Origin of the sequence: Neisseria lisongii, assembly GCF_028463985.1 — a bacterium.
Classification (GTDB): domain Bacteria; phylum Pseudomonadota; class Gammaproteobacteria; order Burkholderiales; family Neisseriaceae; genus Neisseria; species Neisseria lisongii.
Window position 1 is genome coordinate 1,033,131 of record NZ_CP116766.1, and the last position, 57,671, is coordinate 1,090,801.

Annotated in this window: 50 protein-coding genes (2 of these 50 cut by a window edge); 23 read left to right on the forward strand and 27 right to left on the reverse strand. The window is 52.4% G+C overall.

From position 1 onward, the window contains the following. Both PJU73_RS04620 and PJU73_RS04625 read right to left on the reverse strand, forming a co-directional pair. Nucleotides 1-1,449, reverse strand: partial view of an L-lactate MFS transporter gene (locus tag PJU73_RS04620; protein ID WP_237090535.1) — the 5' portion only. Its footprint begins 93 nt before the window's first position; only the first 1,449 of its 1,542 coding nucleotides appear in the window; its start codon is at nucleotides 1,447-1,449; its stop codon lies beyond the left edge, outside the window. Nucleotides 1,450-1,967: 518 nt separating this feature from the next. Next, entirely contained in the window at nucleotides 1,968-4,277 is a 2,310-nt protein-coding gene (locus PJU73_RS04625; protein WP_237090536.1) for a TonB-dependent siderophore receptor, read from the reverse strand. 548 nt (nucleotides 4,278-4,825) lie between these two features. On the opposite strand from PJU73_RS04625, the gene PJU73_RS04630 reads away from it, so the two are divergent. The 5 genes from PJU73_RS04630 to PJU73_RS04650 all read left to right on the forward strand — a co-directional run bounded on the left by PJU73_RS04630 (nucleotide 4,826) and on the right by PJU73_RS04650 (nucleotide 11,219). Beyond that, entirely contained in the window at nucleotides 4,826-6,595 is a 1,770-nt protein-coding gene (locus PJU73_RS04630) for an ABC transporter ATP-binding protein/permease (protein ID WP_237090537.1), read from the forward strand. A 133-nt stretch (nucleotides 6,596-6,728) separates the two neighbouring features. Further along, complete coding sequence (locus tag PJU73_RS04635) at nucleotides 6,729-8,036, forward strand: DUF2130 domain-containing protein (protein ID WP_237090538.1); 1,308 nt, start codon at nucleotides 6,729-6,731, stop codon at nucleotides 8,034-8,036. Between the two features lie 10 nt (nucleotides 8,037-8,046). After that, entirely contained in the window at nucleotides 8,047-9,279 is a 1,233-nt protein-coding gene (locus PJU73_RS04640; RefSeq protein WP_237090655.1) for a multifunctional CCA addition/repair protein, read from the forward strand. A 70-nt stretch (nucleotides 9,280-9,349) separates the two neighbouring features. Then, on the forward strand, nucleotides 9,350-10,147 hold the full coding sequence (fdhD, locus tag PJU73_RS04645; RefSeq protein WP_237090539.1) for a formate dehydrogenase accessory sulfurtransferase FdhD: 798 nt from the start codon (nucleotides 9,350-9,352) through the stop codon (nucleotides 10,145-10,147). 172 nt (nucleotides 10,148-10,319) lie between these two features. Next, nucleotides 10,320-11,219 carry a formate dehydrogenase accessory protein FdhE gene (locus PJU73_RS04650; protein WP_237090540.1) on the forward strand — a complete coding sequence of 300 codons (900 nt, stop codon included), beginning with the start codon at nucleotides 10,320-10,322 and terminating at the stop codon, nucleotides 11,217-11,219. A 185-nt stretch (nucleotides 11,220-11,404) separates the two neighbouring features. Here PJU73_RS04650 and PJU73_RS04655 read toward each other — a convergent pair whose 3' ends face one another. The 7 genes from PJU73_RS04655 to rpsF all read right to left on the reverse strand — a co-directional run bounded on the left by PJU73_RS04655 (nucleotide 11,405) and on the right by rpsF (nucleotide 16,722). Continuing rightward, nucleotides 11,405-11,740 (reverse strand): YbaB/EbfC family nucleoid-associated protein, encoded by a 336-nt coding sequence (locus PJU73_RS04655; protein ID WP_237090541.1) that lies wholly within the window; start codon nucleotides 11,738-11,740, stop codon nucleotides 11,405-11,407. A 100-nt stretch (nucleotides 11,741-11,840) separates the two neighbouring features. Then, nucleotides 11,841-13,748 (reverse strand): DNA polymerase III subunit gamma/tau, encoded by a 1,908-nt coding sequence (gene dnaX, locus PJU73_RS04660; RefSeq protein ID WP_237090542.1) that lies wholly within the window; start codon nucleotides 13,746-13,748, stop codon nucleotides 11,841-11,843. Nucleotides 13,749-14,092: 344 nt separating this feature from the next. Beyond that, nucleotides 14,093-15,172 (reverse strand): lytic murein transglycosylase B, encoded by a 1,080-nt coding sequence (gene mltB, locus PJU73_RS04665; RefSeq protein WP_237090543.1) that lies wholly within the window; start codon nucleotides 15,170-15,172, stop codon nucleotides 14,093-14,095. A 175-nt stretch (nucleotides 15,173-15,347) separates the two neighbouring features. Further along, nucleotides 15,348-15,800: a 50S ribosomal protein L9 gene (gene rplI, locus PJU73_RS04670; RefSeq protein ID WP_237090544.1), complete on the reverse strand. Its 453-nt coding sequence runs from the start codon at nucleotides 15,798-15,800 to the stop codon at nucleotides 15,348-15,350. Nucleotides 15,801-15,814: 14 nt separating this feature from the next. Next, a complete protein-coding gene (gene rpsR, locus PJU73_RS04675) occupies nucleotides 15,815-16,045 on the reverse strand; it encodes a 30S ribosomal protein S18 (protein WP_054599043.1) in 231 nt (76 codons plus the stop codon). 6 nt (nucleotides 16,046-16,051) lie between these two features. Further along, a complete protein-coding gene (gene priB / locus PJU73_RS04680) occupies nucleotides 16,052-16,354 on the reverse strand; it encodes a primosomal replication protein N (protein ID WP_206222734.1) in 303 nt (100 codons plus the stop codon). After that, nucleotides 16,351-16,722 (reverse strand): 30S ribosomal protein S6, encoded by a 372-nt coding sequence (rpsF, locus tag PJU73_RS04685; protein WP_004519252.1) that lies wholly within the window; start codon nucleotides 16,720-16,722, stop codon nucleotides 16,351-16,353. Before rpsF ends, priB begins: the two co-directional genes overlap by 4 nt. A 335-nt stretch (nucleotides 16,723-17,057) precedes the next feature. Between rpsF and PJU73_RS04690 the strand changes: the two genes are divergently transcribed. The 3 genes from PJU73_RS04690 (at nucleotide 17,058) to PJU73_RS04700 (ending at nucleotide 19,568) form a co-directional block, all read left to right on the forward strand. Further along, nucleotides 17,058-18,464, forward strand: coding sequence for a mechanosensitive ion channel family protein (locus tag PJU73_RS04690; protein WP_237090545.1), 1,407 nt, complete (start codon nucleotides 17,058-17,060; stop codon nucleotides 18,462-18,464). Beyond that, the gene (gene nudB, locus PJU73_RS04695) at nucleotides 18,464-18,925 is read left to right on the forward strand and encodes a dihydroneopterin triphosphate diphosphatase (protein ID WP_237090546.1); all 462 of its coding nucleotides are present in this window, start codon (nucleotides 18,464-18,466) and stop codon (nucleotides 18,923-18,925) included. Before PJU73_RS04690 ends, nudB begins: the two co-directional genes overlap by 1 nt. A 109-nt stretch (nucleotides 18,926-19,034) precedes the next feature. After that, on the forward strand, nucleotides 19,035-19,568 hold the full coding sequence (locus PJU73_RS04700) for an inorganic diphosphatase (RefSeq protein WP_165087612.1): 534 nt from the start codon (nucleotides 19,035-19,037) through the stop codon (nucleotides 19,566-19,568). A gap of 358 nt (nucleotides 19,569-19,926) precedes the next feature. Here PJU73_RS04700 and pip read toward each other — a convergent pair whose 3' ends face one another. Beyond that, nucleotides 19,927-20,862, reverse strand: a complete 936-nt coding sequence (gene pip / locus PJU73_RS04705; RefSeq protein WP_237090547.1) for a prolyl aminopeptidase — start codon at nucleotides 20,860-20,862, stop codon at nucleotides 19,927-19,929. Between the two features lie 155 nt (nucleotides 20,863-21,017). Between pip and yciA the strand changes: the two genes are divergently transcribed. Beyond that, nucleotides 21,018-21,440 (forward strand): acyl-CoA thioester hydrolase YciA, encoded by a 423-nt coding sequence (gene yciA, locus PJU73_RS04710; protein WP_237090548.1) that lies wholly within the window; start codon nucleotides 21,018-21,020, stop codon nucleotides 21,438-21,440. A gap of 64 nt (nucleotides 21,441-21,504) precedes the next feature. Here the strand turns inward: yciA and PJU73_RS04715 are convergent, their stop codons facing one another. The 3 genes from PJU73_RS04715 to nfsA form a co-directional block, all read right to left on the reverse strand. Continuing rightward, on the reverse strand, nucleotides 21,505-21,885 hold the full coding sequence (locus PJU73_RS04715) for a YkvA family protein (RefSeq protein WP_237090549.1): 381 nt from the start codon (nucleotides 21,883-21,885) through the stop codon (nucleotides 21,505-21,507). A 187-nt stretch (nucleotides 21,886-22,072) separates the two neighbouring features. Beyond that, nucleotides 22,073-23,596: a fumarate hydratase gene (locus tag PJU73_RS04720; protein ID WP_237090550.1), complete on the reverse strand. Its 1,524-nt coding sequence runs from the start codon at nucleotides 23,594-23,596 to the stop codon at nucleotides 22,073-22,075. Between the two features lie 24 nt (nucleotides 23,597-23,620). Then, nucleotides 23,621-24,361: an oxygen-insensitive NADPH nitroreductase gene (gene nfsA / locus PJU73_RS04725; RefSeq protein WP_237090656.1), complete on the reverse strand. Its 741-nt coding sequence runs from the start codon at nucleotides 24,359-24,361 to the stop codon at nucleotides 23,621-23,623. 808 nt (nucleotides 24,362-25,169) lie between these two features. On the opposite strand from nfsA, the gene PJU73_RS04730 reads away from it, so the two are divergent. From PJU73_RS04730 to PJU73_RS04755, 6 genes are all read left to right on the forward strand, one after another. Further along, the gene (locus tag PJU73_RS04730) at nucleotides 25,170-25,811 is read left to right on the forward strand and encodes a 2Fe-2S iron-sulfur cluster-binding protein (RefSeq protein ID WP_237090551.1); all 642 of its coding nucleotides are present in this window, start codon (nucleotides 25,170-25,172) and stop codon (nucleotides 25,809-25,811) included. Next, complete coding sequence (locus PJU73_RS04735; protein ID WP_237090552.1) at nucleotides 25,808-27,436, forward strand: FAD-binding protein; 1,629 nt, start codon at nucleotides 25,808-25,810, stop codon at nucleotides 27,434-27,436. The genes PJU73_RS04730 and PJU73_RS04735 overlap by 4 nt, the downstream gene beginning before the upstream one ends. Further along, complete coding sequence (locus PJU73_RS04740) at nucleotides 27,433-28,704, forward strand: complex I 51 kDa subunit family protein (RefSeq protein WP_237090553.1); 1,272 nt, start codon at nucleotides 27,433-27,435, stop codon at nucleotides 28,702-28,704. Before PJU73_RS04735 ends, PJU73_RS04740 begins: the two co-directional genes overlap by 4 nt. Nucleotides 28,705-28,851: 147 nt before the next feature. Further along, entirely contained in the window at nucleotides 28,852-30,333 is a 1,482-nt protein-coding gene (locus PJU73_RS04745; RefSeq protein WP_237090554.1) for a DASS family sodium-coupled anion symporter, read from the forward strand. Between the two features lie 124 nt (nucleotides 30,334-30,457). Further along, on the forward strand, nucleotides 30,458-31,861 hold the full coding sequence (trkA, locus tag PJU73_RS04750; protein ID WP_237090555.1) for a Trk system potassium transporter TrkA: 1,404 nt from the start codon (nucleotides 30,458-30,460) through the stop codon (nucleotides 31,859-31,861). Nucleotides 31,862-31,995: 134 nt separating this feature from the next. Continuing rightward, on the forward strand, nucleotides 31,996-32,703 hold the full coding sequence (locus tag PJU73_RS04755) for an SIMPL domain-containing protein (protein WP_237090556.1): 708 nt from the start codon (nucleotides 31,996-31,998) through the stop codon (nucleotides 32,701-32,703). Nucleotides 32,704-32,926: 223 nt separating this feature from the next. Here the strand turns inward: PJU73_RS04755 and PJU73_RS04760 are convergent, their stop codons facing one another. Both PJU73_RS04760 and PJU73_RS04765 read right to left on the reverse strand, forming a co-directional pair. Then, entirely contained in the window at nucleotides 32,927-33,667 is a 741-nt protein-coding gene (locus PJU73_RS04760) for a M48 family metallopeptidase (RefSeq protein ID WP_237090657.1), read from the reverse strand. Between the two features lie 261 nt (nucleotides 33,668-33,928). Continuing rightward, nucleotides 33,929-34,831 carry a D-alanyl-D-alanine carboxypeptidase family protein gene (locus PJU73_RS04765; protein WP_371871478.1) on the reverse strand — a complete coding sequence of 301 codons (903 nt, stop codon included), beginning with the start codon at nucleotides 34,829-34,831 and terminating at the stop codon, nucleotides 33,929-33,931. Nucleotides 34,832-35,266: 435 nt separating this feature from the next. Between PJU73_RS04765 and clpX the strand changes: the two genes are divergently transcribed. Next, nucleotides 35,267-36,502, forward strand: a complete 1,236-nt coding sequence (gene clpX / locus PJU73_RS04770; RefSeq protein WP_237090558.1) for an ATP-dependent Clp protease ATP-binding subunit ClpX — start codon at nucleotides 35,267-35,269, stop codon at nucleotides 36,500-36,502. Nucleotides 36,503-36,678: 176 nt separating this feature from the next. Here clpX and PJU73_RS04775 read toward each other — a convergent pair whose 3' ends face one another. The 3 genes from PJU73_RS04775 to PJU73_RS04785 all read right to left on the reverse strand — a co-directional run bounded on the left by PJU73_RS04775 (nucleotide 36,679) and on the right by PJU73_RS04785 (nucleotide 39,398). Beyond that, the gene (locus PJU73_RS04775; RefSeq protein WP_237090658.1) at nucleotides 36,679-37,224 is read right to left on the reverse strand and encodes a single-stranded DNA-binding protein; all 546 of its coding nucleotides are present in this window, start codon (nucleotides 37,222-37,224) and stop codon (nucleotides 36,679-36,681) included. Between the two features lie 2 nt (nucleotides 37,225-37,226). Beyond that, a complete protein-coding gene (locus PJU73_RS04780) occupies nucleotides 37,227-38,609 on the reverse strand; it encodes an MFS transporter (protein ID WP_237090559.1) in 1,383 nt (460 codons plus the stop codon). Nucleotides 38,610-38,777: 168 nt separating this feature from the next. Continuing rightward, entirely contained in the window at nucleotides 38,778-39,398 is a 621-nt protein-coding gene (locus tag PJU73_RS04785; RefSeq protein ID WP_237090560.1) for a lytic transglycosylase domain-containing protein, read from the reverse strand. Nucleotides 39,399-39,529: 131 nt separating this feature from the next. Here PJU73_RS04785 and ppx point away from each other — a divergent pair, with 131 nt between their 5' ends. Continuing rightward, nucleotides 39,530-41,035: an exopolyphosphatase gene (gene ppx / locus PJU73_RS04790; RefSeq protein WP_237090561.1), complete on the forward strand. Its 1,506-nt coding sequence runs from the start codon at nucleotides 39,530-39,532 to the stop codon at nucleotides 41,033-41,035. 308 nt (nucleotides 41,036-41,343) lie between these two features. On the opposite strand, the gene PJU73_RS04795 is transcribed toward ppx, so the two are convergent. Together PJU73_RS04795 and hda are read right to left on the reverse strand one after the other, a co-directional pair. After that, nucleotides 41,344-42,012: a histidinol-phosphatase gene (locus PJU73_RS04795; RefSeq protein WP_237090562.1), complete on the reverse strand. Its 669-nt coding sequence runs from the start codon at nucleotides 42,010-42,012 to the stop codon at nucleotides 41,344-41,346. Continuing rightward, nucleotides 42,009-42,677 carry a DnaA regulatory inactivator Hda gene (gene hda, locus PJU73_RS04800; RefSeq protein ID WP_237090563.1) on the reverse strand — a complete coding sequence of 223 codons (669 nt, stop codon included), beginning with the start codon at nucleotides 42,675-42,677 and terminating at the stop codon, nucleotides 42,009-42,011. Before hda ends, PJU73_RS04795 begins: the two co-directional genes overlap by 4 nt. Nucleotides 42,678-42,891: 214 nt before the next feature. Between hda and PJU73_RS04805 the strand changes: the two genes are divergently transcribed. Next, a complete protein-coding gene (locus tag PJU73_RS04805) occupies nucleotides 42,892-43,170 on the forward strand; it encodes a hypothetical protein (RefSeq protein WP_237090564.1) in 279 nt (92 codons plus the stop codon). Beyond that, the gene (locus tag PJU73_RS04810; RefSeq protein WP_237090565.1) at nucleotides 43,151-43,795 is read left to right on the forward strand and encodes a DedA family protein; all 645 of its coding nucleotides are present in this window, start codon (nucleotides 43,151-43,153) and stop codon (nucleotides 43,793-43,795) included. The genes PJU73_RS04805 and PJU73_RS04810 overlap by 20 nt, the downstream gene beginning before the upstream one ends. 21 nt (nucleotides 43,796-43,816) lie before the next feature. On the opposite strand, the gene aroD is transcribed toward PJU73_RS04810, so the two are convergent. The 6 genes from aroD to gabT all read right to left on the reverse strand — a co-directional run bounded on the left by aroD (nucleotide 43,817) and on the right by gabT (nucleotide 51,069). Then, nucleotides 43,817-44,572: a type I 3-dehydroquinate dehydratase gene (gene aroD / locus PJU73_RS04815; protein WP_237090566.1), complete on the reverse strand. Its 756-nt coding sequence runs from the start codon at nucleotides 44,570-44,572 to the stop codon at nucleotides 43,817-43,819. A gap of 199 nt (nucleotides 44,573-44,771) precedes the next feature. Next, nucleotides 44,772-45,182 carry an ester cyclase gene (locus tag PJU73_RS04820; protein WP_237090567.1) on the reverse strand — a complete coding sequence of 137 codons (411 nt, stop codon included), beginning with the start codon at nucleotides 45,180-45,182 and terminating at the stop codon, nucleotides 44,772-44,774. Nucleotides 45,183-45,198: 16 nt separating this feature from the next. Further along, nucleotides 45,199-46,626: a gamma-aminobutyraldehyde dehydrogenase gene (locus PJU73_RS04825; protein ID WP_237090568.1), complete on the reverse strand. Its 1,428-nt coding sequence runs from the start codon at nucleotides 46,624-46,626 to the stop codon at nucleotides 45,199-45,201. Nucleotides 46,627-46,867: 241 nt separating this feature from the next. Continuing rightward, nucleotides 46,868-48,070, reverse strand: coding sequence for an aromatic amino acid transport family protein (locus PJU73_RS04830; RefSeq protein ID WP_237090569.1), 1,203 nt, complete (start codon nucleotides 48,068-48,070; stop codon nucleotides 46,868-46,870). A gap of 212 nt (nucleotides 48,071-48,282) precedes the next feature. Next, nucleotides 48,283-49,716 carry an NAD-dependent succinate-semialdehyde dehydrogenase gene (locus PJU73_RS04835; protein ID WP_237090570.1) on the reverse strand — a complete coding sequence of 478 codons (1,434 nt, stop codon included), beginning with the start codon at nucleotides 49,714-49,716 and terminating at the stop codon, nucleotides 48,283-48,285. Nucleotides 49,717-49,815: 99 nt separating this feature from the next. Beyond that, nucleotides 49,816-51,069: a 4-aminobutyrate--2-oxoglutarate transaminase gene (gene gabT, locus PJU73_RS04840; protein WP_237090571.1), complete on the reverse strand. Its 1,254-nt coding sequence runs from the start codon at nucleotides 51,067-51,069 to the stop codon at nucleotides 49,816-49,818. A 153-nt stretch (nucleotides 51,070-51,222) separates the two neighbouring features. Here gabT and PJU73_RS04845 point away from each other — a divergent pair, with 153 nt between their 5' ends. From PJU73_RS04845 to PJU73_RS04860, 4 genes are all read left to right on the forward strand, one after another. Further along, nucleotides 51,223-51,996: an IclR family transcriptional regulator gene (locus PJU73_RS04845; protein WP_237090572.1), complete on the forward strand. Its 774-nt coding sequence runs from the start codon at nucleotides 51,223-51,225 to the stop codon at nucleotides 51,994-51,996. 240 nt (nucleotides 51,997-52,236) lie between these two features. After that, complete coding sequence (mfd, locus tag PJU73_RS04850) at nucleotides 52,237-55,647, forward strand: transcription-repair coupling factor (protein ID WP_237090659.1); 3,411 nt, start codon at nucleotides 52,237-52,239, stop codon at nucleotides 55,645-55,647. A gap of 314 nt (nucleotides 55,648-55,961) precedes the next feature. After that, nucleotides 55,962-56,438, forward strand: coding sequence for an NGO0322 family iron-responsive protein (locus tag PJU73_RS04855; RefSeq protein ID WP_237090573.1), 477 nt, complete (start codon nucleotides 55,962-55,964; stop codon nucleotides 56,436-56,438). A gap of 183 nt (nucleotides 56,439-56,621) precedes the next feature. Beyond that, on the forward strand, nucleotides 56,622-57,317 hold the full coding sequence (locus PJU73_RS04860; RefSeq protein ID WP_237090574.1) for a pseudouridine synthase: 696 nt from the start codon (nucleotides 56,622-56,624) through the stop codon (nucleotides 57,315-57,317). Between the two features lie 132 nt (nucleotides 57,318-57,449). Here PJU73_RS04860 and PJU73_RS04865 read toward each other — a convergent pair whose 3' ends face one another. Continuing rightward, nucleotides 57,450-57,671: the 3' portion of a dihydrolipoyl dehydrogenase gene (locus PJU73_RS04865; protein ID WP_237090575.1), read on the reverse strand. It continues 1,176 nt past the right edge of the window; only the last 222 of its 1,398 coding nucleotides appear in the window; its start codon lies off the right edge, out of view; it ends in the stop codon at nucleotides 57,450-57,452.

The window sequence follows — 57,671 nt, forward strand, 5'->3', positions numbered from 1 at the left end:
GCCGCCGTGCGACACGCTTTCGCCGAGCAGGTAGGCATCGGAAATGGCGGTTTCATCGTCGGGGTTGCCGCTGTGGGCGGCGGTTTTGATGTCCCGTTCATGGTGTTTTTCATGCACGGCACGCACCAGCAGGTTGCACAACAAACCCGCTAGCAGCAGCCCGGCCATAATATACATGGTTACGCTGTATGCCTGCGCTGCGGGTACGCCGCTGTCGATTTGGCTTTGGCGGATATAATTGACCAGTACCGGCCCGATAACGGCGGCGGTTGACCATGCCAGCAGAATGCGGCCGTGAATGGCGCCGACCTGATAAGTGCCGAACAGGTCTTTCAGATAGGCGGGGATTGCTGCAAAACCGCCGCCATACATCGAAATAATCACGCAAAATCCGATGACAAACAGGGTTTTGTTGCCGCCTGCACCAATGCTCGGTACGGCAAAATACAGCAGCGAACCCAATACAAAAAAGGCGGTGTAGGTATTTTTGCGGCCGATTTTGTCGGACACGCTCGACCACAAAAAGCGTCCGCCCATATTAAACAGACTCAACAGGCTGACAAATCCTGCCGCCGCACCGGCACTCACCGCCGCCGCTTCACCCACCGAAGCGGAAGAAAACAGTTCCTGAATCATCACCGAAGCCTGCCCCAACACGCCGATACCGGCGGTAACGTTGAGACACAACACCCAAAACAGCAGCCAAAACTGCGGCGTTTTCATTGCCTGCGACACATTCACATGATTGCTGCTGACCAGCTTGCCCGTCTGCTTCGGCGCAACATAACCTTCAGGCTTCCACCCTTCGGCCGGTACTCTGATGGTGAATGCGCCAAACATCATCAACACAAAATACAGCACGCCCAACACCATAAACGTTTCCGCCACGCCCACCGAAGCAGCGCCGGAAAAAGTGTTCATCAGCATCACCGATAGGGGCGAGGCTAGCATCGCGCCGCCGCCGAATCCCATAATCGCCAAGCCGGTGGCCATGCCCGGTTTGTCGGGAAACCATTTCATCAATGTCGATACCGGCCCGATATAGCCCAAGCCCAAACCGATGCCGCCGATCACGCCGTTGCCCAAATACAGCAGCGGCAAATTATGCAGGCTGACACCGAGTGCCGACACAAAAAAGCCCAAACTGAAGCAGCAGGCGGCAACAAACATCGCCTTGCGCGGGCCGACACGTTCCATCCAAGTGCCGAACAGGGCGGCGGATGCGCCCAATACCGCCAACGCAATGCTGAAAATCCAGCCCACGGTCGCCAACTGCCAATCATCAGGTGCCGATTCGCTGATGCCGATCACTTTGGTCAAGGGCGCATTGAATACCGAATAAGCATAAATCTGCCCGATAGACAAATGCACCGCCAGCGCCGCCGGCGGCACCAGCCAACGGTTGAACCCCGCCGGTGCAACCGTTGCTTCACGATTCAAAAATTTCATAAAAACCTCAGTTTAAGTGGAAAATACAGTGGATTAAATTTAAATCAGAACAAGGAAAAATAATGCTTTACCGGTTTAAATTTGTTATTAGGAAACAGACGATATTTGCACATTTCAGATAATAATCAATCTAAATTCAGCCGGTTATTTCTAAAAAACCGGTTCAAGCAGCAGAAAAAACCAAAGTACTACGCTAAAATTGTTGACAATATTGTAACACAGAGCCACTGCCGCCCGACCTTGAACCTACATGAGATTTTTCGTATCCGAACAGGAAAAACTTTCATCTTGGAGGCAAAGTTTCTTTTCAGACGGCATCAAATCGATGATGGCAATATAGCGTAAATTCTCTTTAGCCCTGTTGATAATAAAAGTTTTCACAAACACGCCCAAAAGGTAATAGTGAAATCACTTATCTCACCCAACCTTTTTCTTATTTTATTCACATCTACCTAAAACCATGCCGTCTGAAAACCCGATTTTCAGACGGCATGGTTTTAAATCAACTACTCAAAACATCAGAAATCCAATTCGGCTTTCAGCCAAACCGTGCGGGGCATGCCCAATACGGCGAAGCTGCGGTCGTATTGGCCGCGCTGTACTTGCCAGTAGTTTTTATTGAACAGGTTTTCTACCGATCCGCTGACGGTCAGGGCGTTTTTGCCCAGTTTGGTTTTGTAGCGTGCGCCGACATCAACCAGTGTGTAAGACGGGAAGGCATACTGTTTCTGCGTATCTTGGTAGGATTTGCCGAAATGTTGGATATTACCGTTTACAGTCAGACCTTTAACAAACGGGGTATCCCATTCCACACCGGCCTTCGCTACCACACGGGGATTGGCAACCTGCACGCCATTCACCAGCATGTCTCGGGAATTCGGGTAGTTTTTCACTTTGGATTGCAGATACATCACGCCGAGACTCGGGCGCAAGGTGTTGCCCAACAAATTGGCATAGGTATTAAACTCAATACCCCGGTTGCGTTCCATACCCTGCTCGTCGCCGGCCGCGCCGCCTGTTTGCTGATATTTGGCAAAGTCAGTGTTATTTCCATAAACCAGATTGCCGCTGTTGTTGGTCTGTCCCCGCCAGTAACCCGGACGTTTGATTTGGAACGCATTAAGCGTGGTTACGAAATCGCCCCAGTTTTTACGCACACCGATTTCAAACTGTTTGCTGACACGGGGTTTTGCCATGGTAGTTTCACCGGATTCATCGGTTTTAATGCTGGCCGGTTCTAAATCTTCCATATAATTGCTGTACACCACCAAATCGGGGGTCGGCACCCATGCCGCCATTGCCATCGGGCTGAAGCGTTTAGCATCGCCGCTTTGCGATTTCTGTTTATCGGTGTATTCAACCGCTTGGAAACGTCCGCCCAAAGTCAGGCGGTATTTATTGTCGGCGAAACCCAAAGTGTCAGACAATGCCAAGCTGTTTACTTTGACTTCGGCATTCAAAGTCGGCGCAGCGTTCCAATCCCGACTGTAATCAGAACCCATATTGACCAGTTGCTCGGCAATATCCCGACGGGTATCGACAGTCAGTCCGGAACTGCTTGCCGCCGCACCTTGGAAAGTTGCCCGTTTGCGGTTTACACGGTCAAAGGCTGCGCTCCAGTTATGGCTTACCGGCCCTGTTTCAAACTCGCCCCGAGCCGCCAGATTCATGCTTAAAGTGCGGAAATATTGGTCGGTCAAACGGGTCGTGCCGGTGCTGTAATCATAATTGCGTGGGGTAACGGTTCGACCGTTTGCTGCGGTATTCTGCGTAGCAGTACAAGTGCTACTTGCATTTAAACATGCGGTCGGCGCAATCAGCGTGCCGGTATAGTTGGATTTGTTGTAGCCGATACCGCCGCTGACTTGGAAATCGTAGTCGGTATCGTATTCAAAGGTCAGCATATTGGTCTGGCCTTTGGTGTTTTGCCAGTTCCATTCAGGCAAGAGATTGGTTTGATTGTCCGGTGCGTCAAACAAACGTCCGTTCAGGTTTTGAATATCCTGAATACGGGCGCGGCCGCCGTTGGCTTTGCGTTTGGCATAAATCGAATCAAACTGCACCCGCAGTTTTTCGCCCCGATAATCGGTATTCAGGGCAAATTCTTTATTGTCTTCGCTGTAACCGTCCCGAGGCGTATCGCCGTGGCGCAGTTTGCCGTTTACCCGCACGCCGAACTGTTTGTCTTCGCCGAAACGTTCGCCCAAATCAAATGTGCCTTGCGCACGGTTGTTGCTGAACCAGCCCAAACCGATTTTGCGGTTGCCACTGTCGGCCGCTTTTTTGGTTTCGATATTGAGCGAACCCGATACCGCACCTTCAGGGTCCATACCGTTTACGGCAGTACTTGCACCTTTAATCAGTTGTGCCGAACCGACTTGGACGCTGGAAGTACCTTGTGTGCCGTACATTCCCGACAAACCGTTCACGCTGAATTGGCGGGCATCCAACTGAAAACCACGGAAATACAGGCCGGTCAGGGTATTGCTTTCGCCGCCGAATTGCCAAGTGGAAGCATCTTTTTTCGCCACTACGTCCACCAACGTGCGGGCTTCGGTGTTGTTGATGACTTTTTCATCATAATTCACCACCGTAACCGGCGCAGTAAAGGCGTTGGCTTTGCCCAATACGCCCAGATTGACACGGTCGCGCAGGTCGCCGTCGCTGGCGATGGAATAGGATTTGGCCGCATGGCGGATTTTGGCATTGCCTTTCACTTCAACCTGTTGCAACTCAACCGGATTGTTTGCCGAAACATCTGTCTGTTCGGAAGCATAGCCGTATGCACCCGCCAGCAGCAGCGGGATAAGCGCTAATTTTTTGTTCATGATTTTTGGTCTCTGTAAATATAACTGAAATTATTATCGTGAAATCGAATAAGAAAAATGCAGGGCAAACCGGCGCAATGCCTTTCTTATTCTGATTCACTATTTTTGCCATACAGGGCGGCTGCGCCACGCTGTATGATCATCATGCCGTCTGAAAATCCTGTTTTCAGACGGCATGATGTGCTTTTTCTTGAAACCAGCGAAATGATTTCAAGAATAATTATACTTTGATATGATACGGCCTGTTTGAAAATATGAATAATAATGATTCTCTCGCCGAAGAATTGTTATAAAAATACAACACTGTATTTTACAAATGATTTCATGAAATAAAAAACAAATCTTTCCATGAATTTAAATCACAAAACGCCAATTCCATTATTTTACAATATCTTTATAGATAGTTAATTTTATAACATTTAATCTGTATAACCGATTTTCCGTCTTTCAAAATCCGATGCGGTTGCATTTTATTTTGATTTCATTTTCAGACGGCCTGTTTGGTTTTGTGTAATATTCCCTCTTTTTGATAAACGCTGAAACACCTTATGCAAAAATGGCAAATCGAGCTTTACGGCACACCTTTATGGCTGCTGCAAACTTTGGCAGGCGTGTGCCTTACCGCCGCCGTAATCCTGTTTTTGGTTTCCAAAACCCGCTTCGGCAAAGAGTTTGCCTATTTGAGCGGCTTGTGTCTGACACCCAAAGGCCGTCTGAAAATCGGATTCGCCATCATCGGCATGACGGTATTGCTGCTGACCGAAGTACGCCTGAACGTGTTGAGTACGTTTATGTCCAACGGTTTATACAGCTCGATGCAGGACTTGAATCTCCAAGCCTTTTGGCAGTTTGCCGCCATGAATGCCGGCGTAGTGCTGCTGCGCACGTTTAACGGCGTAATCAACGATTTTCTCGATCAGAGTTTTGCCATCAAATGGTCGCAACGGCTCAACAGCGTATTGGTCGAACGCTGGCTGGCGCAAAAAAACTATTACCGCCTGCACATGCTGCGCCACGAGCCGGACAATATCGATCAGCGTATCCAGCAAGATGCCCAAGACTTTATCAAATCCACGATTGAATTTATCCGAGGTATGCTCAACTCAGTCGTATCATCGCTGGAATTTGCCTTTGTCTTATGGGGGCTGGCAGGCATTTTGACCATGTTCGGCGTGAACATTCCGCACGGCATGGTCTGGTTTGTCTTTATTTTCGTGATTTTGGCAACTTTTATCGCCATGTGGATCGGCAATCCCTTAATCCGCTTCAATTATGAAAACGAAAAACTCAACGGCGATTACCGCTATTCCCTCATCCGCCTGCGAGACCATGCCGAAAGCATCGCATTTTACGGCGGCGAACAGCATGAACAGCAGCAACTGAACGCCCGTTTCAGCGACATCGTCCGCAACCGCTGGCGGATTGCCCGCCAAAGCGTCGGCTTGAGCGGCTTTAACGACATGTTCAGCAACGCTATCCAACTGTTACCGATTATCCTGCAAGCCCCCCGCCTGTTTGCCGGACAGATTAAAATCGGCGACGTGCAGCAAACCGTTCAAGCCTTTGCCCGACTGCAAAAAGCCCTGTCGTTTTTCCGCATGTTTTACGAATCATTCACCGCCTACCGCGCCCGCTTAGAACGGCTGCACGGTTTTTTACGCCGCACCGAAACGCCGCACGAACCCCGAAAACTCAACATCCGCCCCATTTCAGACGGCCTGCGCCTGCACAATGTTACCCTCTACCGCAACAACGGCGAAATCCTCATCAGCAATATCAGCACCGAACTCAAAACCGGCAGTTCACTGCTAATCAAAGGCCCATCCGGCTGCGGCAAAACCTCCCTGCTGCGGGCCATGGCAGGACTGTGGCCGTTCGGCTGCACCGGTACGCTCTACATCCCGCCGCACAGCGAAATCTTATTCGTTCCCCAACGCCCGTATATGCCGCAAGGCAGCCTGCGCCACGCTATCTGCTACCCGAATATCTGTGAACAACACCCCGCCTTGACCGATACGCTGCGGCAATGCCGTTTGGAACATTTAATCGACAAACTCGACCGGCACGACGACTGGCAGCAAAAACTCTCTCCCGGCGAATTACAACGAATCGCCTTTTGCCGCAGCTTACTGACCCCGGCCAAAGTCTTCCTGTTTGACGAAACCACCTCCGCCCTAGACGAACCGACCGAAGCCTTGCTCTATCAGCTAATGCGGGCAAAACACCCCGACAGCATGATTATCAGCATCGGCCACCGCAGCAGCCTGAATCCGTTTCACACACAACATCTAGACATCGGACAGACCACCTGCAGCTGATACAGCCAAATCTCAACATCAAAGGCCGTCTGAAAACGAGTGCAGCAGATTTCTTCTCCGCCAAACCGATTTTCAGACGGCCTTTTCCTTTTCTGTTAAAATTTCCCCATTATTCATGCCCGAGTGCCGAATCATGCACGAAATCAAATGCCCTCATTGCCACACCGCCTTTACCGTTAATGAAGCGAGCTATGCCGACATTGTCCAGCAGGTGCGCAATCAGGAATTTCAGACCGAAATCCACCACCGCCTCCAAGAGGCGCAGGCGCATTTTGCCAGTGAAAAGGCGTTGGCGCTTTCTGAAACCCGTCAAGAACTGCAGCACAGTCTGGCCGACAAAGAACGCCGCATCGCCGAGCTGCAGCACCAAATTGGCCAATCCGCCCAAGAGCGGCAACTGGCGTTGGCGCAGGCCGAAGGCCGTCTGAAAATGCAGCTTGCCGAGCGTGAGGCGGAAATTGCGCAATGGAAAGCCCGTGCAGGTGCTTTGGAAAGCGGCAAGGCGGCGGAACAGGAATTGGCGGTAACCAAAGCGGTTGCCGAGAAAGAACGCCAACTGGAAGCGCTGAAGTCCGAGTTGCTGCTGCAAACCAAGGAAAGCGAGCTGGCACAGAAAACCCTGCATGAAAAATACGCTCAGGAATTGAAGCAGAAAGAAGAAACGATTGCGTTTTATAAAGACTTCAAAGCCCGCCAGTCCACCAAAATGATCGGCGAAAGCCTTGAGCAGCATTGCGAAACCGAGTTCAACCGTATCCGCACCACCGCTTTTCCGCAGGCCAAGTTCGGCAAGGACAACGATGCCGCTTCTGGCAGCAAGGGCGACTATATTTATCGGGAATGCGACGAACACGGCAACGAAATCATTTCGATTATGTTTGAAATGAAAAACGAGGGCGACGAAACCGCCAGCAAAAAGAAAAACGAGCATTTTTTCAAAGAACTGGACAAAGACCGGCGGGAAAAATCCTGCGAATATGCGGTGTTGGTGTCGCTGCTTGAGAGCGAGAGCGAACTGTATAACGGCGGCATTGTGGACGTTTCGTTTGCCTATCCGAAAATGTACGTTATCCGCCCGCAGTTTTTTATCCCGATGATTTCGCTGCTGCGCAACGCCGCCCTCAATTCGCTGCAATACAAGCAGGAAGTGGCGCAAATGCGGGCGCAGAATATCGACATCACGCATTTTGAAGAAGATTTGAACGCCTTTAAAGAGGGCTTTGCCCGCAATTACGAGCTGGCCAGCCGCAAGTTTCAAACGGCGATTGACGAAATCGACAAAACCATCACCCACCTGCAAAAAACCAAAGAAGCCCTGCTGTCTTCGGAAAACAATCTGCGGCTGGCCAACAATAAAGCCGCCGATTTGACGGTAAAAAAACTGGTTCGCAAAAATCCGACCATGAAAGCCGCTTTTGCCGCTTTGCAGCAGGACGAATAGCGTGAACAACATGAATATTTATCTGGTCGGCGGCGCAGTCCGCGACAGCCTGTTAAACCTACCCGTTTGCGATCGGGACTGGGTGGTGGTCGGCAGCAACGCCGCCACCATGGTCGCACACGGTTTCCGGCCGGTGGGCAAAGATTTTCCCGTTTTCCTGCATCCCGAAAGCGGTGAGGAATACGCCTTGGCCCGCACCGAACGCAAAACCGCCAAAGGCTACACCGGTTTCAGTTTCCACGCCGGAGAAGAAGTTACTTTGGAACAGGATTTAATGCGGCGGGACTTGACCATCAATGCGATGGCGCAAGACGAACACGGCAACATCATCGACCCTTTCGGCGGACAGCAGGATTTGGCAAACGGCATTTTGCGCCACGTTTCCCCCGCTTTCGCCGAAGACCCCGTGCGTATCCTTAGGCTGGCACGCTTTGCCGCCCGCTACGGTTTTACCGTTGCCGGCGAAACCATGGATTTGATGAAACAGATGGTAGCAGCAGGCGAAGCCGATGCGCTGGTGGCAGAACGGGTTTGGCAAGAACTGGCAAAAGGCCTGATGGAACGTCGCCCCCGCTATATGATTGAAATCTTGAGGGAATGCGGCGCACTGCGTGTTTTGCTGCCCGAAATCGATGCCCTGTTCGGCGTGCCGCAGCGGGCCGACTACCACCCCGAAATCGACTGCGGCATCCACACGCTGATGACGCTGCAATGTGCCGCCGATATGGGTTTGAGCCTGCCCGAACGCTACGCCGCCCTACTGCACGACTTGGGCAAGGCGCGCACGCCGTCTGAAATCCTGCCCAAACATCACGGCCACGACCTCAACGGCATTGAGCCGGTGCGTGCTGTAAACAGCCGTCTGAAAACGCCCAAGGCCTGCGCCGAGCTTGCCGAACTGGTCTGCCGCTGGCATATCCGGCTGCATTCACTCGAACAGCTGAAATCATCAACCGTTTTGAAAATATTGCAGCAAACCGATGCCCTGCGCCGCCCCGAGCGTTTTCAGACGGCCTTAAATGTCTGCGTTGCCGATGCCCGAGGCCGTCTGAATTTCGAACATGCCGCCTATCCGCAGCGGGAACAATGGCTGGCCCTGCTTGCCGCCGCCAACCGAATCGACGCAGCGGCGATTGCGGCACAATGCCAAGCGGAGGGCAAACCGCAGCAGATTGCCCAAAAAATCGACCAAGCCCGACTGCAGCAAATCGCCGCCTGCCGCCGAACCTTGTTTGGCGTATAATCAGGCTTTATTTTGTACAATCCGTTTGGCTTAATTTAGTCAATCTACATTTTCAGACGGCATCAACACTATGGACAATCCTCTTCACAGCCGCATGGTTTTCCGTGTCAGCGCCCAAAATATGCAGCAGGATCAGGACATTCTGGCGGAAGAAACGCCGGTGGCCTTGGTTTACAACGGCATCAGCCATGTAGTGTTGATGGCCACGCCGCAGGACTTGCCGCAGCTGGCACGGGGATTTAGCCTGAGCGAGGGCATTGTGGCCCGCAGCAGCGAAATTTACGATATTGAAGTACACAGCGTTTGCGACGGCATCGAAGTGCGCTTGGAAATCGCCGCCGCCCGTTTTGCCGCTTTGAAAGAGCGCCGCCGCCATTTGAGCGGACGCACCGGCTGCGGATTGTGCGGCATCGACAGTTTGGCCGCCGTCCGCCCCGCAGCTCAAACCGTTACCCGCTGCGGCACATTGAACCCCATCGATATTCAGACGACCTTGTTAGAATTCGACCGCCACCAGCCATTGCGGGAACAGGCGGGTTCGGTTCACGCCGCCGCTTGGGTTTCCGGAGGCAAAATCCTCGCCGCATTTGAAGATGTCGGCCGCCACAATGCCTTAGACAAGCTGATCGGCTGCGGAAGCGGCAAGGCTTGGAACTGGCAACAGGGTTTTGCCCTGATTTCCAGCCGTGCCAGCTACGAAATGGTCGCCAAAGCCGCCGCCGCCGGCATCGGCTGCATCGTCGCCGTTTCCGCCCCCACCGCCTTGGCGGTCCGCTTGGCGGAAAACGCCGGCATAACCTTAATCGGCTTTGCCAGAGCAAACAAATTCACTGTGTACACCCACCCGCAGTTTATCGAGGCCGTCTGAAAATGGCTTTCAGCAAAGCTGAAAACACATTTTCGATATATTTCACTATATAGTGAAATAAGTCCAAAGCAATACCAGGCGGCAAGCCGGAGACAGTACAAATAGTACGGCAAGGCGAAGCCAACGCTGTAGTACTTTGAGAGTATTTCACTATAAAATCAAAAAGATATTTATGAACACCACAACCACCCCCAAAGGCCTGTTTCACACCCCGTTTCGGCTTGCCCCCGAACAAAACGTATTCGCCAACCGTGCCGTCCGCTTCAAAGAATTGGCCGAGCAGGAACGCAGCGATTGGAAAGATTATCTGCTGGTGCTTGCCGCCGTGTGCGATGCGCAACACGCCGTCAGTCAAAACTTCTCACTGCCGCTGCCTGAAAACACCGTTAACGGTATCTTGCCCAAAGCACAGGCGGAACATTTGCCCGAAGTCTTTGCCGAAATCGTGTATGCCCTTTTAAACAAAGCGCAACCGCATATCCAAACCGCCGCCGTATTGCAGGAAATCTCCACACTGCAAAACCTGAAGCCGTCTGAAATCCGCCGGCTGGCGGGCGAAGTATTCGACGGCACCTGCCGCCCCGCTGCCGAAATCTGGATACAGGCGGCGCTGCAAATCGTGTGGACGGCATGGGCGGCGCAGGTGGGCGAAGACGATGTAGCCGTTACCGAAGAACGCACCCACTGCCCCTGCTGCGGCACACCCGCCGTCGGAAGCGTGGTCTTGATTCAGAGCGACTTGAGCGGGTTACGCTATATGTATTGCCCGCTGTGCAACAGCCGCTGGAACGCCCTGCGTGCCAAATGCCCGACCTGCGGCGACGGCGGCAACGTCCGTCTGCAACATATCGAAGGCGGCGACACGCCCGACCTGCCCGATGCCTACACCGCCGCTCACGCCGAGAGCTGCAAATCCTGCCACACCTACCGCAAACTCTACCGCCGGGATAAACAGCAATACGCCGACCCCATCGCCGACGACCTCGCCACCCTCGGCTTGGACATCGCCGTCGGCGAAGCCGGTTTCGAGCGCAGCGGTGCCAATCCGTTTTTGATTTTGACGGAAGATTGAAGCAAAACTGAAAAATAAGCCGTCTGAAAACTGATTTTCAGACGGCTTATTTTACGGCGGAATACGCCAATCGGGTTTTATAGTGGGTTCACTTCAAAAGACTACGGCGCTGGCTCGCCTTGCTGTACTACCTGTACTGTTTGCGGCTCGCCGCCTTGTCTTCTTTTGAATGAACCCACTATAATTTAACGGAAAAAATCCGCTACGCCCGCCGGTAAACCTTGGGTAAATGCGCCCATGGTTTTGCTGCTGGTGTCTTCGGCTTTGGCGGCGGCATCGTTAAAAGCGGCCAATACCAAGTCTTCCAGCATTTCTTTATCGTCGGCGGCTTCTTTAATCAAATCTTCGCTGATGTTCAGGCTGCGTACGACGTGCGAACAGGTCATAGTTACTTTGACCAAGCCGTTGCCTGCTTCGCCTTGAACTTCGGTTTCGGCCAATTTGGCCTGTGCCTTTTTCATGTTTTCCTGCATTTGTTGGGCCTGTTTCATCAGGCCGCCTAATCCGGCTTTTCCGAACATGGTTTACTCCTGTTTTGATGGGATAAAAGTGTTGAGTAGTTAGGTTAATGGGACAACCGCCAAATATTGTGTTTGGCGGATATTGCTCTTTTCAGACGGCCTATTCCTGAGCGGCATGCAGAATCAGGGAATCGGGCTGCCAGTCTGCTTCAAAAATCTGCAAAATCTGTCGGGCGGCGGGGTCGGCTTCCAGTAAAGCCTGCGCCTGCGCCCGGCCTTCCTGCTGCAGACGGCGACTACGCATATGCGGGGTTTCCCAGTTCTCTCCGTCCTGCCACGGTTCGGTTTGCAGCTTCAGCGGCAAGCGGTAGGCTTCGGACAAGACGTTGCGGATTTTGTCCAGATGGTCTTTGGAAACGGTGGCTCGGGCATCGGTAGCCAATGCCAAAACCATCAGTTGTGCCGCTTCGTCATAGCGTATCCATGCGGCGTGCTGCGCCGGCATTTGCGCCGCTCCGAAACGGCGGGCAAAGCGTTTGACAATCGCCGCCCAGTTTTCCGGTTTGAAATCGGGATAGGCAACAAAATCAGGTTCGTCTTCTTCGTCGCCGTGTATTTCTGCAGCTTCTTCAGGCGTTTCGACAGGGGCAACGGGCGGTGTTTCTTCGGGCTGAACGTGATGATGCCCGTTTTGGTGAAACCTACGGTTTTCAGACGGCATGGGATATTCCGGCGGCGGGATTTCTTCCCACGGCGGCACATCGTCTTCTTCTGCCGCATTCGGCGGCGCTTCGTTTGCTGTTGCAACGTTTACAGGCGGCGGAACAATCGGTGCGGCAATATCCGGCACATGCTGGGGTGTTTCGGCAAGCGGCTCGGCCTGCGGCGTTTCAGCAGGCGTATTGGCCGCAATATCAGGCTTTTTTGCCGGAACGGCCTCCTGAAGCTGCTCGATATGTCCGTCTGCCTGATGATTTTGAGCGGCAAACGGTGCAAATGCCAGCATACGCAGCAGGGTCATCACAAAACCGGCATATTCGTCAGGGGCTAATCCCAAATCCTGCTTGCCGTGAATCACGCATTGGTAGTAAAGCTGGATTTGCTCGCCGCTCATGGCTTGCGCCAGCGAGTGCAGAATATCGTGTTCGGGGTCGTCTTTCGCCAAGGCGGTCGGTATCAGCTGTATCATCGCCAACCGCTGCAGCAGCATCGCCAATTCGTTTAATGCGCTGTCGAATCCAATGGAACGTGCCGCCATTTCCTGCGCTTTTGCCAGCAGCATTTCGCCGTTTTGCGCCACCACGCCCTGCAATAATTCATACAGATAACGCTTATCGACTGCGCCAATCATCTGGCGGACATCTTGTTCGGCCACCGAACCGGCACCCATGGCAATCGCCTGATCCAACAGGCTCAAAGCGTCCCGCATCGAACCTGCCGCTGCCCGACCCAAAATCTGCAATGCCGCCGGTTCGTAGGCAATCTGTTCGCAGTCCAACACATGCGCCAGATGTGCCGCTACCTGCTGTGTGGTCATATTGCGCAACACAAATTGCAGACAGCGGCTCAACACGGTAATCGGCACTTTGTGCGGATCGGTGGTGGCCAGAATAAATTTGACATGCTCCGGCGGCTCTTCCAGCGTTTTCAGCATGGCGTTGAAAGCGCTTTTCGACAGCATATGCACTTCGTCGATAATATAGATTTTGTATTTGCCGGAAGTCGGCGCATATTGGGCGTTTTCCAGCACTTCGCGGATATTGTCGATACCGGTATTGGAAGCGGCATCGATTTCCAGCAAATCCACATAACGCCCGGCATCAATCTGGGTGCAGCTCTCGCACACGCCGCAAGGTTCGCCGTGTTCGGCGTGGAGGCAATTCAGACTTTTTGCCAGAATGCGGGCAATCGTGGTTTTGCCGACACCCCGTGTACCGGTCAGTAGATAGGCATGGTGCAGCCGTCCTTCGTCCAAAGCATTGCGCAACGCTTTGACAACGTGTTCCTGACCGACCAAATCGGCAAAATTTTTCGGACGCCACTTACGGGCAAGCACTTGATAAGCCATAATTTTTCCTACAAATCGGTAACGATGCGGCGACAGGCCGTCTGAAAATGGGCGAAGCGGATTTCAGCGCAGCTAAAACCGTAGGTTTCTCTAAAATGGGCGAAGCGACTCAGCGCAGCTAAAACCGCAGGTTTCGCCAACACGGGTAAATAGATTTTCAGACGGCCTTGGGCGGAAATATAAAGAATTCAGGATAGCAGATTAATTTAACTTTCGTTCCATATTTCCCCACCCGGCACGAATGGGGCATTTTACCACCGTTTTCCCCTTACCGATATTTCGCCCGCTGTTTTCCACATAAAAAAGCCGCCACAATATAGCGGCGGCTTTTGACAACACAGGGCTTACAAACCGCTACCGGCCACGGCATTGGCGATATTGCGTACGGCGGTTACATACATACGGCTGTTGTTGTATTTCCAAACGCTGTAAAAATTGTTCAGACCCAAATAATATTCATACACATTCGGTGCTGTTTCCAAACGGTATAACACGGCTTTTTCGCTGTCGGCCACGGCTTCCTGCGGCACAACGCCCAAGGCTTTGAAGTCGGCCACGGTGCGGGTTAAGGCGGTTTTTTCGTCAATAATGGCCTGTAAATGCGGCGTTGGATTGAGTTTGACCGGCACAATCATTTTGCCGCCGCTCTGCCAGCCGTGCTGTTTCATATAGTTTGCCACCGAAGCGGCCACGTCGCCGATATTGTTCCAAATATCGCGGTGGCCGTCGCCGTCATAATCGACTGCCCATTTGCGGAAGCTGGACGGCATAAACTGCGGCATACCCATCGCGCCGGCATAGCTGCCTTTGAAACTGAACACATCTCGCTGCTCTTCTTTCGCCATTTGCAGCAACTCGCCCAATTCGTCTTGGAAAAAATCGGCACGGCGGGGATAATCGAAGCCCAAAGTCGCCAAAGCGTCGCTGACACGGAAGCTGCCGGTATTTTTGCCGTAATTGGTTTCGATGCCGATAATGGCGACAATCAGCCCTGCCGGTACGCCGTAGCGCTGCGCCACGTCGTCAATCACCGCACGGTTGGCGGCATAAAACTGGCGGCCGCCGTTGAATTTTGCCGCACCCGAATTGCCTTTTTCAAATTCGTACCACGGGCGGGAAGTCGCCGGGCGGTACATGATGTTGATGATATTGCCTTTATACACCGCATTATCGAAAAAATGGTTCAACTCTTCGGCACTGAAGCGTTTTTGGGCGGTTTGGTAACGGATAAAGTTCTGCACATTGGTATTGGCCGGAAAGCCGCTGCTGGCAACCGATTCAGCGGCGGCATCAAATGCCGGTTTCTGTATGCCGCCCGTCTTCTGCGCTGCCGGAGCTTGGGGCAGATTGTTGTTTGCCGCAGGCGGCTGCTGGGTGCTGCAGGCAGCCAATGCCGCCGCAGCCAGAATCAGTAGTTTTTTCATGGGATTTTCCAAAAGATGTGGTCTGACACCATGCCGCTGGTATGAACCGCAGTCGGCAAGGCCGATAAAGGAAAAGGACTGAATCCTGTATCACACAGGATTCAGTCCGACAAATGCGTTAATCAGGCCGTCTGAATTCGACATTACATACAGGCATGATTAAAGATAACGCTGATTACTCGGCTGCAGCAACCACAGCAACGGTAATTTTCGCTACGGCATCAGTGTGCAGCGCCACTTCCACTTCGTATTCGCCAACGGCTTTCAGCGGGCCGTTTGGCAGACGTACGTTGGCTTTGGCAGCTTGGATGCCTGAAGCAACGATGGCTTCGGCGATGTCGGCATTGGTAACCGAACCGAACAGACGGCCGTCCACACCGGCTTTTTGTGCGATGGTAACGGTTTGTCCGTCCAATTTGGCTTGACGTGCTTGCGCATCAGCCAGAATTTCGGCTTGTTTGGCTTCCAATTCGGCACGACGTGCTTCGAATTCTTTCATGTTGGCTTCGGTAGCACGTTTTGCTTTGCCTGACGGAATCAGGAAGTTACGGGCGTAGCCGTTTTTCACGGTTACGATGTCGCCCAGATTACCCAAACCGCCGATTTTTTCTAACAGAATAATTTGCATGATTTAAGCTCCAATTATTTGTGTTGGTCGGTGTAAGGCAACAGAGCCAGGAAACGGGCACGTTTTACGGCAACTGCCAACTGACGTTGGTAGTGTGCTTTGGTGCCGGTAATGCGGGCAGGAATGATTTTGCCGTTTTCAGAGATGAAGTCTTTCAACAAATCAACTTGTTTGTAATCAACTTCTTGGATTTTTTCAGCCGTAAAACGGCAGAATTTTCTGCGTTTGAATGATTGACGAGCCATTGTCGTTTAACCTTTATATTCTTTAATGTTCTGTATCCGCAATATCGGGCGGGGGAAGCGTTGGCTGCGTTGTGCTAAAAAGCCTTCCACTTCGACCATTATCTGCTGCCGATACTGCCATTGTTCAGCCTGCTTACCCAACAGCCTTGCCGGAATTTCAAATTTGACCAGACATTTCTGTCCGTTTTCTTCCTGCCAAGATTCGTGTTCCAACATCAAATCCAAAACCGGAATACCTGCAGGCGTGTATCGCAAACTGCCTGCTTTGGCAATTTGTGCGGTAAGCGATAAGAGATTATTCAATCTTATTCGGCTGCTGCAACTTCTTCAGCCGCACCGTTAAGCAGGTTTTTTGCTTTTTCGCCGCCCAGCATCGGAGAGGCTTCGGTTACAGCGTGTTTGGTTTTGATGGTCAGATGACGCAATACGGCATCATTGAAGCGGAATGCAGTTTCCAGCTCTTCAACCACTTCAGGGGTGGTTTCGATGTTCATCAAAACATAGTGTGCTTTGTGGATTTTGTTGATCGGGTAAGCCAGTTGGCGGCGGCCCCAGTCTTCCAAGCGGTGGATTTTACCGTTGGCTTCGGTAATCATGGTTTTGTAACGTTCAACCATTGCAGGCACTTGCTCGCTTTGATCAGGATGAACGATAAACACGATCTCGTAATGACGCATGTTATCTCCTTATGGATTAAATAAACAGCCTTCTGCCATGCGAAAAGCAAAAGGCAAGGTTGCAAAACGCCGTATTATAGCCGACAGTCTGTTTAAATACAAGCCGTTTTTTAAATCGGCGGCTGATGAGGCCGTCTGAAAATATACCAATCGGAATTTGGGCAATACTGAAAAATGCTTTGCTAAGGAAGTATTTCGTTTTCCAACTCATTTTGTGAAATAGAAGGAAACGCCGCAACTTGAGTTTGCCCGCAGCGGAAATATCTGTTTCGTCAGACGCGGGAAATGATAAAATCCGCCCTTATCCGACAACGTTCCCAATCCGGAGAACCATTATGCCGACCGTATTTGATACGCACACAGCCGGTCATTTCCTCGCCAATCTGTTTGCCCGCGATACTTTTGCCGCCCACCTTTTGGAACGCAGCTTCGATCAGCCCATCGGCTGGGTAGAAGCGGCGGTAACGCTGTTGCTGATGGCCGCCACTTATTTTTTATCGGAATACCTTATCCGCCGCAATGCCGCCGGCAAGCCGCACGGCGGGCTGCGCCATATCGGCAACCGGCTGCTGTGGCCGGTGATGATGCTGTTTGCTTCGGTGGCTTCGCTCTATATTTGGAATCTGCTCGAGCTGCATTCGGTGTGGCTGCGGCTGCTGATTATGGCGGCCCGCTGGATGATTTTAATCCGCCTGCTGCTGGCGCTGGTTCATGCCGCCCTGCCGCCGCACAAAACCACCGACTGGCTGGAACGCTTTTTGGCGGGGATGTTGTGGGTCTGCTTTCTGATTTGGGTTTCCGGCATCGATGATTTGCTGCTGGACACGCTGAAAAACACCAAGCTGACCATGGGTTCGGCCAGCTTGAGCCTGTATATGATCCTCACCGGCCTGATGTGGATTGCACTGGTGGTTACATTTGCCATGTGGTTGGCACGCCAAACCGAAAACTGGCTGATGAAAAACAACCATATGGACATCAACCTGCGGATTATGATGTCCAAAATCATCAAGGCGCTGCTGGTGGTGGTGGCGGTATTGGTTGCCCTGCCGCTGATCGGGATTGATTTGACCGTATTGTCGGTATTCGGCGGCGCACTCGGTGTCGGCATCGGTTTCGGTCTGCAAAAAGTCGCCAGCAACTACATTTCGGGTTTTATTATTCTGGGCGACCGCTCCATCCGCCCCGGCGACCGGCTGACGGTCAATAATTTCACCGGTTATGTAACCAAAATTACCGCCCGATTTGTGGTATTGCGCAGCAGCAAAGGCGGCGAGGCGCTGATTCCGAACGAAACCTTCATCACGTCCACCGTAATTAACGAATCCTACACCGCCAAATCGCTGTGGCAAAGTCTGGATATTCAAGTCGCCTACCACACCGATTTGACGCTGGCCATGCAGATTATGGTCGAAGCGGCGCAGGCGCAGGAACGGGTGCAAAACGATCCTGCACCCAAAGCCTATCTCACCAATTTCGGCGAAAACGGTGTCGATTTGCGGCTGGGCTTTTGGGTAACCGACCCCGAAAACGGCTTTGCCGGACTATTTTCCAATATTCTGCTGGATATTTGGAAACGCTTTAACGAAAACCACATCGAGTTTCCGTATCCGCAGCGGGAAGTGCGGATTTTGCAGGAAGAACGAGCGCCCGACGACACCGCCATCAGCCGTGCGGCCGCCGAAATCAAACGGGATACCCGTTCCGACCGCCGTTTTGACGACCCCGAACAGGAAAACTGATGGACAAACCGCTGAAATATCCCGTTTCCGCCTTAGTTGTCCTGCACGACGGCAACGGCAACATTCTGTTAATCGAACGCACCAAGCCCGCCGGTTTTTGGCAATCGGTAACCGGAAGCCTCGAACCCGGCGAAACCGTTGCCCAAACCGCCCGCCGCGAAGTTTGGGAAGAAACCGGCATTGCGCTGGACGAAAACCAGTTGCACGACTGGCACGAAAGCAGCGTGTACGAAATCTACCACCACTGGCGGCACCGCTATCCGCCGGGCGTATTTGAAAATCGGGAACACATTTTCTCCGCCCGCATCGACCGCCAAACGCCGGTTACGCTCAACCCGCAGGAACACACCGCCTACGCTTGGTTTACCGCCGCAGAAGCCGCCGAAAAAGTGTTTTCACCGTCTAACAAAACAGCCATTCTCAAGCTGCTGCGCCGACAGGCCGCAGGCGAGGCCGTCTGAAAATTCGCCACCTTGATTTTCAGACGGCCTTATCGCTGCTATACTTAGCGTTTTATGTTTCATGCAATTTAAGCGCTGCGCCTGTGCAGCCCAATCAAGGATAACCATCATGGCAGACTTTAATCAGATTCTCACTCCGGGCAACGTCGAAGAAGGCATTATCAACGTTGTGAACGAAATCCCTTGCGGCAGCAACCACAAAATCGAATGGAACCGCAAACTGGCCGCCTTCCAACTCGACCGTGTCGAACCGGCCATTTTCGCCAAACCGACCAACTACGGCTTTATCCCGCAAACCTTGGACGAAGACGGCGACGAATTAGACGTATTGCTGATTACCGAACAACCGCTGGCCACCGGCGTATTCTTAGAAGCACGGGTAATCGGCGTGATGAAATTTGTCGATGACGGCGAAGTGGACGACAAAATCGTCTGCGTACCCGCCGACGACCGCAACAACGGCAACGCCTACAAAACCCTCGCCGATTTGCCGCAACAACTGATCAAACAAATCGAATTCCACTTCAACCACTACAAAGACCTGAAAAAAGCCGGCACCACCAAAGTCGAATCTTGGGGCGATGTAGAAGAAGCCAAAAAAGTGATTCACGAATCCATCGAGCGTTGGAACAAACAGGCTTAATCGGGTTTGAAAGTAAATAAGGCCGTCTGAAAACATGGTTTAAACATGGTTTTCAGACGGCTTTGTTTAATATTTTCCCCACAACAAACCACTGTCTATTTTTTCATCGATACCGATTTATCTTTTCCGTTCAAACCGATAATCAGCTTTTCCACAAGCTGTTCACATCTTCTTCCTGATTTTTGTGTATATAGTGGATTATCAAAAAATATCGCAACCCAGCAAGCCACTCTTCCCCCAGCCTGTTTCCGCCGGCGGGAACATGGAACAGTGTGCGGATGGTGCAACTTGTTGCCTAGCAGCCATATTCTGACTGCACGCCTGTGTATAAAAACAGAAAACTCTCACCAGCCTTCCCTTACCAATCTGCTTTTTCCACCATTTCGTCCGCAGCCTGAACCAAAGCTGCCGCTAGTGGCGGATCGAATGCGGAATGTCCGGCTTGGGTAATCCGCAAATCGGCTTCCGGAAAGGCTTGGCTCAATTCCCATGCGCTTTGGGTCGGTGTGCAGATGTCGTAGCGGCCTTGACAGATAATGGTCGGGATATGGCGGATTTTGTCGATATTGGCCAAAATTGCCCGCTCGCCTTGCAGCCAGCCTTCATTGACGAAATAATGGTTTTCCAAACGGGCGATGGCCAGTGAAGCCTGCGGGTCTTCGTCCACCGGCTGCGGTTCAAAACGCACCAGATAGCTTTCCCAATCTGCCCATGCTTTGGCTGCTTTCAAACAGACGTTTTCATCTTCGGCAAACAGCATTTCGTGATACGCTGCAATCAAGGCGCTGCGTTGTTCCGGTGCAACCGGTGCGATAAAGTTCTGCCATTGCGCCGGATAAATCCGGCTTGCGCCGCCCTCTTCGTTGAGCCACGCCATTTCAGACGGCCTGCACAGGAAAATCCCCCGCAACACCAATCCTGCCACCCGTTCGGGGTGGCTTTGTGCATAAGCCAACGACAGCGTGCTGCCCCACGATCCGCCGAACACCAGCCATTTTTCAATACCCAACATGGTGCGGACTTGTTCGATGTCCGCCACCAAATCCCAAGTGGTATTGTCTTCGGCGCAGGCATACGGCAACGAACGGCCGCAACCCCGCTGGTCGATAATGATGATTCGGTAAACATCGGGATTGAAAAAGCCCCGACAGGCGGGCGAAGCCCCTGCACCCGGCCCGCCGTGTAGAAAAATTACCGGCAAGCCCTGCGGATTGCCTGATTCTTCCCAATAAATCTGATGGATAGCGGACACTTGCAGCCGGCCGCTGCGTAAGGGTTCCTGAATCGGATACATGGTTTCTCCCTGTTTTGTAATTGCCAATACTGCCGCCAATCCTACCTGAAAATGAATCTCTGCCGCAAATGATTTTCAGTATAAACCCGTTTTCAGACGGCTTGATTAACGGTAGAATCCAAGCATCGACACACCATTAAGATAAGAGTAGAAAAATGACGACCACAGCCAAACCGACCGGCGAACTGATGCTGCGCACCGTGGCACGCCCGAAAGATACCAATACCAACCTCGATATTTTCGGCGGCTGGATTATGTCGCAGATGGATTTGGGCGGCGGTATGCTGGCGGCGGAAATCGCCCAAGGCCGGATCGTAACCGTTGCCGTGCAGGAAATGGTGTTTCTGCGGCCGGTAAAAGTCGGGCATATTGTGAATGTGTATGCCCATTGTTTGAAAGTCGGCAATACTTCTATGCAGCTGAAAGTCGAAGTATGGGTCAAACCGTTTACCAATCAGCAACCCGATTTGCCGCTGGAAAAAGTTACCGAAGCCGTGTTTGCCTTTGTGGCGATTGACGACAACGGCCAGCCCCGCCCAATTCCCCGTGAGAATAATCCGAGATTGGCACACATTTAAGAATAATCGGAACAAAACAAGCCGTCTGAAAACAGCGTTTTCAGACGGCTTGTTTGATGTTTCCTTACGACAGCAGCCTTGCCACTGCCTGCCTTGCCTGTTCCCGAATATCGTCGGTCAGATAGGCTTTCATTTGACTATATACCAAGCCGATCACGGCGATGTCGTCGCTGAAACCGAGCGGACCGAGCAGGTCGGGAATGGCATCTATCGGGCTGAGAAAATACACCAGTGCGCCGACAATAATCATTTTTGCCCGAGACGGGGTAAACGGCGATTTCCACATATAATACAAGGCACAAAGCTGCTGCAAGACCGGTGCGCCGAGCCGTCCGGCAAAGCGTGCCAGCTTGCGCAGGAAACCGGGTTCGTCCAGCCGTTTTTGACGAAATTTGGGGATATAGTCTTCCGGACGGGAAAAATGCGGCTCTTGAAAGTTATTCATGCTCTTGCTCCGAGTGGGAATAAAATGCAAAGGCGAGTATAGGCGGAAATTCTGCTAAAAAATATCAATATTGCGTAAATTCGCATGAAATCGGTTTATCGGGCATTCACTCTAAGCAGACAAAAGCCGTCTGAAAAGCGTAAACGGCATTTTCAGACGGCCTCGGTTTAGTCAAAAAAGCGGTTTATCAGGCGGATACCGGAATAATGCCGATTTTTGCCTGCCACTGTTTCGGTGCTTTGGCGTGAATCGATTCGCCGTTGCTGTCCACCGCCACAGTTACCGGCATGTCTTTGACTTCAAATTCGTAAATCGCTTCCATGCCCAATTCGGGGAATGCCAAAACTTTGGACGATTTAATGGCTTTGGCAACCAGATAGGCTGCGCCGCCGACCGCCATCAGATACACGGCTTTGTTGTCGGCAATGGCTTCGCAAGTGGCTGCGCCCCGTTCGGATTTGCCGATCATGCCCAACAGGCCGGTTTGTTCCAGCATTTGGCGGGTGAATTTGTCCATACGGGTGGCGGTGGTCGGGCCGGCCGGGCCGACGACTTCGTCACCCACCGGATCAACCGGACCGACATAGTAAATCAGGCGGTTGGTAAAATCGACGGGCAATTCTTCGCCTTTATTCAGCATATCTACCAAGCGTTTGTGGGCGGCGTCGCGACCGGTGAGGATTTTACCGTTGAGCAGCAACACGTCGCCGGTTTTCCATGTGGCCACTTCTTCTTTGGTCAGATTATCGACATCGACACGTTTGCCGTTGTCGGGGCTGTAGGTCAAATCGGGCCAGTCTTCCACGCTCGGCGGGGTCAGTTCAACAGGGCCTGAACCGTCCAATTCAAATTCAACGTGGCGGGTGGCGGCGCAGTTGGGAATCATGGCAACCGGTTTGGAAGCGGCATGGGTCGGATAATCGAGGATTTTTACGTCCAACACGGTGGTTAAGCCGCCCAAACCCTGCGCACCGATACCCAAGGCGTTGACTTTTTCAAACAATTCCAAACGCAGGGCTTCAACTGTGCTTAATTCGGCACCGGAAGCGGCTTTTTCCTGCAATTCGTGAATGTCGATATGGCTCATCAGCGATTCTTTGGCCAGCAGCGCCGCTTTTTCCGGCGTACCGCCGATACCGATGCCCAAAATACCCGGCGGACACCAGCCCGCACCCATGGTCGGCACAGTTTTCAATACCCAATCGACAATGTTGTCGGACGGATTGAGCATGGCGAGTTTGGATTTATTCTCCGAACCACCGCCTTTTGCAGCGCAGGTTACTTCAACTTTATCGCCCGGCACAATGCTCATGTGAATCACCGCAGGCGTGTTGTCTTTGGTGTTTTGACGTTTGCCCGCAGGGTCAGCCAACACGGAAGCACGCAGGGTATTGCCTTCCCAAGTGTAGGCACGGCGCACACCCTCGTTCACCATTTCTTCCACGCTCATCTCGCTGTCCCACTGCACATTCATGCCGACTTTCAAAAACACAGTGGCAATGCCGGTATCTTGGCAAATCGGGCGGTGGCCTTCGGCACACATGCGGCTGTTTACCAAAATCTGCGTCATCGCATCTTTGGCTGCCGGATTTTCCTCTTTCTGCCACGCTTTATAGAGTGCGTCGATATAGTCTTTGGGGTGGTAATAGCTGATAAACTGGAAAGCATCGCAAATGCTGCGGATGAAATCCTCTTGCTTGATAATCGTCATTTTGCGTTCCTTTTGAAAGTCGGTTCAGCGTTTTGCAAAACCTTGTTTTTGTAGATAAGCCAACAATTCCGGCCGCAGCTCGGCATACAATGAGCTTTGAATCTGCTGCTGCCAGGTCAAATCCAGTTTGCGGGTTTGGTAGTATTCATGCACTGTCTGATTATACGCCGCCAGCGTTTCCCCGTCGGCAAGCTGATACGTGTTTTCCGATAAAATGGCCGACAGCGGCAAGCGGGGACGCTGGTTCGGGTGATGGTCGGGATAACCCAGACACATGCCGACCACCGGTACGACGTGCGGCGGAATCGCCAGCAATTCGCTGACCGCCTGAATATCGTTGCGGATACCGCCGATATACACGCCGCCCAAGCCGAGCGATTCGGCGGTGAGCAGCACATTTTGGGCAAACAGGGCAGTATCCACCGCACCGGTCAGCAAAACTTCAATCCAGTCGGTCTGCGCTTCGGGCGCATAATGGTGATGGCGGGCGCTATCCATGCAAAACACCAGAAATTCGGCGCAGTTTTCCACATAATGATGGCCGTTCGGCACATTTCCGGCACAAATTTCACGCAGTCGGCGGCGTTTTTCCATATCGGTTACCCGAATCACGCTGACGCTTTGCAGAAAGCTGGAAGTCGAAGCCATCTGCCCTGCCGTCAATACCTGCTGCAAAACCTCGGCTTCGATGGGCTGTTGGGTAAATTTGCGGATAGAACGGTGGTTCAACGCCGTTTCCAATGCCGGTTTGCTGTTCATCGTCATGTTGTTTCCTCTTGCGGTTTGTTCAAAATCATCGTTTTCAGACGGCCTCTTTTGCAGACGGTCGGCGGAAAAGCCGAAATCCGTTATTGCCGCAGCGGTATCTATCATACGTCATCTGCACAATAAAATGTTGGCGCAATAACCATTTCAGCGATAGCCGGACTTCATCGGAAGTTTACGCTACAGCCCCCATTCTACTCAATTTTTCATAATGGATAAATTTAATCTGCTGCCGATTGCGGCTTTTTTTGCAAAACTTTGTCGAAAAGAGAACAAGGCGGGCTAATGCCGTACTGTTTCAAAGTGAACCCTATCGACTGAACCTGTCATCTTTCTACACTTACCTTTTGATTAAAATCAAGTCTGAGCGATTTTTTTGAAATTTAATAACAAAAATCCGCTTTTTCAATTCCGCTTTTTTTATCCATTAGATACAGATACCTAGCCGCAAGGCCGTCTGAAAATCAAAATAAGAATATATTTTCTTTAATTTGTCGGCTTACTTTTCTTTTCATCTTAATCAAAATTTAATTATTTAAAAACAAATTATTAACTGAATAAAACTACGGTTTTCAGACGGCCTGTCTTCATCTTTCAGCCAGAGTTTACAGAACATTTCAACGGTAAAAACTGCAGCAGTTTTCTGTTAGAATTATTTTGTACTAAAACTACAAATTAGGCACATAATCCGTTACGCGGGCAAAATATCTTCCTGTTTGCGGTTTTAAATGTAATAAAAATACAAATAAATGGCCTAAGTTTTTATTTATCGTGAAATCACAATATCCCAACTCAGGAACAAACCACCATGAGCAATTCTCTGCTGACGCTGACCATCAACGGGCATGAAGTCCACGCTTCACCCGATGCTTCCATCATTCAGGCCTACGCCCATGCCGACAATGCCATCACAGCCAACGTCGGCTGCATGGGTCAGGGCGTGTGCGGTTCGTGCCGCTGCATGATCCGCAAAGAAGGCGAACGTGAAGTACGCACGGCGCTTGCCTGCGAAACCAAAGTCGAACAAGGTATGCAGGTCAGCTTTATCGACTACTTTATCCCCGAACACATCCAATATTACGACATCACTGCCATCGGCGACGGCTGGAACTGGCTGGAAGACACCCAAAAAGCCTTTCCCGAAGCAGAACACTGCCGCCATTGCGGCGGCTGCAACCGTGCCTGTCCGAAAGGTTTGGAAGTAGAAAACGGCGTGGCGCAGGTGGTGGCGGGCGATTTCGGTGCAGCTGCCGACACCTTCGACCAATGCGTGATGTGCAATCTCTGCACCCTTTCCTGCCCAGAGCACATCCGCCCCAACCATTTGGGCCTGTTTGCCCGCCGCATGAAAGCAGCACGCACGCTGCGGCCGGTGGATTTAATGCGCCGCTTGCGGGAAATCGACAGCGGCAAAATGAAAGTTGAATTTGACGGGGAACTTGCATCATGAGCGAACACATTACCGGTATTGATTATCAGACGGCACTGGCCAATCTGCGTTCGTCCGACCTGACGATGCGAGAAGACCTGCCGCCGCAAGACGAGCTGCTGCGCCGTTTCCACCCCGACTATCAGGACGGCGCACGCATCAAACTGCCCATCGGCCCGAATGCGGGCGACTACTGCCATCCTGAATTGGCAAAACTGTTAATCAGCCAACCTTTAATCAACGATTACGATTTGTCGGGTGCCGAACACCTCAATACCGATGTATTGGTTATCGGCGGCGGCGGTGCGGGCGCAGCGGCGGCTTTATCCGCCACCGAAGCCGGCGCACGGGTCATCATGGCCAACAAGCTGCGGATCGGCGACAGCAATACCGTTATGGCGGAAGGCGGCATTCAGGCGGCGATCGGCGCAGACGACAGCCTGCAGCAGCATTTTGAAGACACGTTCAAAGGCGGACACCATGCCGCCAACAAGCATTTGGTGGCGCAAATGGTAACCGATGCCCCCGCCGCCATCCGCTGGTTAATCGGGCTGGGCATGACGTTTGATTTGGCGAAAGGCGAAAACAACAATGGCCATCTGAGCCGCAAGCGCGCCGGCGGTACGACCGTTCCCCGTATTTTGAGCTATCGGGACTTTACCGGTTTGGAAATGATGCGGGTCTTGCGTGAAGCGGTGGAATTGGACGAAAACATCACCCAGCTCAACCGCCACCCCGCCATTGAATTGCTGTCGGACGAACACGGCCGCTGCGTGGGGGCGATTTTGTACGATTTGGAAAAACGCCGTCTGATTTTGGTACACGCCAAATCGGTGGTATTGGCCACCGGCGGAAGCGGCCGCCTGCATTTGCAGGGGTTCGCCACCTCCAACCACTACGGTGCGACTGCCGACGGTTTGGTCATGGCCTACCGTATCGGTGCCAAACTCAAAGACATGGATTCCTTCCAATACCACCCCACCGGCGTTGCCCACCCGCCGCATTTGGCGGGTGCGCTGATTTCCGAAGCAGTACGCTCGGCCGGCACCAAGCTGGTTAATGGCTTGGGCGAACGTTTTGTCGATGAACTGCTGCCCCGGGATGTGGTTGCCGCTGCCATTTTGCGGGAGTGCCGGGAAGGCCGGGGCGTGGTGTGGGACGGTCAGGTCGGCGTTTTCCTCGATACGCCCCGCCTGATTGCCGGTGATCCCGATGTGTTGAACCGTTTGGTCACTTTGGGCCATATTGCCCACAAATGCGGCGTTAATCCGGCTGAAGAACCGGTCATGATTCATCCGACGCTGCACTATCAAAACGGCGGTATCGAAATCGACGGCAACGGCGAAAGCTGCGTGGAAGGTTTGTATTGCGCCGGAGAAGTTACTGGCGGCATTCACGGCCGCAACCGTCTGATGGGCAATGCCCTGCTCGACATCATCAGCTTCGGCCGCCGGGCCGGTGCGGCGGCGGCCACTTCGGGGCTGCCGCTGAAAAAAGTACGCGGCGGAGTCGGACACGTCCACAATCTGCAGCGGGAAATGACCCGTGCCGGACTGGTTTCCGAAGTTAAAGCCCCCGTTTTATATCCGAACTACGGCAAATTCGATTTACGAGAACACGCCGGTTTGCAGGAGCAGCAATCATGAATCAAGCCAATCAAAATTTATTGCACCCGTCCCGTATGGTCGGTGCCGACTTGGCGGCATGGCGCAAAGTCGGCGGAGGCGAAGGCCTGCTGGCGGCGCTTGCCGAACCTGAAAACATTGTTGCCAAACTGCAGGATGCCGGTCTCTGCGGCATGGGCGGTGCCGGTTTCCCGACTTGGCGCAAATGGGAGGCCGCCGTTGCCGCCGAGAGCAGACACGGCGACAAATATGTGGTCTGCAATGCCAACGAAGACGAGCCGGGTACGTTTAAAGACCGTGTGCTGCTGGAAAAAACGCCGCACCAAGTGATCGAAGGCGTGTTGATTGCCGCCGTTGCCTGTCGTGCCAACAAAGCGGTGCTGTATGTCAATCCGCACCAAACCGAATCGGTTGCCGCCCTCAAACCCGCTATCGAGCAGTGGCAACACAGCGATCTGTTTATCCGCATCGAAAACTATTTGGGCAAACCTTTGGAACTGCAACTGGTCGAAACGTCCGGCCGCTATATCGGCGGCGAAGAAACGGCGGTGATTTCGTGGCTGGAAGGCGGTTTTCCGTTTCCCCGCCGCAAGCCGCCGTTTCCCGCCGAAAGCGGTGTCAACGGTGAACCGACCTTAATCAACAACACCGAAACTTTTGCCAATATTCCGCAAATTCTCGCCAAAGGTGCGGCGTGGTATCGGGATTTGGGCTTGGGCGATGCCTGCGGCACAAAACTTTATTCGCTCTCCGGCGATGTATTAAATCCGGGGTTGTACGAATTGCCGATGGGCACCACCCTACAATCACTGATTTTCGACCACGGCGGCGGAATGCTCGAAGGCCGCACCTTTAAAGCCGTGTTTACCGGCGGCCCGTCAAACACGCTTTTAACCGCCAAAGATTTGGATGTGCCGCTGGATTTTGTGTCGGTACGCGAACGCAAGTCCAGTCTCGGCACGGGGGCGATGATTGTGATTTCCGAAGGCACGAGCGTGGTGCGCAAAGTGGCGGAATATGTGGAATTTTTCGCCGCCAATTCCTGCGGCCAATGCCCGCCGTGCAAAGGCGGCACGTTCCAGCTTTCCCGCCTGCTCAACCGTGTCGATACCGGCATCGGCACCGACGACGATTTGAGCGCCCTGCAAAGTTTGTGCCAACTATTACCCCGAAGCGGCCGCTGCGGTCTGATTGATGGGGCGGTTACGGTTTTGCAAAGTTCGCTGCGCACCTTCCCCGAAGAATACGGCTTGCCGGCGGAAACGGGATATAGTGGGTTCACTGAATAGCAAGGCTAGACAAGCCAATGCCGTTATCCTTTTAAAGTGGGCTCACCCTAGCCGAACCCGATTTTCAGACGGCCTTAACCTTGACCATGCCGTCTGAAAATCAGCTTATTTTTACGCATTCACATTCAATACGATTAGGAGTTTAAAATGGGTTTCAAACCTGTTCCTGCGGCTGTGTCTCTGCTGCTGGCGCTGCTGATTTGGTTTGTCGTTCCGGTACCGGAAGGTGTGTCGCCGCAGGCGTGGCACTTGCTGGCGCTGTTTGTCGGTATCATTGCCGGCATTATCGGCAAAGCCATGCCGATTGGGGCGATGGCGGTGCTGGCGATTACGCTGGTGGCGCTGACCGGCGTAACCGTTCCCGAACTGATTGACGGCGAACCGGTAAAAAATCCCGCCGCCCAAGCGGTAAAAGATGCTTTGAGCAGCCTCAATCATTCGCTGATTTGGATGATCGGTATCGCCATTATGATTTCACGGGGATTGCTGAAAACCGGTTTGGGTATGCGCATCGGCTATCTGCTGATTTCGGTATTCGGCAAACGTACGCTGGGCGTGGGTTACAGTCTGGCATTTGCCGATTTGCTGATCGGGCCGGTAACGCCGAGCAATACGGCGCGCGGTGGTGCCATTGTTCACCCGATTATGCGTTCCATTGCCCTGAGTTTCGGCTCTGATCCGGAACAGGGTACGGAAAACAAAATCGGCAAGTATCTGGCGCTGGTAAATTATCACGCCAACATCATCACCTGCTGCATTTTCGTAACCGCTACCGCACCCAATCCGCTGGTGGTCGATTTGGTTGCCAAAGCCACCGATTCCGAAATTCATCTGAGCTGGGGAACTTGGTTTGCGGCGATGGTTGTTCCCGGCCTGATTGCCATGCTGCTGATGCCGCTGGCGCTGTATTTTATGTATCCGCCCGAAATCAAGCACACGCCCGATGCCACCACTTTTGCCAAGTCCAAACTGCAGGAAATGGGTGCGATGAAGCGTGATGAAAAAATCATGCTCGGCATTTTTCTGATTTTGCTGCTGCTGTGGGCGGGTGTACCGGATATGCTGTTCGGCATCAAAATCGATGCCACTGCCACCACTTTCCTCGGTCTGAGCCTGTGCCTGCTCACCGGCGTGCTGACTTGGGAAGATGCGCTGAAAGAAAAAGGCGCATGGGACACCATCGTGTGGTTTGCCGCCTTGGTGATGATGGCAAACTTTTTAAACAAACTGGGGCTGATTACCTGGCTGTCGGATGCCATGCAAAGCGGCATTGCCCATCTCGGCTTGAACTGGATTAGCGGCTGCGCCCTGCTGGTGCTGGCGTATCTCTATTCGCACTATGTGTTTGCCAGCGGCACGGCACACGTTACCGCCATGTTCGGCGCATTCTACGGCGCAGGCATTGCCTTGGGCGCGCCGCCGATGCTGTTTGCCCTGATTATGGCCGCCGCTTCCGGCATTATGATGTCGCTGACCCATTACGCCTCCGGCTCTTCGCCCGTGATTTACGGCTCAAACTATGTCGGCATGGGCGAATGGTGGAAAGCCGGTTTTGCCATGAGCATACTCGAACTGCTGGTATTCGGCACCATCGGCGTGTTGTGGTGGAAAGTATTGGGTTATTGGTAACACTGTCCATCTGCAACCCATATCAAGAGGCCGTCTGAAAAATGCTTTGCCGTTAGGCAAAACGCATTTTCAGACGGCCTTTCTGCTATAATCACGGCATTCCCATTTCCCCATTCCGATTACCGTGAAAATTCTGATTCTGGGCAGTGGCCAAGTCGGTTCGACCATTGCGCAAAACCTCGCCACCCTACCAAGCAACGACGTAACCATCATCGATATTGACGAAAAAGCGCTGCACCATCTGGGCAGCCATCTCGATGTGCAGACCATACACGGCAACGGTGCTTCGCCGTTTGTATTGGAGCAGGCGGGCGCAGCCGATGCCGATTTATTGCTGGCGCTGACCCGCAGCGACGAAACCAATATCGTTGCCTGCAAAATCGCCGCCGACCTGTTCAACATTCCCGCCCGCATTGCCCGGGTGCGTTCGTCCGAATACCTCGAATACCTGCTTCCCGACCGTGAAGAAGCCGACAACACCCTGAGCATTTTCAACCTTACCGAAACCATCAGTCCCGAGCAGTTGGTAACCGAGCAGCTCGCCGGATTATTGAGCTACACCAGCGCCCTGCAGGTATTGAGTTTTGCCGACGACCGTGTGCGCATGATTATCGTGCAGGCACGTCAGGGCGGTTTGCTGGTCAATCAGGAAATTTCCCACATTATCCGCCACTTGCCCGAAGATGCCGACTGTCAAATCTGCGCCATCTACCGCAACAACCGCCTGATTGTTCCCTCGCCGCAAACCGTTATCATCGAAGGCGACGAAGTCTGCTTTGTCGCCAGCACCGCCGACGTGCCGATTATCATGCGCGAACTGCGTCCCAAAGAACAGCGTACCCGCCGCATTATGATTGCCGGCGGCGGCAACATCGGCTACCGTTTGGCCAAACGTCTGGAAACGCAATACGACATCAAAATCATCGAATTCAAATCCAGCCGTGCAGAATGGTTGGCGGAAAACCTCGATAACACGCTGGTGCTGCAAGGCTCGGCAACCGATGAATCGCTGCTCAACGAAGAATATATCGACGAAATCGACGTTTACTGCGCCCTCACCAACGATGATGAAAACAACATCATGTCCAGCCTGCTGGCAAAAAACCTCGGTGCCAAACGGGTGATTACCATCGTCAATCGTTCCAGCTACGTCGATTTGCTCGAAGGCAACAAAATCGACATCGTCGTGTCGCCGCACCTGATTACCATCGGCTCGATTCTCGCCCATATCCGCCGGGGCGATGTGGTCGCCGTCCATCCGCTGCGGCGGGGTACGGCGGAAGCCATCGAAGTGATTGTCCACGGCGACAAACACACTTCCGCCATTGTCGGTAGGCGGATTATGGATGTCCAATGGCCCGCCGGTTGCCACTTTGCCGCACTGGTTCGGGAAAACGAGGTGATTATGGGGCATCATACCGAAACCGTGCTGCAAGACGGCGACCATGTGATTTTCTTCGTCTCCCGCCGCCGCATTCTGCGTGAATTGGAAAAACTGATTCAGGTTAAAATGGGCTTTTTCGGCTGAACCATTGCGCTGTTTGACCATATCATGCCGTCTGAAAAGCGGATTAACCGCATTTTTTCAGACGGCATGATATTTTTTACACAAAATTATGCTACAGTAATTTCTGTTTAATGATTATCCAAAAGGATTTTTTTATGTTGAAACACGCCGTAACCGCCTGCCTGCTGGCCGCCGCCCTGCCCGCCGTTGCCGAGCCGCTGAATTACAATGTGGTCGAATTTTCCGAAAGCGCCAATATCGAAGTGGCACGGGACACCATGACCGCCCGTTTCCAAGTGCGTGCCGAAGGCAAAGACCGTGAAGCAGTGAATAGCGAATTCACCAAAAAGTTCAACAGTTTCAGCAAAAAAGCGCAAAACAGCCCGTTTAAAAGCGAATTAATCAGCCGCCACGCTACGCCCCGTTATCAATACAGCAACGGCAAACGTACCCAAACCGGCTGGGAAGAAGTCGCTGAATTTAAAGTGGAAAGCAAAGATTTCAATGCACTCAACCGCCTGATTGCCGCTGCGCAAAGCGATGCCAACCTGCAATACACTTCGTTCAGCGTGTCCAAACAAAAACGTGAATCGGTGATTGACGAAGTAAGCAAAGCCGCCATTCTGCGTTTCAAAGACCGTGCGCAAACGCTAGCGCAGACTTTGGGCCACAGCAGCTATAAAATCGTCAAACTCAACTTAGGCCATATCGGCAGCCAGCCGGTGCAATACGAAAGCGCCGCCGCCTTCAAATCCGTCCGAGCCGTGCCGCTGGCCGCTTCTGCCGATGGCGGGGAAATCGACAATCCGACTCCGGGTACGGAAGAAATCAGCATTACCGTGGACGGTTCGATTCAGATGTAATCCGTCATTTCGATACACCACAGGCCGTCTGAAAACCGCTCTATTGCATTTTCAGACGGCCTGTTGCCGTGAAATATCGTAAATCTACTTAAGAAACCGTACGATTTTCAAATATCGTGAATTCACTTTAAAAGAAAAGAGGACAATGCGGCGAGCCGAAGACCATATAAATAATACGGCTAGGCGAGCCGACACTGTGTTATTTTAAAGTAAATTCACTATATCACCGCCCCAAAGCCCTGCTGCGTTCATACAGCGGCATCACTTGCGGCAACATTTTGCGGATGGCGTTTATCCGTGTCTGATTGGTCGGGTGGGTGGACAAAATCGCCAAACCGCCGTCGCTGCCCTGTACCCGATTCATTTTTTCCCACACGCTGATGGCCGCCTGCGGGTTGTAGCCTGCCCTTGCCATCAGCAGCACGCCGCCGGCATCGGCTTCGCTTTCCTGATGGCGGGAAAACGGTTTGTGTGCCAGCAAATCCGTACCCAAACCGACCAAGCCGCCGTCCACACCGGTTGCGCCCGCTAAAATCGAGCCGCCGATTCCGGCCAAAACCTGTCCGCCCAAAGCCTGTTTGCTGTGTTCCAACAGGGCGTGGGTCATTTCGTGGCCGATAACGGCGGCGATTTCGTCATCAGTCATCTGCAAACGTTCGACCATACCGGTGTACATCGCCATTTTGCCGCCCGGCATGGCCCATGCGTTCATTTCGTCGCTGCGGATAACGTTCATCTGCCAGTTGAAGCGCACCGGCGTGCGGTTGGCTTGGTCGGCATACGGCACCAATCGGTTAAACACTTTCTGAATGCGTCGGGCGGTCAGCGATGATACATCCAGCACCCGCCTGCTCTGCGCCTGATTCAAAATGGCGGTGTATTGCTTGGCGGATTGTTCGTTGAGGGTGGCGGAGTTGTAGCCCGCCAAATCGGCCACGGCGGTACAGCCCGCCAAGAGGGATATGGTTGAACATAAAAGAAGAAGCGTATTCTGTTTGCGTGTGTTCAATGTTATGTTTCCATCAAAAAATGCGGCCGATTCAAATATCAGAATCGGCCCGATAACGCATTGATTGTGAAATTATCTCAAAACCCTACGGCGTTGGCTGCGGCTCTCCGCCTTATATTGCTTTGAAATGATTCCACGCTCATCCAAACAAAGGCCGTCTGAAAAATGAGCCAAGCAGTTTTTGCCCACATCAATTTTCAGACGGCCTCTCTGCCGTTACGACTGTTTCTGCAACATCCAAGATTCGATGCGGCGGGCATCGTTGACACGGGTGGTTGAGGTCGGCGAGTTCAGCAATACGATGGTAATCGGCTGGTTCTGCACTTTGGCTTTCACCACCATCGAGCGCCCTGCTTCCCGGATATAGCCGGTTTTTTGCAATTCGATGTTCCACGAGCCTTCGCGCACCAGCGCATTGGAGTTTTTGTAAACCTGTTTTTTACCGGCGGAAGTATAGACTTGTCCGTAATTTGAAGTCGAATTGCTGCGGATTTTCGCATAATTGCTCGCCGCCTGAACCATGCGGTTCAAATCGTGGGCAGTGGAAACATTGCGGAAGTCCAAGCCGGTCGGTTCGTAAAAGCGGCTGTTATACATGCCCAGACTTTGTGCCTTGGCATTCATCGCTGCCACAAATGCCGACATACCGCCCGGATAAGTGCGGCCCAAGGCATGGGTGGCACGGTTTTCGCTGCTCATCAGGCTCAGATGCAGCAACTCGCCCCGGGTCAGCGTGGTGCCGATAGACAGGCGGCTGCCCGTGCCTTTCAGGCGGTCGATTTCGTCGGGGGTAATCGTTACCAACTCGTTCATATCCAAACCGGCATCCAGCGTAACCATGGCGCTCATCAGTTTGGAAATCGAGGCAATCGGCATCACACGGTTGGCGTTTTTCTGATACAGAACTTCGCCGGTTTTGTTATTCACAATCAGCGCCGACTGCGAAGAGAGCAGCGGGCCGGCAATCGCTGCCTGCGCTTCGACAAAATCCGCCTGAGCATTGCTGTTGTTCAAAATGGCCAAAGGGTCTTGCTGGGTCGGGAAATTCTGTTCCAAAAACTGACCCAGCACATCAATATTGTTGTCTGCCAAGGCTGCAACCGGCGACACCGCCAGCATACCGCCCAAACAAACACAACCCAATTTTCTGCCCAATTTATTCAAAAACATCATGTAATCTATTCCAAATATCTGAAAATACACCGTTTCTATGATTCATAAAACGGCGGCTCAACGGCAAATCCGCAGCCTGCGCCGCAGCGTTTTGCCGATAGTGAAACAAACGGCAAAGCCATGCGGCATTGCTTATTTCACTGTATCCGAAACTTTAAACGCTTAATTTTGGAAGCATTTGCCTGAAATGTAAAGCCGAAAACGGCAATTTTGCGTTTGTTTGCAACTTTCGCCGCTTCAAACCGTTTTTTCCGCCACGATTGCAACACTTGGTGCGGAAATTTGATAAACCGGCCAATAGTCATTATACTAAACCGATTTTGTCGGCGCTGCGCTCTGCCGCCGCCCTTTTATCCCCCTATTCAAAAGAATTCAGCCATTATGTCAGAAGAAAAACGCCACTGCTCGTTTTGCGGCAAATCCGAACACGAAGTACAAAACCTGATTGAAGGCGAAAATGCCTTTATCTGCAACGAATGTATCGAAACCTGCGGCACCATCCTGCAAAGTGCCGACGATGATGAACAACCGCTTTCCGAAAGCGGCAATGAAGGTTTGTCTGCCAAACTGCCGACGCCGTCTGAAATCGTTGCCAACCTCAACGATCACGTTATCGGCCAAGAACAGGCCAAAAAAGCCTTGGCGGTTGCCGTGTACAACCACTACAAACGCCTGCGCCACCCGAAAGCAGACGGCACAGTCGAGCTTTCCAAATCCAATATTCTGCTGATCGGCCCGACCGGTTCGGGCAAAACCTTACTGGCGCAATCATTGGCACGCAAGCTGGACGTGCCGTTTGTGATGGCCGATGCCACCACCCTGACCGAAGCGGGCTATGTCGGCGAAGATGTCGAACAAATCATCACCAAACTTTTGGGCAAATGCGATTTTGATGTCGAAAAAGCCCAACGGGGTATTGTCTATATTGACGAAATCGACAAAATCTCCCGTAAAAGCGACAATCCGTCCATCACTCGGGATGTGTCCGGCGAAGGCGTGCAACAGGCGCTGCTGAAACTGATTGAAGGCACGGTTGCCAGCGTTCCACCTCAAGGCGGCCGCCGCAATCCGAATCAGGAATTTATCAACGTCGATACCACCAATATCCTCTTTATCTGCGGCGGCGCATTTGCCGGTTTGGAAAAAGTTATCCGCCAGCGTACTGAAAAAGGCGGTATCGGCTTCGGCGCATCGGTACACAGCAAAGACGAAAATTCCGATATTTCCGAACTCTTTGAAAGCGTCGAGCCGGAAGACTTAATCAAATTCGGCCTGATTCCCGAACTCATCGGCCGCCTGCCGGTGATTGCCACCTTGGCGGAATTGGACGAAGATGCCTTAGTCAATATTCTGACCGAACCGAAAAACGCCTTAATCAAGCAATACCAAGCCCTGTTTGCCATGGAAGACGTAGAGCTGGAAGTCGAACAAGATGCTCTGCGTTCGATTGCCAAACAAGCCTTGGAACGCAAAACCGGCGCCCGCGGCCTGCGCTCCATCGTCGAACGCAGCCTGCTGGATACCATGTACCAACTGCCTGATTTGCAAGATGTAAACAAAGTGTTGGTAACCCAAGACGTTGTCGAAAAAGGCGCAGCGCCGCAACTGCTGCCCTAACTACATGATTTGACGGAAACAGGCCGTCTGAAAACAGGTTTTGCCGCAACGCAGAACCCCGTTTTCAGACGGCCTGTTGTGTATCCCGAACAATGAAATGCACCCAAACAAATACCGTATTCAGCCTTTCATTGAAAAGACTGAATACGGCATGAACATCATTTTTCCCAACCTGATCAGAACGGAATATCGTCGTCAATGTCTTCCACCGGTGCAGCAGGTGCTGCCTGCGGTACGCGGCGCGCAGGTGCGGCGGGCGGTTCGGCGGAGTAGGATTGGGCGGCTTGGTTGCCGTAATTTTGCTGCGGCGCTTGATTTTGGTATGAGCCTTGGTTTTGCTGGTAGCCGCCGTGGTCGTAACCGTCGTCGTAGTTGGTGCTGCTGCCGCTGTCGTTGCGGCCGCCGAGCATTTTCATTTCAGCGGCGATGATGTCGTAGGCGGTGCGTTCGATACCGTCTTTACCTTGGTATTTGCGGCTTTGGATACGGCCTTCGAGGTAAACTTGGCTGCCTTTTTTCAGATATTGTCCGGCAATTTCTGCCAAGCGGCGGTACATGGTAATGTTGTGCCATTCGGTGCGTTCCTGACGCTGGCCGTTGCGGTCGTTCCATGTTTCGCTGGTGGCAACGCTAAAGTTGCACACGGCTTCGCCGTTGGGCATATAGCGCACTTCCGGATCACGCCCCAAGCGGCCGATTAGGATTACTTTGTTTACTGACATCATCAATCTCCTGAAATGATTTTTTCGGCGGCGGCGAGGTCGAATCCTTTTTGCAGCGCCTTGATATACACAGTCTGCCTGTCTTGGCTGAAGGCAATGCTTTCTATGCCTGCAACCGCCGACAAGGCCCGATATAATGCGTCCGCACGCCCCGCCCACTGCGGCGGCACGGGATACATCAGGTTTTTCACCGGTTTGGGGGCCGGTGCGCACACGGCAACGATCAGCCACAGCAGCATCAAACTGCTGCAAAAGGCAAAAACGCCGTTAAATCCGTAATGCTGGAACAATATGCCGCCGCAGATACCGCCGGCAAACAGCCCGACCGACTGCATGGTGTTATACACGCCCATGGCCGTACCTTTCAAGTCGGACGGGGCGATTTTCGACACCATAGACGGCAAGCTGGCTTCCAAAACGTTGAAACCGATAAAATACACCGTTAAATAAGCGGTAATCAGCCACACCGAATCCAGCCCGAACAGCAGCCCGATTTGTGCCAGAGCAATGCAGACAATGCCGGACACAAACACCTGTTTCAATTTATTGCGGGTTTCGCCGATGATAATCAGCGGCACCATCACCACCAAACCGGTAATGGTGGCGGGCAAATAGACTTTCCAATGTTGGATTTTTTCCAAACCGAGCTGGTTCATGGCAAACGGCAAGGCGGTAAACAGTGCCATTTGTGAAGCGTGCAGGATAAAAATGCCCAAATCTAAACGCAGCAGTTGGCGGTCTTTCAACACTTCCCGCATCCGTGCCGGTTGCGCCTGCGCATCTTCATGCAGTTTGGAATCTTGCGGATTCGGGGTCAGCCATGCAACCACGGCAATGCTGATTAAGGTCAATACGCCGGTCAGGGCAAACAATCCATTTACGCCAATCCAATCCGCCATCACCGGTGCTGCCACCAAACTAACGGAAAAAGTCAGCCCGATACTCAAACCAATCATCGACATGGCCCGGGTACGCACTTCGTTGCGGGTCAAATCCGCCAGCAACGCAGTAACCGCCGCACTCACTGCCCCCGCACCCTGCAAGGCACGGGCAATCACCAGCATGGCCAGAGAATCAGCGGCGGCGGCTAAAAAGCTGCCTGCGGCAAACACAATCAGCCCGAAATAAATCACTTTTTTGCGGCCGAATCTGTCGGAAGCCATGCCCAGCGGCAACTGCAGCAGCGCCTGCGTCAAGCCGTACACGCCCATTGCCAAACCGATCAGCGCCTTATTGTTTTCCGCCCCGGGCAAACCGGTGGCATAAACTGCCAATACCGGCAACACCAAAAACATGCCGAGCATACGCAGGGCATATACGCCCGATAAAGTGGTACTGGCACGCCATTCGTGCGGAAACATCTGTATGCGGTTATTTTTTGCCATAAACGGTTTTTCAGACGGCCTGATGATAGATAGCCGGTAACAAATTTAAATCAGGACAAGGCGACGGATAAATTGGTTACTATGGCTCAAACAGGCCGTCTGAAATTCAAAGTCAGTGATAGTCGCAATTATACAGGATTCGCTGCGCTTCGGTGCGGCTTTCTGAGCTTACGCCGGCCACTGCCAACGCCTGCGCCACGCCGACAACACCGCATTCGGATACTGATTGCTGCCCAAGCTGCCGTTGTAGCGTGCCAACGCCCGTATCAGATTGCCGTTTTCGATGTTGCGGTAATGCCGCAAAATGGTGCAGCCGTAACGCAGATTGGTACGGACATCAAACAGATTGTGCGACGGTCGGCCGATATACCGCTGCCAAAACGGCATCACCTGCATCAAGCCCTTTGCCCCGACCGGACTGATCGCATATTGCCGAAAGCGACTTTCCACCTCAATCAAGCCCAACACCATCTGCGTATCCAAACCCGCCCGTGCCGACTCGTATTGAGCATGGGTCAAAAGGCGGATACGTTCGCCCTCGTCCGGCACAAAATGCGCCAGCCTCGCCGACATTTCCGCCAACCAGCGGCGGCCTTCCGCCTCATCGTCAAACACCAGCCTCGCCGGATTGATATTGTCTATCGAACTTCTCATCAACGAAGCCACATCGTCCGCCAGCGTTTCCTCTCGTTGCGCCGCAGCAACGGTTTTCGGCAACAGCAGACAGGCACAGGCCGCCAGCAGCAATCGGCGTTCGGGTTGTTTCGGAGCGGATGGTTTCGGCAACATAACGGATTTTCCCATTTTCAGACGGCCTCGGTTTTAAAGCAAATGCACTATAATCAACACATTTTCTTGATGCGGCGCTTCCCGCAACATAGTAAGATAACATTTATTTTTTGACGATTCCGGTTTTGATTATGACAACACGTCCCGCCAACGTTTTGGCTTCCGTTGATTTGGGTTCAAACAGTTTCCGCCTGCAGATTTGCGAAAACAACAACGGGCAATTAAAAGTTATCGACTCGTTCAAACAAATGGTGCGTTTCGCCGCCGGTTTGGACGAACAGAAAATCCTCAGCGAAGAATCACAGCTTCGTGCCATCGAATGCCTCGCCCGTTTCGGCGAAAGACTGCACGGTTTTCACCCCGAACAAGTACGGGTGGTCGCCACCAACACGTTCCGTGTGGCAAAAAACATCGCCCAGTTTATCCCCAAAGCCGAAGCAGCGCTGGGCTTTCCGATTGACGTGATTGCCGGTCGGGAAGAAGCCCGTCTGATTTACACCGGCGTGGTCCACACCCTGCCGCCAAAAGGCGAACAAATGCTGGTAATCGACATCGGCGGCGGTTCGACCGAATTTGTCATCGGCTCGGAACTGAAACCCAGCCACACCGAAAGCCTGCCGCTGGGCTGCGTAACCTACAGCATGCGTTTTTTCCAAAACAAAATCGGCAACAAAGACTTCAGCGCCGCCGTATCCGCCGCCCGCAACGAAATCCAGCGCATTGCCAAACAGATGAAAGAAGCCGGTTGGGATTTGGCGGTCGGCACCTCCGGTTCGGCAAAATCGATTCGGGACGTTTTGGCCGCCGAGTATCCGCAAGATGCCGACATCACTTTAGACGGCATGAAAAAACTGGCGGAACGGATTATCGATGCCGGTTCGGTTAAAAAAGCCAAATTTACCGACCTGAAAGCCGAACGTATCGAAGTATTTGCCGGCGGTTTGGCGGTGATGATGGCGGCATTTGAAGAACTCGGCATCAAAAAAATGATGGTAACCGAAGCCGCCCTGCGGGACGGTGTATTTTACGACTTAATCGGCCGCAATCTCAACGAAGACATGCGGGATCAGACCGTTGCCGAATTTCAAAAACGCTACCACGTCAGCACCAATCAGGCGGAACGTGTCGCCAACACTGCCCAAATCTTTATGGAAAGCCTGTGTCTGGCACGCAAAGTGCCGGTTCAGGAAGCCAATAAATGGAAGCAATTAATCAACTGGGCGGCACGGCTGCACGAAATCGGCGTGGACATCGCCCACACCGGCTACCACAAACATTCAGCCTATATTTTGGAAAACGCCGATATGCCGGGCTTTTCCCGCAAGGAACAAACCACGCTGGCACATTTGGTCTTGGGTCATCGGGGCGACACCAAAAAAATGAACGACATCATCGGCAACAACGATATCTTGTGGTACGCCGTTTTATCGCTGCGTCTCGCCGCCCTGTTCTGCCGGGCCCGCCTGCCGCTGGCGCTGCCCGAACAAACACAGTTGCGCCACGAATCGGGCAAAGGTTTTACCCTGAAAATCAGTGCCGAATGGCTCAAGCAGCACCCGCTGATTGATGATGCTTTAAACTATGAAAGCAGCCAGTGGCAAAAACTGACTGCGCCGCTGACCACTCAAAGAGTTTGATTTGATTGCATATTTTCAGTAACAAAGGCCGTCTGAAAAGTAGATTTTCAGACGGCCTTTGGTATTATTTATATCGTGAATTAACTGAAAAAGTGTTACAACGCCGTGCGTAAGTTGTGGTTAGCGAGGTACGAGCGTAACCCAACAGAACCTTTGTTTCAAGGTAATTTAGTATGTTGAGGCCAGACCAACCTATGCCCCGTTCTCTTTTTCCGGTTGTTAATTCACTATGGCGAATTAATCTAAAAAATCACAGCCAAACTCATGCCGTCTGAAAATAGGAAACGCCTGTTTTCAGACGGCCTTATTTATTTGAAATTCAATACCGGCCAGCCTTTTGCTAATGCCTCTTTTTCTAATTCCGCATCGGGATTGACGGCAACCGGTTCATTAACATGGCACAGCAGCGGTAAATCGTTTTTGGAATCGCTGTAAAAATAGACTTTTTCATAGCTTGCCAAGGTTTCGCCTCTGGCTGCCAGCCATTCGTTTAAGCGGGTAATTTTGCCCTCTTTCAGGCTCGGTGTGCCGATATAGTTGCCGGTATAGCGGTTGTCGGCACCGATTTCCAACTGCGTACCAATCACGTTGTCAATGCCGAAAAAGCGGCAAATCGGGGTGATGATAAATTCGTTGGTGGACGAAATCACCAGCAATTCATCACCTGCGTTACGGTGGCTCTCTACCAGCATTTGCTGCATGGGCATAATGTGCGGGGTGATAAATTCCGCCATAAATTCTTGGTGCATATCCGCCAGCTCTTCCATGCTGTAACGGGTGAGCGGCGCTAAATGGAATTTGAGAAATTCATCGATGTTCAAGCAGCCGTTTTGGTAATCCCGATAGAATTTTTCATTTTGCGCTTCAGTGTAGGCAACATCGACCAAACCTTTTTTCATCAGATATTGCGGCCATGAGTGGTCGGAATCGGTATTGATCAGGGTATTGTCCAAATCGAAAATAGCTAGGTTTTTCATGCGGTTTCCTGTTGTTTCAAAAGCTGGCGCAAGAGCGGCAAGGTCATGCGTTTGCCGATCATCACGGCATAGTCGTCAAGGGTATCGAGCATTTTGACCAAGCTGTCCATATCCCGCCGCCAGTGTTTGAGCAGATATTCGAAGATTTCGGCATCAATACCGACTTGTTTGGCTGCCGCCATGCTGACCAGCGCATCAATTTTTTCCTGATCGGTCAGCGGCTTGACTTCATACACCAGACAATACGCCATGCGGGTGCGCAAATCTTCACGGATAATCAGCTGCTGCGGGGTAAATTCGGAACTGAGCAGCAAGCAGCCTTTGCCGCTGTTGCGGAAGCGGTTGAAAATGGCAAACAGCAGCGCCTGTTCTTCATGATCGAGCCGCTCAACTTGGTCGATGGCAATGTATTCGGCATCAAATGCGGCTTCGGTAAACGGCATCGCAGCAGCATCGACATACACCGCCGCTTTGCCTGCGTCCAGCGCCTGCGCCACCCACGCCTGCAGCAGATGGCTTTTGCCCGAACCCTCTTCGCCCCAAACATAGAGAAACTGGCTGTACTGCCGCTGCAGCACATACACCAGTTCGGCATTGGACGTTCCCAAAAATTTATCGAAACTCGGGTAGTCGTGGGTGTCAAAATCCAAAATAAGCTGATTCACGCGCGTAGGTCTTTGTTTGGGTTTGGGATAAGCGGCTATTTTACGTTGTTTCCGCCGCCGCTATCAAGGGCAAACGGCATTTTCAGACGGCCTCACCGCTGCATATTGGTTTGATTTTCAATATTGAAGATATCGTGAAATAACCCCAAAGCAATACAAGGCTGCAAACCGAAGACAGTATGGGTAATCGTAATACAAGACAGGTTTTGTCCGGATGGCCGTTTCATCCGGTTATAAAACTTTGAGCCGGGCAAAGCCAACGCCGGAGTGCTTTAAGATTATTCCACTATATTTTGCTGCAAACGGTTTTGAAGCACCGGTGCAGGAAAAAAGAAAAAATCAACCGATAAATGGTAGAATGGCTTTTTTCTGTTGTCCGACTGCTTATCCGAAAGCGGGATATAAAATAAAAACACCGTTTTCAGACGGCTTACATCCAAGCTACCCCTCAAATCTCTTTGCCGGAATTCATCATGATCGCCAGCCTGATTGACTTTATCCTTCATATCGATGTCCACCTGACCGAATTATCGCTGCAATACGGCGTTTGGCTGTATGCCATTCTGTTTCTGATTATTTTCTGCGAAACCGGTCTGGTTGCCACGCCGTTTCTGCCGGGCGATTCGCTGCTGTTTGCCGCAGGCGGCATTGCGGCGGTGGGGGCGGTCGATATTCATCTGATGGTGCTGCTGCTGATTATCGCTGCTATTCTCGGCGATGCGGTCAATTTCATCATCGGCAAATATTTCGGCACCAAGCTGTTTGCCAATCCTGATTCTAAAATTTTCCGCTGCAGCTATTTGGACAAAACTCATGCGTTTTACGCAAAACACGGCGGCAAAACCATCATTATTGCCCGCTTTGTGCCGATTGTCCGCACCTTTGCCCCGTTTGTCGCCGGCATGGGCAATATGCCGTATGCCGCCTTTATCCGCTACAACATCATCGGCGCTGTCTTATGGGTTGTGCTGTTTGCTTACGGCGGCTATTTTTTCGCCAATATCCCGTTTGTCAAAAACAATCTGAGCTTGGTGATGCTCGCCATTATCGTGCTTTCCGTATTGCCTGCCGTTATCGAAATCTGGCGCGCCCGCCGCAAAAGCAGACACGCCGCCTGATTGGTGCTTAGGGAAGGTGTTTCAACCGAGCGATAACGCTGCCAAAATTTCCCGCAGTTTATCCGCAGGAATCTGCCCCGGCGCTGATTCCTGCCCTGCTGTGCCGAACGTCATCGCCGAACCGAAAGTCTGCCCTGCCAAACGGCTGATTGCGCCCAGTTTGCCCATAGACATGGTAACAATCGGGCAATCTATCGCTTTACGGGCTTCCGCCGTAGCCGCCAGCAGCGTCAGCACATCGTCTGCCGATTGCGGCATCACCGCAATTTTGCACACGTCCGCCCCAAGTTCCGCCATGCTTTTCAGACGGCCTGTGATTTCCGGTTGCGGCGGCGTTGCCTGAAAATCATGGTTGCACAGCAATACCGCCACCCCTACTGCTTTCGCCGCTGCAATCGTCTGCTGTACACCCGCTTTCCCGGCAAACAACTCAATATCCAGCATATCAATCAAACCCGATACGGCAACCCGCTGCAACAGGGCAAAATAATCGCTGTCGCTGCACGGGAAACTGCCGCCCTCTGCCGACCGCCGGAAGGTAAACAGCAGCGGCGTATCCGGTAAGGCTTCCCGCACCAGCGCCGTTTGTGCCAGCACAAAATCGACATTGCCTGCGTTTTCCAGAAAGTCTGCCCGAAATTCAACAATATCCGCTCCAACCTGCCGCACCGCCGCCACCGCCTGCAACAGGCCGTCTGAATCTTTCGCCACCAGCGGCACAGCAATTTTCGGCACACCTGCGCCCAATTCGATATGTTTGAGATGAACAGTTTTCACTTTCGCTCCTTTCAGATTCGGTCAAGATATGGTTCATTATTATACGGAAAATTTGCCGGACACCAACCGGATTGAAATCAGGCCGTCTGAAAACCGTAAGTTTTCAGACGGCCTTGCAAAAAAACGGTCTGATGTTGACCTCACATCAGACCGTTTCCGTCTGCTGACTGCTGTTATCCGCAGTCAGAGAGCGGCGGTATTACAGCCAGCCCAGTTGTTTGTGGAAATTCAGAGCGTCGTAATAGTCGCCTTGGTAAGCGATTTTACCGTCTTTGATGCGGATAAAGGTTGCACCTTCAAACGCAAAGGCTTTGCCGGTAGCCGGTGTGTTTTCGTCCCATGCACCGGTATTGGTGCCGGAAAAACGCCATTGGTAGGCAATGCCGTCCGGGCCGACAATCGGCGGACTGGTCATTTCCCATTTTACATCGGGTACAGCGCCGATAAACAGGGCGATACCGTTGTCCCGCACGTTGGTACGACCTTCCAGCGGTGTGCCGATGCTGGCATCGTAAAAGGTAACGTCTTCAGCCAAAAACTCACCTGCGGCTTGCGGGTTATGGTCGTTCCAAGCCTGCATGTAGTTACGGATCAAAGTTTCGTAAGACATGGTTTTTCTCCTCTATTTATAATTCGTGATTGCTCATCACATGTTTGATACGGGTGTATTCTTCCAAAGCGTAGAGCGACAGGTCTTTGCCGTAGCCCGACATTTTGAAACCGCCGTGCGGCATTTCGCCGGTCAATGGGATATGGGTGTTGATCCACACGGTACCGAAATCCAATTCGCGGCTGAAGCGTTGCGCACGGGAATGGTCGGCGGTCCATACGCTTGATGCCAAACCGTAATCCACGCCGTTGGCCATTGCCAGCGCTTCGTCGTCGTTTTCAAATTTCTGAATGGTAATCACCGGGCCGAACACTTCGGTCTGAATGGCTTCGTCTTCCTGTTTCAGGCCGGTAATAATGGTCGGCTCGAAATAGAAGCCCGGACGGTCGGCACGTTTGCCGCCGGTTTCTACTTTGGCGTAAGACGGCAAACGGTCGAAGAAGCCGGATACACGTTCCAGTTGGTTTTGGTTGTTCAATGCGCCGTAGAGTGCGTCTTCATCGTCAGGCGAACCGAATTTGGTATTTTTCGCCTGTTCGACCATCAGTTCGACAAATTTGTCGTACACGCTGGCCTCAACCAAAACACGGGAAGCGGCGGTACAGTCTTGACCGGCATTGAAGAAGCCGGTAATGGCGATATGCTCGGCGGCACGTTCCAAATTGGCATCGGCAAACACCACAACCGGCGCTTTACCGCCCAGTTCCAAGTGCGGACGCGCCAGATGTTCGGAAGCAGTTTTCGCCACTTGGATACCGGCACGCACAGAGCCGGTAATCGATACCATCGCTACGCCCGGCAATGAAACGATTTTGCTGCCGGTATCGGCTTTACCCAGCAGGACGTTGATTGCGCCTTTCGGGAACAGCGGTGCAGCCAACTCGGCCAGCAGCAGTGTGCTTTGCGGAGTGGTGTCGCTCGGTTTCAGAATCACAGTATTGCCCGCAGCCAGTGCCGGTGCAATTTTCCAAACCGCCATCATCAGCGGATAGTTCCACGGTGTTACCTGACCCACTACGCCCAAAGGCTCGCGGCGGATGCTGGAAGTGGTGCCTGCCAGATATTCGCCGGTGGATTTGCCTTCCAAGCAGCGTGCTGCACCTGCCAAAAAGCGGATTTGGTCGGCGGAAGTCGCTACTTCTTCGCTGGCAATCAGGCTCTTAATCTGACCGGTTTCACGACTTTGCACTTCAACCAGTTTGTCGCCGTTGGCTTCAATCGCATCGGCCAATGCCAGCAGGGCTTTTTGGCGCATAGACGGCGTAGAGCGTTTCCATTCTTGGAATGCGGTGGCGGCGGCGGCATAAGCAGCTTCCACATCGGCATCGGTGCCGATCGGCGATTGCGCATAGGCTTCGCCGGTTACCGGACTGATCAGGTCGAAATATTCCGAACCTTTAGGTTCTACATATTCGCCATTGATGAAATGTTTTAATTTTTGCATGGTTCTCTCCTCGCATACAAAAGGGTTGGAAAAATTAGACTTATATTTCTGCAAATAAAATAATTATCTATTTGATATTAAAAGATAATATGTGAACAAATAATCATTTTGAGTTTTTATACTATCTAACAATACGTTTTTTAGCAACCGATTTGATGATTTTTTAATCGTTTAAAATCAACATTTTATATTTTTATGCAAAATTCACCTGAATGAGGCCGTCTGAAAACGGGATTTTGCATTACCAGCCTGCCGGCAACATGTTCAGTTTGGCGGCAACCGCATACACGGCGCTGGCGGAATACAGCAGGAAAATCAGGCAATACACCAGCGGCGACAGCATCCAGTCGGGGCAACGCCATTGCGGTTGGATTTCACCGTTTGCCCGTGCGCCTTTGATAATCAGAAACGGAACGATGCTCAACACCACGCCGCTGAATACGCCGGCAAAATACAGTGCATCCACAAATCCCACCATGCCGCTGTACGCCAGCACGAAAGGCGGCAAAGAAACAATCGCTACGGCAAGGAAACGGGCTTTTTTATTGTCGTCTACCGGCAAGCTGAAGCGGTCGGCGATATTGGTCAGGAAGCTGCCGCCGATACCCCAGTAGGAAGTCAGCATGGCAAACAGGGCAAAACCGTTGGCGGTGAAAAATGCCCAACTGCCCAAAGCCTGTCCCCATGCGATGGTGGCGACTTCGGTAATATTGTCCAAGCCGTTGAGCGAAATCACCGACAGCGGCACCAAGGCAATCAAGACAAACGTACAGGTCATGCCGGTAATAATCGCTTTGGGCAACTGTTCGGGCTTGTGCGCCAAGCCGCGCGCCATTTCAGGCACGATATATTGTGCGCAATAGATAAACACCACCAGATTGAACACCGGCACCATATATGCCCAACTGCCGTCCAGTAAATGTTCGAAATTGGTTTGCGGGAACAGCAGCGTTGCGCCCACCAACACCAGCAGCATTGCCACCATCAATGCAGTAATCACTTTTTCGCTGCGGCCTAAGGCTTTCAGACCCAAGCCCAACACCAGCGCTGCCGGAATAAAAAACAGAATGCTGCCCAAGCCTTTATCGATACCGAACAGGGAATTCATCAGCCTGCCGCTGCCGCCCATGTAGGCAACCAGTGCGCCCAGCGCATTGACCGTTACCGAAGCAAACATCAGCCACGAACCCCATTTGCCGACATAGCGTTTGGCCAAACCGCTCAACTGCTCGTGTTGGCGGGTACGCAGCGTGGCTTCGGCGACATAAAGCATGGTAATCGTGGTAATCACGCCGACCACCACCAGCCAGAACAGCAGCGGTAAATAACCCGCTTTGCGTGCCGCATACGACACCGACAAAATCCCCGCACCGATATTGGTGCCGATAATCATCGCCACTCCTTCGGTAAAGGTAATCTTTTCAGCTTTCAGAACATCAGACATCTGTATCTCCCTTAGACTTGCTGATATCTTTCATTAAAAAACTGTGCTTTCGGGTCTGGTTTATTGTTTTCCGAATCACCCGAATGCCCACAATAGATTTCAGTTTACAAAATGCCGTTTTCAGACGGCCTCACTTTGTTTATCCACCAAAGTGAATTGATAATAGAAGTCGGGCAACCTGTTTGAGCAAACTGCCCGACCATCAGGCAACATCAACCGACATCGACACACATATATTTGATTTCCAAATATTCTTCGATGCCGTAACGGCTGCCTTCACGACCCAAACCGCTGGACTTAATGCCGCCGAACGGAGCCGCTTCATTGCTGATTAAGCCTGTGTTTACGCCGACCATGCCGTATTCTAAGGCTTCGCCGACACGCCATTGACGGGCGGTATCTGCGGTGAAGAAATACGCTGCCAGACCGAATTCGGTATCGTTGGCTTGGCGTACCACATCCGCTTCATCTTCAAAACGGAACACCGGACACAGCGGGCCGAAGGTTTCTTCTTTCGCCACTGCCATTTCAGAGGTAACGTTTTTCAATACGGTCGGCTCGAAAAACGAACCGCCCAAATCGCTGCGTTTGCCGCCGGTCAGACAGCTTGCGCCTTTGCCCAAAGCATCGGCAATGTGCTGCTCGACTTTTGCCACGGCTTTTTCGTCAATCAGCGGGCCTTGCTGTACGCCGTTTTCCAAGCCGTTGCCCAGTTTCAGTTGCGCCGCTTTTTCGGCAACTTTGGCGCAAAAATCATCGTAAACCGCCGCATGGGCATACACACGGTTGGTGCAGACGCAGGTTTGACCGCTGTTGCGGAATTTGCTTGCCAGCAAGCCTTCTGCCGCTTTGTCCAAATCCGCATCGTCAAACACGATAAACGGTGCATTGCCGCCCAATTCCAAGCTCAGTTTTTTGATTTGACCTGAAGATTGGCGGAAAATTTCTGCGCCGACTTCGGTCGAACCAGTAAAGCTGATTTTGCGGACAATCGGATTGTGGGCAAAGGTTTCGCTGATTTGCGCCGCTTTGCCGCTGACAATCGGCATCAAATCCTGCGGCACGCCTGCCTGATACGCCAAATTCGCCAAAGCATAGGCGGTCAGCGGCGTTTGCGAAGCGGGTTTGACCAACATGGCGCAACCTGCCGCCAATGCGGGGGCGGCTTTGCGGGTAATCATCGCCGCCGGGAAATTCCACGGTGTGATGGCGGCGGTTACGCCGACCGGCTGTTTGATAACCAATAATTTCTGCGTCGGCTTAACCGAAGTCAGAATATCGCCATCGATGCGGCGGGCTTCTTCGGCAAACCAGCGGATAAAGCTGGCGGCATAATCCATTTCGCCGCGGGATTCGGTCAGGCTTTTGCCCTGCTCCATCGTCATCAGGCGGGCAAGATTTTCTTTGTGTTCGTGAATAGCACGATACCACGCCCACAAAATATCGGCTCGTTCCAAAGCGGTTTTCTGCCGCCATTGCTGCTGCGCTGCTTCCGCTTGGCCGATTTTTTGGTTTAACTCATCAACCGAGGTTTTGCGCACATAAGCCAAAATTTCGCCGGTTGCCGGATTATTCACGGCGATGCCGTCTGAAAGCGGAGTCAGCGAAACATCGGGGTGGTTTAATAAATACTGTACGTTCTGCATATCGTTTCCAACTGCACTGCATCTTATTGAAAGAATGTGGTTTTCAGACGGCCTTTCATTGCTTGAGGCCGTCTGAAAATACGGACTGCCTGCCTGAAATCAGCTTCGGGCGGCTTCCACGCCTTGTTTGATGATTTCCAAGGCACGGTCGAAGCGTTCGTCTTCAATCGTCAGCGGATACAGGAAGCGGATAACGTTGCCGTGTACGCCGCAGGTAAGCAGCAGCAGATTGTTGGCCATTGCATAGTTTTTCACTTTGGCGGCAAATTCGGTGCGCGGATTTTCGTCATCACCGAATTCCACGGCCACCATCGAACCCAAACCGCGGATATCGCTGATTTCCGGTGCATTCAGACCTTTCAGGAAGGTGGTCAGGCGTTCGCCCAACTGTTGCGAACGTTGCAGCAGTTTTTCTTCTTCAATTACGTCCAATACTGCCAGCGATGCCGCAACACCCAGCGGGTTACCGGCATAAGTACCGCCCAAACCGCCCGGACGTGGTGCGTCCATAATTTCTGCACGGCCCGACACGCCACTCAACACGAAGCCGCCGGCCATACTTTTCGCCATGGTCATAATGTCTGCCTGAACGTCGTAATGTTCCATTGCAAACAGTTTGCCGGTGCGGGCAAAGCCGGACTGCACTTCGTCGGCAATCAGCACAATGCCGTGTTCGTCACAAATTGCACGCAGCGCACGCATAAATTCCGGAGGACAAACATTGAAACCGCCTTCGCCCTGTACCGGCTCAAGAATAATGGCGGCAACATCGGTCGGTGCAATATCGCTTTTGAAAATGCGTTTAATACTTTTCAGCGCTTCTTCAACGCTGACATCTTGGGTTTTGGAAGGATACAGCGCATGGTACACGCCGGTCGGCATTGCGCCGAAATCGGCGGCATAAGGCTGCACTTTGCCGGTTAGCGCCAACGTCATCAGTGTACGGCCGTGGAATGCGCCGCCGAAGGCGATAATGCCGTCCCGTTTGGTATAGGCACGGGCGATTTTTACGGCGTTTTCTACGGCTTCTGCGCCGCTGGAAAAGAATTGGCTTTTCACTTTGCCGCTAATCGGTACCAAAGCGTTAATCCGTTCTGCCAGTTCGACATAGCTGCCGTAAGGCACAACTTGGAAAGCGGTGTGGCTGAATTTTTTCAACTGCGCTTCTACCGCCGCCACCACTTTCGGGTGCATATGGCCGGTATTCAGCACGCCGATACCGCCGGCAAAATCGGTAAATTCCCGTCCGTCGGTGGTTTTGATCACTGCATTTTGTGCAGATTCCGCAAACCAGTCGCACATCACGGCTGCGCCGTTAGGCAGGGCGTTTCTCAGTTTCTCTAATGAATTCATTGTCGTTATCCTTGCAGACTTGGGGGTTGGTCGGGTTTGGCGGAACACTGCTTCCGCACGCCACATTTGTTCAGTATATCGAACAAGTGTTCAAAATAATGAATTTATCTTAAAATGCCTGACAGCGGCTTGTCAACTGTTTAAAATGTAAATATGAAAACTGCAACCACCGCCCCCGCACTCGAACGTGCCATCCGTATTTTAAATTTGCTGACGCAGGCCGGTTCGCCCTTGAGCGGTGCCGACATCGCCAAGCAGCTGGCTCTGCCCCGCAGCAGCGTACACGGCCTGCTGATGCAGCTTTTGCAGACCGATTTAATCCGCAAAACCGACGAACGCCATTTTGTTTTGGGCGCACACACAATGTATTGGGCCAACGGTTTTTTGGCGCAACAGAATATTGTCAATGATTTTCAGACGGCCATCAGCAGGATTCCCGAACTGGATTCCTACACTCTGACCCTGAGTGCCTTGAGCGGCAACCAAGTGGTGTATCTCGCCTGCCGCAACAGCCAGCAGGCACCGCTGGGCTTTGAGTTCCGCATGGGTATGCAGCTGCCCGCCGTATTTACCGCCACCGGCAAAGTGATGCTCAGCACGCTGCCGCAGGACGAAATCCTGCAACTGCTGCCCGAGCTGCCGCCGCCCTATACCGAAACCAGCGTCCGCAACCATGAAGAACTGTTTGCCGAACTGGAAACCGTCCGCCGCCAAGGTTATGCGGTGGACAACGGCCAACTGCGGCTGGGGATGCACTGCTTCGGCGTGGCGGTAACCGACTATTCCGGCCGTGCCGGTTACGGCATCGCCGTCAGCCTGATTGAGCGGGAAGTCAATGAAACCAACCGCAGCCAACTGGTTTCAGGGCTGAAAAAACTGGCGCAGAGCCTGTCGGCTTCTTTAGGCTCGCTTACCCGCTCCCGCTGAACCGCTAAGGCCGTCTGAAAATGCTTTTTCCTGCAAAACGGCATTTTCAGACGGCCTTAACCGTAAACATCTGCCGCCCCGTAAACGGTTTCAGCAAAATATATGCTTCATTTTTGCGTATTTTGCGATATTGAATGCCGCCATAAAAACCTGTTTGACAAACAGCATAAACCGCCTTCCCTTGCGCCATAATCTGTTAAAATTCCCTCTTTCCGTTTGACCGCATTCCGATTCCCGATGATGAACTATCCGCTTCCCAAAGCAGGCGAAAAAGCCCGCTGGCTCAATCTTTCCACCGGTTCGCTGCCTTTGGCGCTGGCACGCAGCCTGCCGCCGAAAACGCTGAAAGTGGTGCTGACGCAGGATGCCGAACAGGCTTTGCGGCTGCAAACGGCGTGGCATTTTTTCCGGCCGCATGATACGGCGGTGTTTCTGCCGGACTGGGAAACGCTGCCTTACGAGCGTTTTTCGCCGCATCAGGATTTGGTGTCCGACCGCTTGGCGGCTTTGTGGCAAATCAAAAGCCGATCGGCGGATATTGTGTTTGTGCCGGTGGCAACCGCCATGCAGAAGCTTGCTCCGGCGGCTTTTTTGGGCGGACGGACATTCTGGCTCAAAAGCGGCCAGCGTTTGGATCTGGGCAAACTGAAAAGCGATTTGGCGGCGGCGGGATACCAATATGTGTCCAACGTAGTAGCGGGCGGCGAATTTGCCGTCAGGGGCGGTATTATCGATCTGTTTCCGATGGGTAGCGATGTGCCTTACCGCTTGGATTTGTTTGACGATGAAATCGACAGCATTAAGATTTTCGACCCCGATTCGCAGCGCACGGTTGCGCCGGTTTCGGAAATCCGTCTGTTGCCCGCCCACGAATTTCCGACCGATTCGGAAGCACAGAAAATCTTCCGTAGCCGTTTTCGGGAAACGGTCAGCGGCGACTACAACGCCGCCACTGTTTATCGGGCGGTCAGCAACGGGCATTTCGGGGCGGGCGTGGAATATTATTTGCCGCTGTTTTTTGAAAACGGCTTGGATACGCTGTTTGACTATATCGGCGATGAAGCGCTGGTGGTCTGTTTGGGCGACGTTCACGCCGAAGCCGCCCGTTTTCAGGGCGATGTCAAAACCCGTTATCAAATGGCGCAGGGCGACGAAACCTACCCGCCTTTGCTTCCACAGCATTTATATCTCACTTCCGACCAGTTTGCAGGCCGTCTGAAAAACTATCCTCAGGTGTGGCCCGATGTATCCGGCAACGATCACACCCTACCCGATGTCGCTGTCAACCGCCAAGCCGAGCAGCCCTTGCAGGCATTATTGGATTTTCAGACGGCCTTTGACGGGCGGGTTTTATTGTGTGCCGAAAGTTTGGGACGGCGTGAAACCATGCTCGGCTTTATGCAGCAAAACGGCATCAAACCGAAAACCGTCGGCGACTGGCAGGGCTTTTTGTCGGCACACGACAAGCTGATGCTGACCGTTGCGCCACTGGCTCACGGCTTCCAACTTCCCGAACAAAACCTCGCCGTCATTACCGAATCCGACCTTTACCAATATGTCGCCCGTGCCAAAAACCACCGCCGCCGCAAACATTCAGCGGTTTCAGACGGCCTGTTGCGGGATTTGGCGGAAATCAACATCGGCGATCCGGTGGTACACGAAGAACACGGTATCGGCCGCTATATGGGGCTGACCACCATGGATTTGGGCGGCGAAACCGCCGAAATGATGCTGCTCGAATACGCCGGCGAAGCCCAGCTTTATGTACCGGTGGCAAGCCTGCACTTAATCAGCCGCTATTCGGGGCAGGCTCATGAAAATGTGCAGCTGCACAAATTAGGCACGGCAGCATGGAACAAAGCCAAACGCAAAGCCGCCGAAAAAGCCCGGGACACCGCCGCCGAACTGCTCAACCTTTACGCCCAACGTGCCGCCCAAAGCGGACATCAGTTCGAATTAAACGAATTGGACTATCAGGCATTTGCCGCCGGTTTCGGCTATGAAGAAACCGAAGATCAGGCAGCAGCGATTGCCGCCACCATCAAAGATTTGACGCAGTCCAAACCGATGGACCGCCTGATTTGCGGCGATGTCGGCTTCGGCAAAACCGAAGTCGCCCTGCGGGCAGCATTTGTCGCCGTGATGGGCGGCAGACAGGTCGCCGTGTTGGCACCGACCACGCTTCTGGTCGAGCAGCACGCCCAACAGTTTGCCGACCGCTTCGCCGATTTTCCGGTCAAAGTTGCCGCCCTGTCCCGCTTCAACAGCAGCAAAGAAACCAAAGCTGCACTCGCCGGCATGGCAGACGGCACGGTCGATATCGTGATTGGCACCCACAAACTGGTTCAGGACGATATTCACTTTAAAAACTTAGGCTTAGTAATTATTGACGAAGAACACCGTTTCGGCGTACGCCAAAAAGAACAGCTCAAACGCCTGCGTGCCAATGTCGATATCCTCACCATGACCGCCACGCCGATTCCCCGCACCCTGAGCATGGCCTTGGAAGGCCTGCGGGATTTCTCGCTGATTGCCACCGCCCCAAGCCGCCGCCTGTCGGTGAAAACCTTTGCCAAACCCTTCAGCGAAGGCAGCGTGCGCGAAGCCGTATTGCGTGAACTCAAGCGCGGCGGACAAGTATTTTTCCTGCACAATGAAGTGGAAACCATTGAAAATATGCGGGAACGCCTCGAAACCCTGCTTCCCGAAGCCCGTATCGGCGTGGCGCACGGCCAGCTTCGGGAACGTGAGCTGGAACAAGTGATGCGGGATTTTCTACAGCAGCGGTTTAACGTCTTACTCTGTTCCACCATCATCGAAACCGGTATCGACATTCCCAACGCCAACACCATCATCATCAACCGTGCCGACAAATTCGGCATTGCCCAGCTCCACCAACTGCGCGGGCGGGTCGGCCGCAGCCACCATCAGGCATACGCCTACCTGCTCACCCCCGAATACATCAGCAAAGATGCCCAAAAACGCTTGGATGCCGTCGCCGAAGCCGACGAATTGGGTTCGGGCTTCACCCTTGCCATGCAGGATTTGGAAATCCGGGGCGCAGGCGAAATTCTCGGCGAGGGTCAGAGCGGCGAAATGATACAGGTCGGCTTCACGCTCTACACCGAAATGCTCAAACAGGCAGTCCGAGACTTGAAAAAAGGCCGCCAGCCCGATTTAGATGCTCCTTTGGGCGTAACCACCGAAATCAAACTGCACAGCCCAGCACTGCTTCCCGAAGACTATTGCCCCGATATTCACGAACGCTTGGTACTCTACAAACGGCTCGCCACCTGCGAAACACCACAACAGATTCACGCCGTACACGAAGAATTGGTCGATCGTTTCGGCCTACCCGCCCAAGCCGTAACCACCCTGCTCGAAAGCCACCATCTGCGGATTCAGGCCAAAGCCCTCGGCATCACCGCCATTGATGCCACCGCCGAAGCCCTTACCCTGACCTTCGGCAGCCAAAACCGCATTGATCCGGCCGACCTCATTATGCTGATTCAGACCGACAAACAATACCGCCTCGCCGGTGCCGACAAACTGCGTTTCAGTGCCGAAATGGAGAACATCGACACCCGAATCCGCACTGTCAAACAAGTATTGAAAACCCTGCAAAGCAAAGCGGCTACGGAGAAAGCGTAAAGTACAACAGCAAACAGGCCGTCTGAAAATCAAGTTTCGATACTGCGAAATCCGATTTTCAGACGGCCTATTGAGACTAAATATAAAGTGAATAAATCCCAAAGCAATACCAAAACAGTCATCAATCACAGCAAAACTCTGCTATTTTCTCAAAATTCAAAACAAATCAAAAAATTTTAAAATTTAATTACTATTAAAATCATAAGTTTAGAAATTTTATATTAAATAATAACAATTATCATTTGTATTTTTTCAAATTATCGGCCATAATGCACCACATCAGCAAACGACACACAGAAACGAAGGGAGACGATATGCCGGAAAATATTTTCAAGCAGGTTGCTCTCGATATTCTGAGGCTGCACCAGCAAACGACTTATTCCCTGCTGGCTACCCGTTTCTGTGATGAGTGCGAAGTACACGATGCTGCGTATATTACGTTAAACGGCCGTTATTATGTTTGGTTGCCGTGTACGCCCGCCGGAGAAAACGACACCGGGATTCTGCTGATTGAAGACGAGCGCTTACAAGCCCGTTTGAGCTGGGTGGGGCAAACCCGCCCGCTGCACCAAAAAGATTCGCTGTACCGCCGCATTATGTCTGCTCTGCAAAGACGGATGCGGCATACAAAAGAGATGTTGAAAGCCGCTGATGCCTGTCTGTTGGAAGTGATTCCCCAACATGGCCGGCTCACCACCGGCACTAAGGATTTGTCGCTGTCGCCCAATGATTTGGTTAAGGCGCTTTATCCGGCAGCCCATCAATTTCATTCAGGAGCGTATGCTTTGTAAACAGTTTTGGTAGTGGTTTGTGTTCCTTTTGCGTCCCCTTTTTCCAAAGGGGCGTTTTTTTTGCTGTTTTTGGCTGCGCAGAAATTTACTTTGTTCATTTTTAGACGGCCTTAATTTCAGTCTTTGCAGCAAATCCGGTTTCCGCTTACAATTCCTGCTTTATTCCGACTGTTTTATCCGACTATGCAACTGCTTAAATATTTACAGGCACAAGGTATCGGCAGCCGCAAGCAGTGCCAGTGGCTGATTGATAACGACTGCGTGGCTGTCAACGGCATAATCTGCAATCAAGCCAAAGATACGGTGCAACCTGATAATGTCCAAAGTCTGACCATCGACGGCGAAGATGTCGTGGTGGTGCCGCTACCCTATTTCTATATCCTGCTCAACAAGCCATCCGATTATGAAACTTCACACAAACCGAGGGATTATCCCAGCGTATTCAGCCTGTTTCCCGATCATATGCGGCAAATCAATATGCAGGCAGTCGGCAGGCTGGATGCCGACACCACGGGCGTATTGCTGATTACCAACGACGGCCAGTTCAACCACCGTATGACTTCGCCGAAACACAAGGTCGCCAAACGCTACCGTGTTACTTTGAAACATGCCGCCGACAATCAATTATGCGAAACGCTGAAAAACGGGGTTCTGCTGCACGATGAGAATGAAACCGTCGCTGCTGCGGATGCCGTTTTGAGCGAACCGCATATTTTGGAACTGACGATTACTGAAGGCAAATATCATCAGGTTAAACGCATGATTGCCGCCGCCGGCAACCGTGTCGAACAGCTTCACCGCAGCCATTTCGGGACTTGGGACACGCAAAACCTGCAAAGCGGCGAATGGAAGTTTATTGACGTGGATACAACGGAATAGACTGTTTTTTTATCAATCACAAGGCCGTCTGAAAAACGAGGAAAGTGCATTTTCAGACGGCCTGTTATGAAATATAAAAATCCGGCTTGCACCAGCAAACCGGATTTTTGTGATTCCATCAGTCAGCGAAGATTACAATTTGGCAGCCACATCACGCAAGGCGGTGCGCAGACCTTCTTCGATAACCGGATGGTAGAACGGCATATCCAGCATTTGTGGAACGGTCATCTTCATTTGGTGCGCCCATGCCAGCAGGTGTGCCAAATGTTCGGCAGCCGGGCCGAAAATTTCTGCGCCCAAAAACAGGCCGGTGGCTTTTTCGGCATAGACCCGCATATGGCCTTTGTTCACCAG

Coding starts and splice junctions, on each gene's coding strand:
- PJU73_RS04810 (WP_237090565.1), top strand. CDS start 43,151: ATGATCGCCAGCCTGATTGACTTTATCCTTCATATCGATGTCCACCTG.
- PJU73_RS04655 (WP_237090541.1), bottom strand. CDS start 11,740: ATGTTCGGAAAAGCCGGATTAGGCGGCCTGATGAAACAGGCCCAACAA.
- PJU73_RS04795 (WP_237090562.1), bottom strand. CDS start 42,012: ATGAAAAACCTAGCTATTTTCGATTTGGACAATACCCTGATCAATACC.
- PJU73_RS04625 (WP_237090536.1), bottom strand. CDS start 4,277: ATGAACAAAAAATTAGCGCTTATCCCGCTGCTGCTGGCGGGTGCATAC.
- PJU73_RS04845 (WP_237090572.1), top strand. CDS start 51,223: ATGAAAACTGCAACCACCGCCCCCGCACTCGAACGTGCCATCCGTATT.
- PJU73_RS04855 (WP_237090573.1), top strand. CDS start 55,962: ATGCCGGAAAATATTTTCAAGCAGGTTGCTCTCGATATTCTGAGGCTG.
- PJU73_RS04640 (WP_237090655.1), top strand. CDS start 8,047: ATGAATATTTATCTGGTCGGCGGCGCAGTCCGCGACAGCCTGTTAAAC.
- PJU73_RS04740 (WP_237090553.1), top strand. CDS start 27,433: ATGAATCAAGCCAATCAAAATTTATTGCACCCGTCCCGTATGGTCGGT.
- PJU73_RS04630 (WP_237090537.1), top strand. CDS start 4,826: ATGCAAAAATGGCAAATCGAGCTTTACGGCACACCTTTATGGCTGCTG.
- clpX (WP_237090558.1), top strand. CDS start 35,267: ATGTCAGAAGAAAAACGCCACTGCTCGTTTTGCGGCAAATCCGAACAC.
- PJU73_RS04690 (WP_237090545.1), top strand. CDS start 17,058: ATGCCGACCGTATTTGATACGCACACAGCCGGTCATTTCCTCGCCAAT.
- PJU73_RS04835 (WP_237090570.1), bottom strand. CDS start 49,716: ATGCAGAACGTACAGTATTTATTAAACCACCCCGATGTTTCGCTGACT.
- PJU73_RS04805 (WP_237090564.1), top strand. CDS start 42,892: ATGGCCGTTTCATCCGGTTATAAAACTTTGAGCCGGGCAAAGCCAACG.
- nfsA (WP_237090656.1), bottom strand. CDS start 24,361: ATGACGATGAACAGCAAACCGGCATTGGAAACGGCGTTGAACCACCGT.
- PJU73_RS04825 (WP_237090568.1), bottom strand. CDS start 46,626: ATGCAAAAATTAAAACATTTCATCAATGGCGAATATGTAGAACCTAAA.
- PJU73_RS04765 (WP_371871478.1), bottom strand. CDS start 34,831: ATGCTGGCGGTGTCGCCGGTTGCAGCCTTGGCAGACAACAATATTGAT.
- nudB (WP_237090546.1), top strand. CDS start 18,464: ATGGACAAACCGCTGAAATATCCCGTTTCCGCCTTAGTTGTCCTGCAC.
- PJU73_RS04650 (WP_237090540.1), top strand. CDS start 10,320: ATGAACACCACAACCACCCCCAAAGGCCTGTTTCACACCCCGTTTCGG.
- PJU73_RS04785 (WP_237090560.1), bottom strand. CDS start 39,398: ATGTTGCCGAAACCATCCGCTCCGAAACAACCCGAACGCCGATTGCTG.
- gabT (WP_237090571.1), bottom strand. CDS start 51,069: ATGAATTCATTAGAGAAACTGAGAAACGCCCTGCCTAACGGCGCAGCC.
- PJU73_RS04635 (WP_237090538.1), top strand. CDS start 6,729: ATGCACGAAATCAAATGCCCTCATTGCCACACCGCCTTTACCGTTAAT.
- PJU73_RS04775 (WP_237090658.1), bottom strand. CDS start 37,224: ATGTCAGTAAACAAAGTAATCCTAATCGGCCGCTTGGGGCGTGATCCG.
- PJU73_RS04830 (WP_237090569.1), bottom strand. CDS start 48,070: ATGTCTGATGTTCTGAAAGCTGAAAAGATTACCTTTACCGAAGGAGTG.
- PJU73_RS04720 (WP_237090550.1), bottom strand. CDS start 23,596: ATGACGATTATCAAGCAAGAGGATTTCATCCGCAGCATTTGCGATGCT.
- dnaX (WP_237090542.1), bottom strand. CDS start 13,748: ATGGCTTATCAAGTGCTTGCCCGTAAGTGGCGTCCGAAAAATTTTGCC.
- rplI (WP_237090544.1), bottom strand. CDS start 15,800: ATGCAAATTATTCTGTTAGAAAAAATCGGCGGTTTGGGTAATCTGGGC.
- PJU73_RS04860 (WP_237090574.1), top strand. CDS start 56,622: ATGCAACTGCTTAAATATTTACAGGCACAAGGTATCGGCAGCCGCAAG.
- mfd (WP_237090659.1), top strand. CDS start 52,237: ATGAACTATCCGCTTCCCAAAGCAGGCGAAAAAGCCCGCTGGCTCAAT.
- PJU73_RS04820 (WP_237090567.1), bottom strand. CDS start 45,182: ATGTCTTACGAAACTTTGATCCGTAACTACATGCAGGCTTGGAACGAC.
- ppx (WP_237090561.1), top strand. CDS start 39,530: ATGACAACACGTCCCGCCAACGTTTTGGCTTCCGTTGATTTGGGTTCA.
- PJU73_RS04715 (WP_237090549.1), bottom strand. CDS start 21,885: ATGAATAACTTTCAAGAGCCGCATTTTTCCCGTCCGGAAGACTATATC.
- fdhD (WP_237090539.1), top strand. CDS start 9,350: ATGGACAATCCTCTTCACAGCCGCATGGTTTTCCGTGTCAGCGCCCAA.
- PJU73_RS04700 (WP_165087612.1), top strand. CDS start 19,035: ATGGCAGACTTTAATCAGATTCTCACTCCGGGCAACGTCGAAGAAGGC.
- rpsF (WP_004519252.1), bottom strand. CDS start 16,722: ATGCGTCATTACGAGATCGTGTTTATCGTTCATCCTGATCAAAGCGAG.
- PJU73_RS04730 (WP_237090551.1), top strand. CDS start 25,170: ATGAGCAATTCTCTGCTGACGCTGACCATCAACGGGCATGAAGTCCAC.
- pip (WP_237090547.1), bottom strand. CDS start 20,862: ATGTATCCGATTCAGGAACCCTTACGCAGCGGCCGGCTGCAAGTGTCC.
- PJU73_RS04745 (WP_237090554.1), top strand. CDS start 28,852: ATGGGTTTCAAACCTGTTCCTGCGGCTGTGTCTCTGCTGCTGGCGCTG.
- PJU73_RS04735 (WP_237090552.1), top strand. CDS start 25,808: ATGAGCGAACACATTACCGGTATTGATTATCAGACGGCACTGGCCAAT.
- PJU73_RS04780 (WP_237090559.1), bottom strand. CDS start 38,609: ATGGCAAAAAATAACCGCATACAGATGTTTCCGCACGAATGGCGTGCC.
- PJU73_RS04755 (WP_237090556.1), top strand. CDS start 31,996: ATGTTGAAACACGCCGTAACCGCCTGCCTGCTGGCCGCCGCCCTGCCC.
- yciA (WP_237090548.1), top strand. CDS start 21,018: ATGACGACCACAGCCAAACCGACCGGCGAACTGATGCTGCGCACCGTG.
- rpsR (WP_054599043.1), bottom strand. CDS start 16,045: ATGGCTCGTCAATCATTCAAACGCAGAAAATTCTGCCGTTTTACGGCT.
- mltB (WP_237090543.1), bottom strand. CDS start 15,172: ATGAAAAAACTACTGATTCTGGCTGCGGCGGCATTGGCTGCCTGCAGC.